This window comes from Pseudomonas sp. SWRI154 (assembly GCF_014268645.1).
Taxonomy (GTDB): Bacteria; Pseudomonadota; Gammaproteobacteria; order Pseudomonadales; family Pseudomonadaceae; genus Aquipseudomonas; species Aquipseudomonas marvdashtae.
In genome coordinates this window covers 112,531-170,201 of sequence record NZ_JABWQW010000011.1, presented here as the reverse complement: position 1 = coordinate 170,201, position 57,671 = coordinate 112,531, and the positions used below count along the sequence as shown (strand labels likewise).

At 60.2% G+C, this 57,671-nt stretch carries 33 protein-coding genes (2 of these 33 only partly in view); 19 read left to right on the top strand and 14 right to left on the bottom strand.

What is annotated here, in order from left to right; translation table 11 throughout:
- Both HU806_RS12885 and HU806_RS12880 read right to left on the bottom strand, forming a co-directional pair.
- On the bottom strand, nucleotides 1-176 hold the 5' end (the start) of the coding sequence (locus tag HU806_RS12885; protein WP_186611729.1) for a GGDEF and EAL domain-containing protein. It extends 1,699 nt beyond the left edge of the window; the window shows 176 of its 1,875 coding nt (coding positions 1-176); it begins with the start codon at nucleotides 174-176; its stop codon lies beyond the left edge, outside the window.
- On the bottom strand, nucleotides 173-2,464 hold the full coding sequence (locus HU806_RS12880) for a GGDEF/EAL domain-containing response regulator (protein ID WP_186611728.1): 2,292 nt from the start codon (nucleotides 2,462-2,464) through the stop codon (nucleotides 173-175). Before HU806_RS12880 ends, HU806_RS12885 begins: the two co-directional genes overlap by 4 nt.
- 227 nt (nucleotides 2,465-2,691) lie before the next feature.
- Here HU806_RS12880 and nosR point away from each other — a divergent pair, with 227 nt between their 5' ends.
- From nosR to HU806_RS12860, 4 genes are all read left to right on the top strand, one after another.
- Nucleotides 2,692-4,059 carry a response regulator c-di-GMP phosphodiesterase, NosR family gene (gene nosR, locus HU806_RS12875; RefSeq protein WP_186611727.1) on the top strand — a complete coding sequence of 456 codons (1,368 nt, stop codon included), beginning with the start codon at nucleotides 2,692-2,694 and terminating at the stop codon, nucleotides 4,057-4,059.
- 105 nt (nucleotides 4,060-4,164) lie between these two features.
- Nucleotides 4,165-4,581: an NUDIX hydrolase gene (locus HU806_RS12870; protein WP_186611726.1), complete on the top strand. Its 417-nt coding sequence runs from the start codon at nucleotides 4,165-4,167 to the stop codon at nucleotides 4,579-4,581.
- 17 nt (nucleotides 4,582-4,598) lie between these two features.
- Complete coding sequence (locus HU806_RS12865) at nucleotides 4,599-5,237, top strand: LysE family translocator (protein WP_186611725.1); 639 nt, start codon at nucleotides 4,599-4,601, stop codon at nucleotides 5,235-5,237.
- Nucleotides 5,234-5,731: a GNAT family N-acetyltransferase gene (locus tag HU806_RS12860; RefSeq protein WP_186611724.1), complete on the top strand. Its 498-nt coding sequence runs from the start codon at nucleotides 5,234-5,236 to the stop codon at nucleotides 5,729-5,731. Before HU806_RS12865 ends, HU806_RS12860 begins: the two co-directional genes overlap by 4 nt.
- 130 nt (nucleotides 5,732-5,861) lie before the next feature.
- Here HU806_RS12860 and metR read toward each other — a convergent pair whose 3' ends face one another.
- Entirely contained in the window at nucleotides 5,862-6,779 is a 918-nt protein-coding gene (gene metR, locus HU806_RS12855; protein ID WP_186611723.1) for a transcriptional regulator MetR, read from the bottom strand.
- A gap of 109 nt (nucleotides 6,780-6,888) precedes the next feature.
- On the opposite strand from metR, the gene metE reads away from it, so the two are divergent.
- Nucleotides 6,889-9,201, top strand: coding sequence for a 5-methyltetrahydropteroyltriglutamate--homocysteine S-methyltransferase (gene metE / locus HU806_RS12850; RefSeq protein WP_186611722.1), 2,313 nt, complete (start codon nucleotides 6,889-6,891; stop codon nucleotides 9,199-9,201).
- Nucleotides 9,202-9,506: 305 nt separating this feature from the next.
- On the top strand, nucleotides 9,507-10,526 hold the full coding sequence (locus tag HU806_RS12845) for an alpha/beta fold hydrolase (protein WP_186611721.1): 1,020 nt from the start codon (nucleotides 9,507-9,509) through the stop codon (nucleotides 10,524-10,526).
- Between the two features lie 36 nt (nucleotides 10,527-10,562).
- On the opposite strand, the gene HU806_RS12840 is transcribed toward HU806_RS12845, so the two are convergent.
- Nucleotides 10,563-11,444, bottom strand: coding sequence for a LysR substrate-binding domain-containing protein (locus tag HU806_RS12840; protein WP_186611720.1), 882 nt, complete (start codon nucleotides 11,442-11,444; stop codon nucleotides 10,563-10,565).
- Nucleotides 11,445-11,554: 110 nt separating this feature from the next.
- On the opposite strand from HU806_RS12840, the gene HU806_RS12835 reads away from it, so the two are divergent.
- Nucleotides 11,555-13,186, top strand: a complete 1,632-nt coding sequence (locus tag HU806_RS12835) for a 5-guanidino-2-oxopentanoate decarboxylase (protein ID WP_186611719.1) — start codon at nucleotides 11,555-11,557, stop codon at nucleotides 13,184-13,186.
- Between the two features lie 20 nt (nucleotides 13,187-13,206).
- Here HU806_RS12835 and HU806_RS12830 read toward each other — a convergent pair whose 3' ends face one another.
- Nucleotides 13,207-14,136 carry an AraC family transcriptional regulator gene (locus tag HU806_RS12830; protein ID WP_186611718.1) on the bottom strand — a complete coding sequence of 310 codons (930 nt, stop codon included), beginning with the start codon at nucleotides 14,134-14,136 and terminating at the stop codon, nucleotides 13,207-13,209.
- A gap of 327 nt (nucleotides 14,137-14,463) precedes the next feature.
- On the opposite strand from HU806_RS12830, the gene HU806_RS12825 reads away from it, so the two are divergent.
- Together HU806_RS12825 and HU806_RS12820 are read left to right on the top strand one after the other, a co-directional pair.
- Complete coding sequence (locus HU806_RS12825; RefSeq protein ID WP_186611717.1) at nucleotides 14,464-14,817, top strand: putative quinol monooxygenase; 354 nt, start codon at nucleotides 14,464-14,466, stop codon at nucleotides 14,815-14,817.
- Nucleotides 14,818-14,858: 41 nt separating this feature from the next.
- The gene (locus HU806_RS12820) at nucleotides 14,859-15,092 is read left to right on the top strand and encodes a hypothetical protein (protein WP_186611716.1); all 234 of its coding nucleotides are present in this window, start codon (nucleotides 14,859-14,861) and stop codon (nucleotides 15,090-15,092) included.
- A 131-nt stretch (nucleotides 15,093-15,223) separates the two neighbouring features.
- Here HU806_RS12820 and HU806_RS12815 read toward each other — a convergent pair whose 3' ends face one another.
- From HU806_RS12815 to mifS, 4 genes are all read right to left on the bottom strand, one after another.
- Nucleotides 15,224-15,844, bottom strand: coding sequence for a flavin reductase family protein (locus tag HU806_RS12815; RefSeq protein WP_186611715.1), 621 nt, complete (start codon nucleotides 15,842-15,844; stop codon nucleotides 15,224-15,226).
- A 128-nt stretch (nucleotides 15,845-15,972) separates the two neighbouring features.
- Entirely contained in the window at nucleotides 15,973-17,292 is a 1,320-nt protein-coding gene (locus HU806_RS12810) for an MFS transporter (protein ID WP_186611714.1), read from the bottom strand.
- A gap of 300 nt (nucleotides 17,293-17,592) precedes the next feature.
- Entirely contained in the window at nucleotides 17,593-18,918 is a 1,326-nt protein-coding gene (mifR, locus tag HU806_RS12805; RefSeq protein WP_186611713.1) for a two-component system response regulator MifR, read from the bottom strand.
- A complete protein-coding gene (gene mifS / locus HU806_RS12800) occupies nucleotides 18,911-20,677 on the bottom strand; it encodes a two-component system sensor histidine kinase MifS (RefSeq protein ID WP_186611712.1) in 1,767 nt (588 codons plus the stop codon). Before mifS ends, mifR begins: the two co-directional genes overlap by 8 nt.
- A gap of 204 nt (nucleotides 20,678-20,881) precedes the next feature.
- On the opposite strand from mifS, the gene HU806_RS12790 reads away from it, so the two are divergent.
- Nucleotides 20,882-25,399 (top strand): NEL-type E3 ubiquitin ligase domain-containing protein, encoded by a 4,518-nt coding sequence (locus tag HU806_RS12790; protein ID WP_346657170.1) that lies wholly within the window; start codon nucleotides 20,882-20,884, stop codon nucleotides 25,397-25,399.
- A gap of 50 nt (nucleotides 25,400-25,449) precedes the next feature.
- Here the strand turns inward: HU806_RS12790 and HU806_RS12785 are convergent, their stop codons facing one another.
- From HU806_RS12785 to HU806_RS12775, 3 genes are all read right to left on the bottom strand, one after another.
- On the bottom strand, nucleotides 25,450-28,221 hold the full coding sequence (locus HU806_RS12785) for an RHS repeat-associated core domain-containing protein (RefSeq protein WP_186611709.1): 2,772 nt from the start codon (nucleotides 28,219-28,221) through the stop codon (nucleotides 25,450-25,452).
- Entirely contained in the window at nucleotides 28,218-32,636 is a 4,419-nt protein-coding gene (locus tag HU806_RS12780; protein WP_186611708.1) for a SpvB/TcaC N-terminal domain-containing protein, read from the bottom strand. Before HU806_RS12780 ends, HU806_RS12785 begins: the two co-directional genes overlap by 4 nt.
- Before the next feature lie 223 nt (nucleotides 32,637-32,859).
- Nucleotides 32,860-34,383, bottom strand: a complete 1,524-nt coding sequence (locus tag HU806_RS12775) for a fumarate hydratase (protein WP_186611707.1) — start codon at nucleotides 34,381-34,383, stop codon at nucleotides 32,860-32,862.
- A 515-nt stretch (nucleotides 34,384-34,898) separates the two neighbouring features.
- Here HU806_RS12775 and HU806_RS12770 point away from each other — a divergent pair.
- The gene (locus HU806_RS12770) at nucleotides 34,899-36,005 is read left to right on the top strand and encodes a GGDEF domain-containing protein (protein ID WP_186611706.1); all 1,107 of its coding nucleotides are present in this window, start codon (nucleotides 34,899-34,901) and stop codon (nucleotides 36,003-36,005) included.
- A complete protein-coding gene (locus tag HU806_RS12765; protein WP_186611705.1) occupies nucleotides 35,998-36,945 on the top strand; it encodes an iron-sulfur-binding ferredoxin reductase in 948 nt (315 codons plus the stop codon). The genes HU806_RS12770 and HU806_RS12765 overlap by 8 nt, the downstream gene beginning before the upstream one ends.
- Before the next feature lie 84 nt (nucleotides 36,946-37,029).
- Here the strand turns inward: HU806_RS12765 and pyk are convergent, their stop codons facing one another.
- Entirely contained in the window at nucleotides 37,030-38,481 is a 1,452-nt protein-coding gene (pyk, locus tag HU806_RS12760; RefSeq protein ID WP_186611704.1) for a pyruvate kinase, read from the bottom strand.
- A 337-nt stretch (nucleotides 38,482-38,818) separates the two neighbouring features.
- Here pyk and HU806_RS12755 point away from each other — a divergent pair, with 337 nt between their 5' ends.
- Complete coding sequence (locus HU806_RS12755; protein ID WP_186611703.1) at nucleotides 38,819-39,193, top strand: tetratricopeptide repeat protein; 375 nt, start codon at nucleotides 38,819-38,821, stop codon at nucleotides 39,191-39,193.
- A gap of 272 nt (nucleotides 39,194-39,465) precedes the next feature.
- The gene (locus HU806_RS12750) at nucleotides 39,466-39,825 is read left to right on the top strand and encodes a PilZ domain-containing protein (protein ID WP_186611702.1); all 360 of its coding nucleotides are present in this window, start codon (nucleotides 39,466-39,468) and stop codon (nucleotides 39,823-39,825) included.
- Nucleotides 39,826-39,990: 165 nt separating this feature from the next.
- On the opposite strand, the gene HU806_RS12745 is transcribed toward HU806_RS12750, so the two are convergent.
- On the bottom strand, nucleotides 39,991-40,356 hold the full coding sequence (locus HU806_RS12745; protein ID WP_186611701.1) for a DUF6124 family protein: 366 nt from the start codon (nucleotides 40,354-40,356) through the stop codon (nucleotides 39,991-39,993).
- Between the two features lie 444 nt (nucleotides 40,357-40,800).
- On the opposite strand from HU806_RS12745, the gene HU806_RS12740 reads away from it, so the two are divergent.
- From HU806_RS12740 to HU806_RS12720, 5 genes are all read left to right on the top strand, one after another.
- Nucleotides 40,801-44,817, top strand: a complete 4,017-nt coding sequence (locus tag HU806_RS12740) for an Ig-like domain-containing protein (protein WP_186611700.1) — start codon at nucleotides 40,801-40,803, stop codon at nucleotides 44,815-44,817.
- 179 nt (nucleotides 44,818-44,996) lie between these two features.
- Complete coding sequence (locus HU806_RS12735) at nucleotides 44,997-49,685, top strand: Tc toxin subunit A (protein WP_186611699.1); 4,689 nt, start codon at nucleotides 44,997-44,999, stop codon at nucleotides 49,683-49,685.
- Nucleotides 49,686-49,757: 72 nt separating this feature from the next.
- The gene (locus tag HU806_RS12730; protein ID WP_186611698.1) at nucleotides 49,758-54,257 is read left to right on the top strand and encodes a Tc toxin subunit A-related protein; all 4,500 of its coding nucleotides are present in this window, start codon (nucleotides 49,758-49,760) and stop codon (nucleotides 54,255-54,257) included.
- A 14-nt stretch (nucleotides 54,258-54,271) separates the two neighbouring features.
- Nucleotides 54,272-57,067, top strand: a complete 2,796-nt coding sequence (locus HU806_RS12725) for an Ig-like domain-containing protein (protein WP_186611697.1) — start codon at nucleotides 54,272-54,274, stop codon at nucleotides 57,065-57,067.
- A 72-nt stretch (nucleotides 57,068-57,139) separates the two neighbouring features.
- Nucleotides 57,140-57,671, top strand: the 5' portion of a protein-coding gene (locus tag HU806_RS12720; protein WP_186611696.1) for an Ig-like domain-containing protein. The gene runs 158 nt beyond the window's last position; the window shows 532 of its 690 coding nt (coding positions 1-532); its start codon is at nucleotides 57,140-57,142; the stop codon falls past the right edge of the window.

Sequence of the window (57,671 nt, the reverse complement as noted above, 5' to 3'; positions counted from 1 at the left end):
ATCTCAAATTGCAGTCGACTGACCTGCGGGGTGCCGAACAGCAGGCTTTCGGTGTCGTCCAGCGAGTCGTCATTGCCGGCGCTGGGGCTGAGGATCTTGCGAAAGTCCTGGTGAATGGCGGGCGTGTCGTCCACCACCAGGATTCGCCGGTTGGCAGGTACCGACATGGGGTTCATGGATTGCTCTCCGATAGCTCGCTTGCCGGCCGGGTCCAATGATCCGTCACCGGGACGATGGTGCCGGCCTTGAGCAAGGCGGCGGCCTGGTCGCTGTCGACCACGGTGCTGAAGTAATGCCCCTGGGCCTGCATCGAGCCGCCGCTGGACATCAGGGTGGTGCGTTGTTCCTGGGTCTCGACGCCTTCGGCAATGATGCCGATACCCACGTCCCGGGCGAAGTTGATGATGGCCCGCAGGGTCGTGGCGTTCTCTGGGTCCTCATTGGCGCTGTCGAGAAACCGCTGGGCGAGCTTGAGGTGGTTGACCCGGTAGGTCTTGAGGTAATCGAAGGACGAATACTCGGTGCCGAAATCATCGATGGCGACCTGCACGCCGAGTTCGCACAGGCGCGGCAGCACGTCGTTGTGGGTCCATTTGGTCTGGGCCAGGGTCGCTTCGGTGACGTCGAAGCGCAGGTCCCACGGCGCCAGCTCCCAGCGGGCGGTGGTGCGCAGCACGTCATAGATCAGTTCCGGGCCGGTCTTGAGCTGGGTCAGCGACAGGTCAATGGCAATTACCGGTGGCGCCACGCCCTGGTCGCGCCACTGGCGCATCTGCTGGCAGGCCTGTTCCAGCACCCAATGGCCGAGGCCGATGATGATCCCGGTCTTTTCCGCCGTCGGCATGAACGCCGCCGGTTCCAGCCAGCCCTGTTGAGGGTGGTTCCAGCGCACCTGCACGCCCATGCCAAGGATTTTGCCAGTGCCGAGGTCGACTTCCGGCAGGTAATGCAATTTCAGTTCGTTGTGCTCGATGGCGTGGCGCAGGTCGTTGGCCAGGGCGACCCGGTCGGTCACTTCCTGGTTAATTTCCTCGTTGTGGAAATGGTACTGGTTGCGCCCCTTTTCCTTGGAGCGGTAGAGGGCCATGTCGGATTGGGCCATCAAGCTGTCGGCGCTTTGGCTTTGCGGGGTGTACAAGCTGATGCCGATGCTCACGGAAATGCGCACGTCATTGCCGTCCAGCGAATAGGGCGCCACCAGCGCGTCGCGGATCTTGGCCGCCAGCGCGGCGCAGTGGGTTGCTTCGTGGACGTCCAGTTGCAGGATGGCGAATTCATCGCCGCCCAGGCGTGCCACCACGTCGTTTTCCCGGGTGCAGGCCTTGATCCGTGCGGCGACTTCCTGCAATAGCAGGTCGCCGATGGGGTGCCCCAGCGTGTCGTTGATGCGCTTGAAGTGATCCAGGTCCAGATAGAACATCGCGAACGGCGCCGCCCCCCGGCGTGCGCCGGCGAAGGCCTGGTGCAGGCGCTCGATCATGGTGGCGCGGTTGGCGAGCCCGGTCAGGCCGTCGGTGCGGGCCAGCAAGGCGATTTTTTCCTCGGCCAGCCGGCGTTCGGTGATGTCGAGGATGATGCCTTCGACTTCCAGCAGCAGGCCTTGCTCGTTGCGCACCGGAATGTAGCGGTTCTCCACCCAGCGGAACGCGCCGTCGCCGGTGCGCATGCGAAACTCGATGGACGCCCCCGCCGTGTCACGGTCCAGGACGCGGACCATGGCTTCCTGGACCTTGCTCTGGTCGTCAGTATGGATCAAGGTCTGCGCCCAATCGGGTGAGCTGATCAGCTGCGCCGCGACATGGCCGAACTTGGTGATGTTGTGGGAGATGTACATCAACGGGAACGGTGGTTCGCCGCGCAGGCGATAGAGAATGGTCGGGCTGTTCTGCACGATGATATTGGCGTCGGCCAGCTCCCGGGTACGTTCCTCCACGGCCCGTTCGAGCATGTCCATTTTCAACGCCGCGTCTTCGGTCATCTGCCATTTGACGGTCAACGTACTGGCCATCTGGCGGATCTCGATCGCATCAAAGGGTTTTTTCAGGATCAGCAGGCGGTCGCCCAGCTCCAGGCGATCGGCGATGTCCTCCCAGGAATAATCCGAATAAGCGGTGCATAGGGCCACTTGCAGCTTGGGGTCGACGCGCCACAGCCGCTCGATGGTTTCCAGGCCGTCCCAACCCGGCGGCATGCGCATGTCGATGAAGGCCATGGCGAAGGGCTGGCCCTGGGCCAGGGCCGTTTCCACTTTATTCAAGGCTTCCATGCCCTGGAAGGCCGAATCGAGCTCGAAATTCTGGACGGAAACGGCCACGGGGGCGCCGAACAGGGCTTCTTCGGCGCTGCTCAGGCGGTCTTCCGGGGCCGCTTGGGGGCTGAGGATCTTTCGAAAATCCTCATGAATCGTTGGCGTGTCATCGACAATCAGGATCCGCCGATTGGATCTGTCCATCGGCAGGCTCATGGCCGTGCACCGTCGAGATGCTGACTGTAGAACCGTGGGAACATCTGATATCCCTTTCGCTGGCATGAGGATTCGGCCTGTACTTGGCCCTTCATGGGGTACAGCATAGTCGGCTCATCGGAAGCGTGCGGTACGATGGTGGCAAATTATGTCTAAATGTCGGTGATCTACTAGCCTGTCTCTCAGGGGTAGGGTAGAACGGTGGTCGTCAATAGGAGGGGATGCCGATGGAAGATCAAGCGTCAAACGTTCCGGCCACGAAACCGACGGTGTTGCTGGTCGACGATGAAGAGTCGATTCTCAATAGCCTGCGTCGGCTGTTGCGCAGCCAGCCGTATGAAATCCTGCTGGCCGACAGCGGCGCCAAGGCGCTGGAAATTCTCAAGGAGCGGCCGGTCGACCTGGTCATGACCGACGCGCGCATGCCCAACATGGACGGCGCCACACTGCTGGCTGAAATCCGCAGGCTGTATCCGTCGACCTTGCGCATCTTGCTGACCGGCTACGCCGACGTCGACATGATGACCAAGGCGATCAACGAGGGGCAGCTCTATCGCTACCTCAGCAAGCCCTGGAATGATGAAGAACTGGTGCAGGCCCTGCGTCAGGCCCTGGCCCACCAGCATTCGGAAAGCGAGCGCCAGCGCCTCGAAGCGCTGAACCGCGAGCAGAACCAGCAACTCAAGACCCTCAACGCCACCCTGGAAAAACGCGTGGCGTCGCGCACCGCCGAATTGCAACAGACCGCCGACATGCTTGACCTGGCCTACGACGAGCTCAAGCGCAGCTATGTGACCAGCACCGAAGTGTTTTCGTTGATCGCCAACTTGCGCCTGCCTAAGGCCAAGCAGACCAACCGGCAGATCATCGAGCTGATCCGGGTCTACAGCCGGCTCAATTTTCTCGACGAGTCCACCGACCGCGACCTGACCATGGCCGCCGCGCTCTACAACATCGGCAAGCTGAGCTGGACCGACAACATGATGGTCACGCCGGCCGACATGTTGCACCACTCTGAACTGGATCTTTACCGCGCCTATCCGAAGCAGAGCGAGTCGCTGCTGATGACCCTGGACCCGATGAAGGACGCGGCACGGATCATCCGCCATCACCAGGAGCGTTGGGACGGCAGCGGTTTCCCCGAGCACCTCAAGGGCGAAGCGATTCCGTTTGGCTCGCGCCTGTTGAAACTGGCGGTGGACTTCATCGAGCTGCAGCGCGGGTTGATCCTGGAGCGGCAGATGAACAGCGACGAAGCGCTGGTCTACATCCGCAAGTACGCCGGCAAGCTGTACGACCCGGACATGGTCGAGGACTTTATCAAGGCCTGTGCCGAGTACCTGGAAGACGTGACCTTGTCCGACCCGACGGTGAAGGTCGTGACCACCCGTGAGCTGGCGGCCGGCATGATCCTAGCGCGCAATCTCAATGCCGACAACGGCATGTTGTTGCTCAACGCCGGCAAGGTCATGAGCGGCCCGCTGGTGGAAAAGCTCATCGCCTTCGAAGCGATGGAGGGGGCCCGGTACAGCGTGTTCGTCAAGATCCCAGAAGAAGAGGAAGACCCTTCGGTTCCGAAGCCGATCCTGGGTTGAGACGCCTCTGGTGCAAGGCGTTGGTTGCAGATGCGACGTCAGGCTTTGCGCCTGCCGCCGCGATCTGTAATCTGCCCCGGCATTTCCTGCCCGAGATTGTTGAACATGACCACTTCCCTTATCCATATCGCCGCCGCCCTGCTCATCGGCCCTGACGGTCAGGCCCTGTTGGTGCGTAAGCGCGGCACCCTGGCCTTCATGCAGCCCGGTGGCAAGATCGAGCCGCATGAGCAGCCGGTGCAGGCACTGGCTCGCGAATTGGAGGAAGAGCTGGGGCTCGCGATCGATCCGGCGCAGGCCCGCCACTTGGGGCAGTTCAGCGCCCCGGCCGCCAACGAGCCGGGTTTTATCGTGCAAGCCGAGGTGTTTTTGCTGAACATCGACGCCCCGGTTGCCCCCGCCGCCGAGATTGAGGAAGTCCGCTGGATCGATCCGCTCGGCGCCAGCGACCTGTTGCTGGCGCCATTGACAGGCGAGGTAATCCTGCCGTTTTATCGAAGCCACTGCCTCGCAACCTGTTGATTCAAGGACTGACGCCCATGATTCCTTTGCCGGACCTGCTGATTTTCGCCGCCGCCGCGTTGCTGATGGTGCTCACGCCCGGCCCGAACATGATCTACCTGATTTCCCGTTCTATCTGCCAGGGCCGCAAGGCCGGCGTCACGTCCTTGCTGGGTGTGGTGGCGGGCTTTTTCGTGCACATGTTCGCGGCGGCGGCGGGGCTGACGGCGGTGTTCCTGGCGGTGCCGATGGCCTATGAGGTGCTGAAATGGGCGGGTGCGCTTTACTTGTTGTGGCTGGCTTGGCAAGCCGTGAAGCCGGGCGCGCGTTCGCCGTTCCAGGCCCAGCAGTTTCCAGCGGATTCGACGCGTAAGCTGATCACCATGGGCTTTTTGACCAGCGCCCTGAACCCGAAGATCGCGGTGTTCTATCTGTCGGTATTCCCGCAGTTCATCAGCCCGGAACACGGCTCGCTGTTCACCCAGAGCATCATCCTCGGGCTGACCCAGATCAGCGTCAGTTTCAGCGTCAACCTGCTGATCGCCCTGTTCGCCGCCGGGATTGCCTCGTGGTTCGTCCACAACCCGAGCTGGCTGGCGGTGCAGCGCTACTTCATGGGGTTCGTGCTCGGCGCACTGGCCCTGCGGCTGATGCTTGAGCAACGGCGTTCGGCGTGAACATCCGGCGGTTGAAGGCGGGGGATGCCCAGGCGTATCGCGAGCTGATGCTCGAGGCGTACGAGCTGCATCCTCAGGCCTTCACCTCCAGCACCAGTGAGCGTGCTGCGCTGCCTATCAACTGGTGGGAATCGCGCCTGACCAGCCGGCTCGACGTGATTCTCGGCGCGTACGTGGCGAACGAGCTGGTCGGTATCGTCGGCTTGTCCCTGGAGCCTCGGTTGAAGGCGCGGCACAAGGCAACGCTGTTCGGCATGTACGTTGCCGAGGGCCATCGCCACGGTGGGCTTGGCGAGCAACTGGTGCAGTCAGCCCTCGACGAAGCCCGTCGCCATGCTTTCCTAAGATTGGTGCAACTGACCGTCACCGCCGGCAACGACCCGGCGATCAAACTCTACCAACGCTGCGGTTTCGTGCTGTACGGGCTCGAACCGATGGCGATCCGTGTGGACGACAAGTACTTCGACAAGATCCACATGTGGCTTGAACTTTGATCCCGACGACCATGACCGCTGCGCTTTTGTGGCGAGGGAGCTTGCTCCCGCTGGGCTGCGTAGCGGCCCCCATTCTTTTGCGATCGCTACGCAATCGAGCGGGAGCAAGCTCCCTCGCCACAAAAAGCAGTCAGCGCACGGCACTGACACCGTCGAGGGTCGAAAACGAGGTGTCCTTGGCCGTCAGCAAAAAGTCGCGCATGTAGGGCGCATCAAGCATGTCGGTGCGCACCGCCGCGTACAGCGTGGCAAACAAGCCTTTCTCCCCCAGCCGCTTGGCCTTCACGTAGCCCCTTGAGCTGTATTCATGCAGCGCCCAGTGGGGCATGCCGCAGACGCCACGGCCGCTGGCGACCAGTTGCATCATCATTACCGTCAGCTCTGAAGTGCGGACCTGGGCCGGCTCGATGTCGGCCGGCTCGAGGAAACGGGTAAAGATGTCCAATCGATCGCGTTCCACCGGATAGGTGATCAGGGTCTCGCTGACCAAGTCCTCGGGGACGATGTAGGGCTTGCCCGCGAGCCGATGCTGGTTGGCGACAGCGAGCATCGCTTCGTAGGTAAACAGCGGCACGTAGGTGATGCCGGCCAGTTCCAGCGGGTCGGAAGTCACCACCAGGTCCAGGTCGCCACGGGCCAGGGCCGGCAGCGGGGCGAAGGCGAAGCCCGAGGCCAGGTCGAGTTCGACTTCCGGCCAGGCATCGCGAAACTGGTCGATGGTCGGCATCAGCCATTGGAAGCAACTGTGACATTCGATCGCCATGTGCAAACGCCCGGCGGTGCCGCCGGCCAGCCGGGCAATGTCCCGTTCGGCGCCGCGCAACAAGGGCAGGGTGGCGTCGGCCAGTTGCAACAGGCGCAAGCCGGCGCTGGTAAACCGAACCGGCTTGGTCTTGCGCACGAACAGCTGCATGCCCAGGCGCTCCTCCAGTTCCTTGAACTGGTGGGACAGCGCGGACTGGGTCAGGTGCAGGCGTTCGGCGGCTTCGACCAGGCTGTCGGCTTCGCGCAGGGCGTGCAGGGTCTTCAGGTGACGGAGTTCAAGCACCGGGATGGCTCCATGAATGAAACTTGTGATCAACACGAAAAGGTTGAGTTTGTCTCATGTGGCCCTGGCTGTCGACAATGGCGCCATCTTTTACAGAAGGACATTCACCATGGCCCTGGCCCACACCCTCGGTTTTCCTCGCATCGGCGCCGACCGCGAACTGAAAAAAGCCCTCGAAGCCTATTGGAAGGGCGATCTTGCCCCGGTCGCGTTGCAGGCCGTGGGCCGTGAATTGCGGGCGCGGCACTGGCAGTTGCAAAAAGACGCCGGCATCGACCTGCTGCCCGTAGGCGATTTCGCCTGGTACGACCAGGTCCTCAGCCACACCTTGACGCTGGGGGCCGTCCCGCAGCGCTTTCAGGGCACGTTGACCACCGAAGGCTTGCCGACGCTTGAAACGTTGTTCGCCATGGCCCGAGGCGCCACGACTACATGCTGTGGCACCGATCATGGTCCCGCGCAACACGCCCAGGAATTGACCAAGTGGTTCGACACCAACTACCACTATCTGGTCCCGGAGTTCTCCGCTGACCAGACCTTCGCCCTGAGCTGGCAGCAACTGTTCGACGAAGTCGACGAAGCCCATGCGCTGGGACATCGGGTCAAACCGGTGATCATCGGCCCGCTGACCTACCTCTGGCTGGGCAAGGCCAAGGGCGGCGATTTCGACAAACTCGACCTGTTGGAGCGCCTGCTGCCGGTGTACGGCGAAATCCTCAATCGCCTCAAGGCCCAAGGCGTGGAGTGGGTGCAGATCGATGAACCGATCCTCACCCTCGACCTGCCACTGGCCTGGAAAAGCGCCTTCGAACGTGCCTGTCACATCCTCCAGTATTCGCCGCTGAAAAAACTCGTCGCCACTTATTTTAGTGGCCTGCAAGACAACCTCGGCCTGGCGGTGAGCCTGCCGGTGGACGGCTTGCACATCGACGCCGTGCGTGCACCGGAGCAACTGGGACAGGTGCTCGATCGGCTGCCGACTTACAAGATTCTCTCGGTGGGCCTGGTCAATGGCCGCAACGTCTGGCGTTGCGAACTGGAGCAGGCACTGGCGCAGTTGCGGCCGGCGCAGGAACGGTTTGGCGATAACCTTTGGGTCAGCACCTCGTGCTCGCTGTTGCATAGCCCGGTGGACCTGGAACGTGAAGACAAACTCGACCCCGAGCTCAAGAGCTGGCTGGCGTTCGCCGTGCAGAAGTGCGGTGAAGTCGCGGTGTTGCGTGATGCGCTGAACGAGCCGCAGGCGCTTGGCGTGCAACGGGCACTGATCCATGACCGGCAGATCCAAGCCAGTCGAGCGGGCTCGTCGCGCATCCACAACGCCGAGGTCCAGGCCCGTCTCGCCGCGATTGGGCCGCACGATAGCCAGCGGCGTTCGGCGTTTGCCCTGCGCATCGAACAGCAGCGCGCACGGCTCAAGTTACCGACATTTCCCACCACCTCCATCGGCTCCTTCCCGCAGACTCCGGCGATTCGCCTGGCGCGCCTGGCCTACAAGCAAGGCAAGCTGTCGGCCAACGATTATCAGGAGGCCATGCGCGCCGAGATCCGCCACGCCGTGCAAATCCAGGAACGCCTGGGCCTGGATGTGTTGGTGCATGGCGAAGCTGAACGCAACGACATGGTGGAGTACTTCGCCGAACAACTGGACGGCTATGCCTTTACCCGTTTCGGCTGGGTGCAAAGCTACGGTTCCCGCTGCGTGAAACCGGCGATTATCTTTGGCGATATCAGCCGGCCCCAGGCGATGACCGTCGGCTGGATCCGCTACGCGCAAAGCCTCACCGACAAACCCATGAAAGGCATGCTCACCGGCCCCGTGACCATGCTGATGTGGTCGTTCCCCCGCGAAGACGTGTCGCGCCAGGTCCAGGCGCAGCAATTGGCCCTGGCCCTGCGCGACGAAGTGGTCGACCTGGAAAAAGCCGGGATCGGCATCATCCAGATCGACGAGGCGGCCTTTCGCGAAGGGCTTCCGCTGCGACGCGGACAATGGCAGGACTACCTCGACTGGGCAGTGCAAGCGTTCCGCCTGAGCGCCTCTGGCGTAAGCGATGAAACCCAGATCCATACCCACATGTGCTACAGCGAATTCAACGACGTGATCAAGGCCATCGCCGACATGGACGCCGATGTCATCACAATCGAAACCTCGCGTTCGGACATGGAATTGCTCGCTGCCTTCGAGGCCTTCGACTATCCCAACGACATCGGCCCAGGCGTCTACGACATCCACTCGCCAAGGGTGCCGGACACGGCCGAGATGGTGGCGTTGATGAGCAAGGCCGTACAGCGCATCCCCGCCGAGCGGCTGTGGATCAATCCCGATTGCGGCTTGAAGACCCGGGCGTGGCCGGAAACGGAAGCGGCATTGGTGAACATGGTGGCGGCGGCGCGACGGTTGCGCAGTCAGTTGGCTTGAATCTTGTTGTTTGGACAAGCTTCCTACCTTGTGGTGAGGCAGGCTTTTGTGGCGAGGGAGCTTGCTCCCGCTGGGCTGCGCAGCAGCCCCAACATTTCATGCCTTGAGCCTATTTTGAGGTTGAAACCTTTTGGGACCGCTTCGCGGTCCAGCGGGAGCAAGCTCCCTCGCCACAGGGTGCGCACCTGGCTTTAGATCACCCACTCGGCAATCTTCATCAAACTGTCACGCAACTGTGGCAGCGCGCTTGAACAAACTTCATCAGACTCGCGCTCTACTGGGGTTCTGCGTTTTGGTGTTTGTTCATGCGTGTATTCATTTTCCTGGCCGCCTTGCTGTGCGGCCTGCCGTCGTTGGCGGCTTCTCGTTGTGATGTCAATGTCGCGACCCAAAGGGTCGACCTGGACCAGGTAAGCCTGGCGTACCAGAGCATCGGGCGTGCGTCCGATCCAGCACTGCTGCTGGTGATGGGCCTGGGCGGGCAATTGATCCATTGGCCGGATGAAGTGGTGGAGGCCTTGTGCGAACAGGGCTTTCGGGTGATCCGCTACGACAATCGGGACGTTGGCCTTTCCGCCTGGCGCCAGGCCCCCGGCAGCGCCAACCTGACGTTCGAAGCGCTGCGCTACAAGCTTGGCCTGCCGGTCGCCGCGCCGTACACCTTGACCGACATGGCCGCCGATGGCCTGGGGCTGATGGACGCCTTGGACGTACAGAACTTCCATGTGCTGGGGGTGAGCATGGGCGGGATGATCGCCCAGCACATGGCCGCCATGGCACCGCGGCGCGTCGAGAGCCTGACCCTGATCATGAGCACGTCCGGCGCTGCGGGCTTGCCGGCGCCCAGCGAGACATTGGTGCAGTTGCTGTCGCGGCGCAGCGCTGCGAATCGTGAAGCGGCGCTTGAGCAACAGGCCGACCTGCTGGCGGCGCTGGGCAGCCCGATGGTGGTGGATGATCGGCAGGCGCTGCTGCATCAAGCCGCCGTCGCCTACGACCGGGCCTTCAACCCCGAAGGGGTAAAGCGCCAGATCATGGCGATCATGGCCGAGCCAAGTCGGGTAGCGCTGCTCAATCAACTGCAAGTGCCGACCCTGGTGGTCCACGGCACCGCCGATCCGTTGCTGCCGGTGATGCATGGCGTGCATTTGGCGGCGCACATTCGCGGCAGTCAGTTGAAGCTGATTCCAGGCCTGGCCCACCGCTTTCAAGAGGCGTTCAAGGAACCGCTGCTGGGCGCGGTGTTGCCTTATCTGCAACAGCACCGCGAGGACACGTCGCACTGGGCGCAGCTTGAGTCGGCGCAGGTGCCGAATCTGCTCTGACATTCAGGATTGGCACGATCCCCTGTGGTGGATGAGCTATCTGCGCCGGGCCTGATCCACCAGCCATTCCATCAACTCTCGCAACGGAGCCGACACCTGGGTTTTGCGCGGGTGCACCAGGTGATAACCCAACCCGGTCGTGACTTTCAGTTCGAACGGCATCACCAGCCGTCCGGCGCTCAGGTCATCGCCGATCAGCGACCAGTCGCCAATCGCCACGCCTGTGCCCTGGGAGGCCATGGACATCGCCAGGTCGAGGGTTTCGAAATGCTGGCCCTTGCTGACGTTGTTCAGGCGCACGTTGGCCTCCGCCAACCAAGCGTTCCAGTCGCGCTCATCGGTGGTGGGGTGCAGGAGCAAATGCTGTTGCAGGTCGTCAGGCGTGCGCAACGGCACCGGACCTTCCAGCAACGGACGGGAGCAAACGGGCGTCAGTTGTTCGTCGAACAGGTGCAGGCATGCCAACGAGCTGTCAGGCGGCGGGCCGTAGATCACCGCCGCGTCGAACGTTTCGCGCTGAAAATCCACCCCATGCCGGACCGTGGTGGTCAACTCCACCGGGACGTCCGGGCGTTCCCTTTGCCATTGCAGCAGGCGCGGCAGTAACCAGCGCATCACGCACGTGGGGGCCTTGAGCCGTAGGGCCTGGCGTTTTTCACCGATCTGCTCCACCGCTTCGCCAATCAGGCCGAACACCTGCTGCACCCGAGGCAACCACGCCTGGCCCTCGGCGGTCAGGCTCAAGCCTCGCGCCTGACGCTGGAACAGCGGGTAACCCAAATGTGCTTCCAACCCAGCGATCTGTCGGCTCACCGCGCCCTGGGTGATGTGCAACTGTTCAGCCGCGCGGGTGAAGTTGCAGCATTGGGCCGTGATCAGGAAGGTGTGCAGCGTCGGCAGCGGAGGAAGCCGTTTCATTGGATTTGAGCCATGACGTGTGGACATGGCGAGTATGACTTTTTATCGATTGTTGCCGCCATGGCCCGACCGCTCCAATAGCGCCATCCCTGAAGAAAAAGGCATTGACGATGGCGACGTGCGGCGAAGTGTTGGTCAAGTTACTCGAAGGCTATGGCGTGGAGCAGGTGTTCGGCATTCCTGGCGTGCACACCGTCGAGTTGTACCGCGGGCTGGCCCGTTCCAGCATCCGCCACGTGACGCCACGTCACGAACAGGGCGCTGGTTTCATGGCCGACGGTTACGCCCGGGTCAGCGGCAAGCCCGGCGTGTGCTTCATCATCACCGGCCCAGGCATGACCAACATCACCACCGCCATGGGCCAGGCCTACGCCGATTCGATCCCGATGCTGGTGATATCCAGCGTGCAGTCGCGCAGCCAGTTGGGCGGTGGGCGGGGCAAATTGCATGAGCTGCCGAACCAGAGTGCGCTGGTGGGCGGTGTGGCGGCGTTTTCCCACACTTTGATGTCCGCTGCGCAATTGCCAGGGGTGCTGGCCCGGGCTTTTGCGTTGTTCCAGGCCGGACGGCCGCGACCGGTGCACATCGAGATTCCACTGGATGTTCTCGTCGAGAAGGCCGATGACTTGCTCGCCAGCACGCCGGTAAATATCAGTCGTGCCGGTGCCGCGCCCGGAGCCGTGGCGCAGATGGCGAGCCTGCTGGCAGCGGCGGAACGACCCTTGATCCTGGCCGGCGGCGGCGCAGTCGACGCGTCGCTCGAATTGACCGAACTGGCCGAACGCCTCGGTGCCCCAGTCGCGTTGACCATCAACGCCAAGGGCTTGCTGGCGTCCCGTCATCCGCTGTTGATCGGCTCCACCCAGAGCCTGGTTGCGACCCGTGCCTTGGTGGCCGAGGCCGACGTGGTGCTGGCGATCGGCACCGAACTGGCCGAGACCGACTACGACGTCACTTTCGCCGGCGGCTTCGAGATCCCCGGCGCGCTGCTGCGCATCGACATCGACCCCGACCAGACGGTGCGCAACTACCCGCCGAAACTGGCGCTGGTGGCCGATGCGCGGATGGCTGCCGGCGCCTTGCTCGATGCGTTGAATCGACAAGTGCTCGACGAGCGTCACGATAATTGGGGAGCGGCTCGTGTTGCACGGCTGCGGGCCGAACTCGACCGGCAATGGGACGCCCCGACTCGCGTCCAGGCCTTATTCCTCGACACGGTGCTGCAAACATTGCCCGACGCGATCTTCGTCGGCGATTCCACCCAGCCCGTGTACACCGGCAATCTCACCTTCAATCCAGAGCATCCGCGCCGCTGGTTCAATTCTTCAACCGGCTACGGCACCCTCGGCTACGCGTTGCCAGCGGCGGTCGGTGCCTGGCTCGGCGGAGGCGATGGTCGCCCGCCAGTGGTGTGCCTGATCGGTGACGGGGGCTTGCAGTTCACCTTGGCCGAACTGGCCAGTGCCGTGGAAGCACGCACGCCAATCATCGTGCTGCTGTGGAATAACCAGGGCTACGAAGAGATCAAGAAATACATGCTCAACCGGGCCATCGAGCCGTTGGGCGTCGACATCTACACGCCGGATTTCATCGCCGTCGCCAAAGCCCTGGGCTGTGACGCCGAGGCCGTTGACGATGCGCCGTCATTGCGAGCTGCGTTGCTTGTTGCCCGCGGCCGGCAAGGTCCGACATTGATCGAGGTGGATCAGGCACGGTGGAACCAGCGTGCCGAAGGCTCGTAATAAGCTGTTCGAAAACCAGATCAAACGGTCATCCGCAACCGCGCAAGATCGCGCAGCGGCGGTGCGCCGAACAGGCGGCTGTATTCGCGGCTGAACTGCGAAGGGCTTTCATAACCGACCCGATACCCCGCCGCCGACGCTTCAAGCCCTTCGGCCAGCATCAGCCGTCGGGCTTCTTGCAGGCGCAATTGCTTCTGGTATTGCAGCGGGCTCATGGCCGTCATGGCCTTGAATCGATGATGCAAGGTCGAGACGCTGAGGTTCACTTCCCGGGCCAGGTCGTCGATGCGCAGCGGCTGTTCGAAATGGCCGTTGAGCCATTTGATTGCTTGGCTGATGCGATGGCTCTGACTGTTGGCGATAGCGATTTCGTAAAGCCGATAGCCCTGTGGACTGCGCAGCAGGCGATAGAGGATTTCCCGGCGGACCAAGGGCGCGAGCATGGCGATGTCCTTCGGCGTATCGAGCAGGCGCGCCAGGCGCAGCACGGCGTCGAGCATCGGCGTGTCCAGGCGTTCGACATACAGGCCGCGCCCGGCGGGCCGGGTCGGTACACCCAAGGGCCCCGCGTCGGCAATCAGCGCGGTGATTTCCGCCGGGTCGATGTCCAGGCGCAGGGCCAGGATCGGCTGCTCGGGCGAGACATCGGCGATGCATCCACTCAACGGCATCGAGACCGAGACCACCAGATAATGCAGTGGGTCGTAATTGAATGTTTCGTCCGCCAGGCGCACCTGCTTGCTGCCCTGGGCCATGATGCACAGCGCCGGTTGCGCCAGCACCGGGGCGAACCTGTGCGGTTGGCTGTGTCGCGACAGATTCAGCGAGCCGATGGCCGTGGCGTAGCTGCCATCCTCGCTGGTGTTGCGCTCGATGATCGAGGCCAGTTCGGCGCGCTGTTGTTCCAGGTAGGTGTCCAGCGGGACGTGGGCGTGGTCGAGTGGCGACATGCCGGGATCCTCAGGCGATAGAGAGCGATGAGCAAAGCTTATGTTTGTGCAAGGCGCAGCGGTAGTCACATCCTGTTGAAAGCTTGCCTGATCCTGCACGACGGGGCGGAACCGGACCGGGCAACCCGGTCGAAACTTGCTTGAAACCTTTTGTTTCATCTCTCGTGTTTTTCAGCGCATCCGGGCTGGATGCGATGCACTCGACGGGCAGGATCGTGCAATGGGTCGGCAGGAATCGACTAACGAAGCTGGCGTCGAGGCCTTTAACCTTTGATCCTGTCGCGGCCTGTCCCCGGCCGCACAACGGATTACCTGGGAGGGTTGAACATGACTACACAGATCCCCGTCAGTCACATGGCTTTTGTCCGGGCACGCGCCGGTTGCAGCCAGCCGCTTGGCGCGCGCCTGAGCACGTTGATCACGCCATCGCGCCAGGCGCCCGGTTGCCTGCACTTTGCCTTGCAGCAATCGCAATGTGACGCCGACTTGTGGCTGGTGTCCGGGTTGTGGGTCAACCAGCAGGCGATGGACGCCTATTTCAACTCGCCAGCAATGGCGATATTTGCCGAGCTGGTGCAAGACCTGGTGGTGAGCAGCCTGGATTTCCACACTTTTCGCGAAGTGTCCGCCGCCCAGGCGACCGAAGGGTGCATGGCGAAGGTACACAAACTGGCCGGTTGAAGGTTTAATGATGGTCACTTTCCACCGCCAGGATGCGCGTTATGGCACGTAAAGCCTTTAAAAAATTTGAAGCTGTTTCCGCTGTCGTTCCCAAGGAGGGCGGCGGTTATCACGCGGCCATTGCCACCAAGGCCATCGGCAGTCCCGACAAGCCGCGTTTCAATAAAGTGCTTGAAGAACAGACGTTCGAGACTGCTACCAAGGCCGATGAAGCGGCCGCGGTGCAGCTGACTCACCTGAAGGGTGTCGACGACGAGGGCGGGTTGGTCTGGTAATCAGCATCACTGGCATTGCTTTTGTGGCGAGGGAGCTTGCTCCCGCTTGGGTGCGAAGCGCCCATCAAAACAGGGGCTGCTGCGCAACCCAGCGGGAGCAAGCTCCCTCGCCACGGGGAACTGCGTTGTTCCTATCGGGGGCGATGCATCCTGAACAACGCTTCCGGCCCCAGCTGGAAGTAATCCGCCGGCCCGCCGCCGCGCAAGATAGGCTCGGCGGCGGCGGTGTCGTAGACCCCATCCTTCAACAACCATTTGGCGATATGCACGGCGACCACTTCGCCGAGGATCAGCCAGCTCGGCACCAGTGCCTTGTCGGCGCGCTGCAGTTGAATGATCTGCGTGACCTTGCATTCAAAAGACACCGGGCTCTCGGCCACGCGCGGCACCTGGATCAGCCGCGACGCCGCAGGCGTCAGGCCCGCCAGCTCGAACTCATTGACCTCTGGCGCGACCATCGCGCAGCTCTGGTTCATCTGCTCGGCCAGCGGGCGCGTGGCCAGGTTCCAAGCGAACTCGCCGGTCTGCTCGATGTTGTTCAGGCTGTCCTTGCGCCCGACACTGGAGAAACCAATGATCGGCGGAACGTAGTTGAACGCGTTGAAGAAACTGTAGGGTGCGAGATTGAGGCGGCCCTCGCCGTCCTGTGAAGAAATCCAGCCAATCGGCCGTGGACCAATGATCGCATTGAACGGATCGTGGGGCAGGCCATGGCCGTTGGCGGGTTCGTAGTAATGGATGTCTTCAGGCATGGGCACGCGGGTCTTGGATTTGAATTTGAATATTGCGAGGATAGTGCCGGGGCCGGCCAATTTTGTCAGCACCGCAAAAAACTCAGCCCGGCAAAAGCCGGGCTGAGTGTTGTTACCGTTGCGTCGGATCAGTCCGTCAGGATTCGCGAGTGCTTGCGGGTGTCTTTCATGGTGATGTAGACCAGCAGCGATACCGCGATGCACGCCGTCACGTACCAGTAGTAGCCGGTTTCCATGCCGATGCTCTTGAACCACAAGGCGATGTATTCAGCGGTGCCGCCGAAGATCGACACGGTCAATGCATAGGGCAGGCCGACGCCCAGCGCGCGGATTTCGGTGGGGAACAACTCGGCTTTCACCACGGCGTTGATCGAGGTGTAGCCGCTGACGATGATCAGCGCGGCCATGATCAGGAAGAACGCGCCCCACCAGGTCTGGATGGTGTGCAGGGTGGTGAGGATCGGCACCGTGAACAGCGTCCCCAGGATGCCGAAGGCAATCAGGATCGGCCGGCGACCGACCTTGTCCGACAGCCCGCCGATCACCGGTTGCAGGCACATGAACAGGAACAGCGTGGCGGCGGAAATGGTGGTGGAGTCGGAGATGCTCATGCCGACCGTGTTCACCAGGTATTTCTGCATGTAGGTGGTGTAGGTGTAGAACGCCAGCGTGCCGCCCATGGTCAGGCCGACCACGGTCATCAATTCCTTGGGATGGCGCATCAAGGTGCGCATGGCGCTTTCCTTGGCTTTTTCTTTCTTGGTGAATGACTCGGTTTCTTCCATGCCGCGTCGCAGGTACAGCGCAACGACTGCGCACAGCGCGCCAATGGCGAACGGGATGCGCCAGCCCCAGGCATACAACTGCTCGGTGGTGAGGGTCTGTTGCAGCACGATCAGCACGCCCAGGGCGATGAGCTGGCCGGAGATCAGGGTCACGTACTGGAAGCTGGAGAAAAAGCCGCGACGTTCCTTGGTCGCCATCTCGCTCAGGTAGGTCGCCGAGGTGCCGTACTCGCCACCGACCGACAGGCCTTGGAGCAAGCGGGCGAACACCAGCAGGATCGGCGCGCCGACGCCGATGGTTTCGTAGCCGGGGCTCAAGGCGATGATCAGCGAGCCGAAGCACATCAGGTAGACCGAGGCCATCAATGCGCGTTTGCGCCCGGCGCGGTCAGCGTACAGGCCCATCAGCCAGCCGCCGATCGGACGCATCAAGAAGCCCACGGCGAAGATTGCGGCGGTGTTGAGCAATTGGGCGGTGGTGTCGCCCTTGGGGAAGAAGGCTTTGGCGAAGTACAACGAGAAAGCGGCGTAGACGTACCAGTCGTACCACTCGACCATATTGCCGACCGAGCCGCTGAAGATCGATTTGATTCGACTGGCGGTGGTTCTTGCACGGGCGGGCGCGGCAGCCGACCCGATGGGCAGGGCGTTGGAGTTATCCATTGAAGGATCCTTCGTTTAATTGTTTTTGTGGAGCGCGTAGGAACGCAGCCTGCCAGGGCTATAGCAGGAGCTGTGCCAGGTGGGAGAAGGCCGGTCTAGAGGGGGTTGTAATGCTGGATGAGCGGAAATCCGCTCATTGCGGATGGAGGCGTGGGCGGGAATCCGCTTAACGATCGTTCCCACGCTCTGCGTGGGGATGCCTCTACGGACGCTCCGCGTTCGGCTTTTGGGACGCGGAGCGTCCCGGGCTGCATTCCCACGCGGAGCGTAGGAACGATCATCTGTTGAAAACCGGCGGCCTTACAAAAACATCTCCCGACTCAGCCCATGCCGCTGCATCTTTTCATTGAAGGTGCGGCGCGGCAGTTGCAGTTCTTCGAGCACGGCTTTTACATCACCCTTGTGTCGGGTCAGGGCGGCGCGCAGGCATTGGGCCTCGAAGGCTTCCTGCTGGGCGACGAGGGATTGCCCCGGTTCCATGTCCAGGACGGGCAGTTGATCCAGCCCCAGCACCTGCCGTTCGGCGACGTTGGCCAGTTCGCGCACGTTGCCCGGCCAATCGTGGCTGAGCAGATGGCTCAGTTGCGGACCGCTCAACGGCAGGGCGGGACGGCCCAGGCGTTCGGCGGCGCTGTGGGTGAAATGTTCGAACAGCAGCGCAATGTCCTCGCGCCGTTCACGCAGCGGCGGCAGGCGCAGTTCGGCGATGTTCAAGCGATAGGCCAGGTCTTCGCGAAAGCGCCCGGCCCGGGCTTCATCCAGCAAGTCTGGTTTGGTGGCGGCGATGATGCGCAAGTCCACGTTGATGCTTTGGTTGGAACCCAGCCGTTCGAGTTTTTTCTCTTGCAACACGCGCAGCAGTTTGGCCTGCTGGGCTAACGGCATGCTTTCGATCTCATCGAGAAACAGCGTGCCGCCGTCGGCGTATTCGAGCTTGCCGATGCGCTTGCCCTGGGCTCCGGTGAAGGCGCCGCTTTCATGGCCGAACAGTTCGGCCTCGAACAACTGTTCGGGGATGGCCGCGCAGTTCAGCGCGACGAAGGGCTTGCTCGCCCTCGGGCCGAAGTCGTGCAGGCAACGGGCGACCAGTTCCTTGCCGCTGCCGGTTTCACCGCGGATCAACACATTGACCGGAAGGGTTGCCAGGTCCAGCACTTGGCGCCGCAGGTTTTGCAGCGCCCGAGAGACGCCAAGCAGCGTGGTATCCAGCTTGACCCTGGCATCGGCCTGCTCGTGCAGTCGACGGTTTTCCAAGACCAGGAAACGCTTGTCCAGGGCCCGGCGCAAACTGCCAAGAAGGGCTTCCGGGCTGAAAGGTTTTTCGAGAAAGTCATAGGCGCCGTCGCGCATGGCTTCCACCGCCATCGGCACGTCGCCATGGCCGGTCAACAGGATGACCGGCAGGTCCGGGTCGCGCCGGCGGACTTCGGCCAGCAGCTCCAGGCCGCCAAGTCCGGGCATGCGCACGTCGCTGAGGATCACCCCCGGATAATTGTCCGGCAACTGCGCCAGGCAATCCTCGGCGCGACTGAACAATTGCACCTGGAACCCCGACAGGCTCAGCCATTGCTCGACGGCCGTGCGGATACTGGTTTCGTCATCGACGACTATGACCGAATCAAGCATGCAACTGCGCCTCCTGATCGATGGGCAAGGTCACGCAGAATACCGCGCCGTTTTCATGGTTGTCCGCCGTCAGCCGCCCGCCGGATTCGTGAATGATTGCAAACGAAACCGCCAGCCCCAGGCCCAGGCCATCGCCCACGGCCTTGGTGGTGAAGAACGGGTCGAATACCTGGGCCAGGTGTTCCTCGGCGATCCCGCTGCCGCTGTCTTTCACGGTCAGGCTCCACAATTGATCATCGGCCTGCAGGCGCACTTCCAGGCGCTTGAGCGGTTGGTCGGCCATCGCGTCGAGGGCGTTGCGCAGCAGGTTGATCAATACCTGTTCGAGGCGGATCGCATCGCCGCGCACCCACGCCGGGCGGGTCAGCTGCAAAACGGTGCTGATCTGTTCGTCCCGCAGGCGTGTCTCCAGCAGTTGCAGGGCCTGGTCGACCACCGCCGCCAGGTCCAGGCGTTCGCGCAGACCACTGGGGCTTTTGCGCGCGAAGGTTTTCAAATGGCCGGTGAGGGCGGCCATGCGGGTCAGCATGTCATCCACCGGCTTGAGGGCTTTGTAGGCATCGTCGACGCGGCCGTGGTCCAGCAGCAGGCGCAGGGTTGCCAATTGCATGCGCTGGGCGGTCAGCGGCTGGTTGATCTCGTGGGCCAGCGCCGCCGACATCTGCCCCAGGGCCGCAAGCTTGGCCGATTGCACCAGGCCGTCCTGGGCGGTGCGCAATTCGCGGGTGCGTTCATCCACCAGCCGTTCGAGTTCCTGGCGGCTGCGTTGGCGCAGTTTCGCCAGGCGCCAGCGCTGGTTGAGAAACAGCAGCAGGAACACCAGCGCCAACCACAACCCGGCGGCGGCGAGGCCGGCGTTGCGCAGGTCTTCGAAAGCGACCTGCGGACGGCGTAGCAGGTGCAAGGTCCAGCCTTCGCTGGTCAACGGCAGGAATTCCCAAAGATAATCCGCCGGGCCGTCGGGCGCCTCGACCCGGGACAAGTGACTGTTATCGTCAAAGCGTCGCAGCGGATCGAAGGTCAAGGGTTGTAGCGGTTGCTTGTCGTATTGGCGAGTGGCCTTGAGTTCGGCGCGGTCGCTGTCGGTCAACGGTTGCAGATGGCGATAGCGCCAGCCGGGGCGGTTGGCGATGAAAATGATCCCCCGCGCATCGCTGACCAACAGCGTGTCGCTGCCCTGGCGCCATTCGCGCTCAAGCTCCGGGAACTCCAGCTTCACCACCATGGCGCCGAGGAACTCGCCGTTGTCGCCGGTCACGGCGCTGGACAAGAAATAGCCCGGGATGCCACTGGTTACGCCCACCGCATAAAATCGCCCGGTGCCCTGGGTGCGGGTCTGGAGGAAGTAGGGACGAAAACCATAGTTGTGCCCGACATAGCTGCTGGGCAATTTCCAGTTGCTGGCGGCAACGGCGAGGCCGGCGTGGTCGAGCAATTCCAGGGTGGACGACTGCGCGGCGCCGTTGATCTTTTCCAGCTTGCGGTTCAATGCATCCTGCTGCGCCGCGCTGACCGGGCCTTTGAGGGCGTCACGCAACTCCGGATCCAGCGCCAGCACGGCGGGCAAGGCGCGGTAGCGTTCGATCAAGGTGTGAAGGGAATTGGCGTACAGCGCCAATTGTTGGCTGGCACGGCTGGCGTCTTCCTCCAGGGCCTCGCGTTCGGCGTGGCGTACGGCCAGGGTGGCGGCCAGCGCTGCGCCGATGAGAATCAAAGCGATGGCCAGGAGCAGGCGCAAGGTACGAGGAGTCGGCAGCATGCAGGCGCAAACCGGTAGAAGTCGGGGGCGAACCATAGCATGTTGCTTGCGAGCACCAAACAGGCCTGGCGTGACGGCTCCCGGCGGGGCTGATCGCTGAATTGTTCGGGCCGCCGTGTTGTGTCCGGACACAAGTTTCGGCTGGTTCCGACGGGCCGCGTCGTTTAGCTTCCCGGGCTCACTTGTCACGGATGACGGCAATACATGACTACCCTGCAAGCATTGGTCACGAAGACCTCCCTACTGACCAACCCCCAGCAATGGCTCGTCCATTCGATGCCCGATTGGCTGTCGGGGCTTTCATCAGAACAACGCACGGCACTGATAAAAGCCGCTGGCCCGATACCACCGTGGTTAGCCCAGGCCAGCGCCGCGGATCGGGATCAGCTTAAAAGCGCGTTGCAAGCCAGCTGGACATCCCACGGCAAACTGACGCAAATGCTCGGTCGGCTCCGGTCGATCGAAGCATTCGCCGAGCCGCTGTTGGTCGCCGCGTTGAAAAAGCGTTGCAACCTGACGCTGGACGTCAAGCAAACGTATCTGCGGCTCTACATTCCCGAAGGGGTGGCCGTCGCCTACAGGATTCGAACGATTTCCCTGCTGGATGCCGCCCTGCAAAACTTCGAGGCAAAAGAGGGGCGCCCAGGCTACTTCGACGAAGCGTCCAGTTTCATTACCCGACCCAGCGCGAGTGGGCAGTTCGATATCTTGCCTGTCGGTGACACGCTGACCCTGCCGGTATTCGTGGCGCTTTGCCGGGACTTGGACATCGGTGGCCGCTACCAGGCCTACCTGACGAAAAATCTGCGCGATGAGCCCGTCGCCAGTGCCGTGGCGCAGGAGTGTTTCCAGAACGACGACAAAGACGCCTTCCGGGCGGCAGCGGCGCTGGCGCGGATCAAAGGCGATATCAGCCCGCAGCTTCACCAAGCGTTGCAGGGCTTGATGACTGGCCAGCGAAGTGTCAGCCACGGCGGCAAGTCGCAGTATTGCCACGACCTTTGCCTGCTCGACACTCGCCTGACCGGCATCGTCATGATTGCGCCGGATCTTGAGCAGAGCCGGCAAGTCGAACCGGTCGTGGTCTATATCCCTCACGATCCCGAGCATCCGTTAAAACAGTACAGCTCCACGGCGGCGTTCCTGGCAGCGCTGGCCGTTCGATTGCGTTCGCAACGTTACCGGCAGTTTTTCAGCCGCTTCATTCCCCTGGCCAACCGCGAACGTTTTTTCGCCGCGCTGGATGCCCAGTTGTTCAAGGCCCGGCGTGAGCCGGTGGCAAATCCCAAGCTGCGGATGACTTGCCGGCAGGTCAATAACGATCTCTGGGAGCATGGGTTCGAACAACGGCTGAACCAGATTTTCCAGGACGCCCGCCTGATAGCCGTGCCGACGGGAGATGAAGATCTCAAGTCCCGGTGGGCTCGCTGGGACAGTTTCATGCAGGTGGCCGAGACGGTGCTGGAGATGGCCGCGTTTACGGCAGCGTCGTTTGTGCCGGTACTTGGCGAAGCATTGATGGCCTATACCGCCTATCAACTCCTCGATGAAACCTTTGAAGGGATCGTCGATTGGTCCCAGGGCCGACGTGCCGAAGCGGCCGCGCATTTGCTCGGGGTGGCCGAAAACATGGCGCTCATGGGGCTTTTCGTGGCGGGGGGCAAAGTGCTGGGGGCTGTGCGTTCCACGCGGCCTTCGCCGTTTGTCGAGCAGATGAAGGTGGTCCAGAGCCGCGATGGGCAATCGCGTCTATGGCACCCCGATCTCGCGCCCTATGAGCAGTCGCTGGACCTTGAGACGAACGCTAGACCACAAGCCAATGGCCTTTATCGTCACCAAGGACGAGAGGTGCTGTTGCTCGACGACCGGCCGTTCGTCGTCGAGCAGGCCGTGGGTTCGGGGCAGTATCGGATTCAACATCCCGTACGCGCCGATGCGTATGCGCCAAAGCTCGCCCATAACGAGGCGGGCGCCTGGGTCCATGAGGGCGAACGCCCGTTGAGCTGGCAAGGGACGACACTGATGCGGCGCCTGGGGCATAGCGTCGAATCTTTTTCGGACGAAACCCTGGAGCAGATCCGTATCGTCAGCGGCGTCGAAGAGGCAAGCCTGCGTCAACTGCATGTCGAGCATGCGCGGCCCCCGGTATTGCTGACCGAAACCATCAAGCGCTTCCGGGTTGCGCAGGGCAGTCCAACCGGTATCGAGCCGGTCGACGAGGCGAGCAGTGCCGGTGCCAAGGTCTTGCGCGATGAATTTCCCCTACTGCCCCGTGCCGTGGCGGACGAGCTGCTGGTTGACGTCACCGAGGTGGAGCGCCGGCAGATGAGTGAGCGAGGGAACTTGCCTCTGCGCCTGCGCCAGGCGGCCCGTACGGCCATGGGCGAATGGCGGATTGTCCAGGCCTACGAAGGCTTGTATTTGCCCACGAAGGGCAACCCCGACACCTGGCGGTTGGCGTTGCACAGCCTGGAGCATCTGCCGGGTTGGCCGGCGCACGTGCGTATCGAGATTCGTGACGGGGCGCTGGAGGGGCCGCTGCTCGACAGCGTCGGGCCGTCGTCATCGGTGGTGCGCAAGGTGCTTGTGCCGGTGGAAGAAGCGACGCCTTGGTTGTTTGGCGAGCAAGGTAACTCTGTGGACAGTGCTGACGATTTCTACACTGACATTTTGAGTGCCTTGACCGAGGCTGAACGTCGGGCGTTGGGTTACAACCTGGGCGATGGGCCCTTGCTGAGGAAGGCTGTTCAACAAGCGCCGCTGGACCGGGTGACGTTTCGCAAAGTCCTGCTGAACGCTGCCGGGACGGCGGAGGATCCACCTATAGTCGCGCGTTTGCTCGGGGAGCAACCGGGCTATGCGCGGCTCGATGAGCAATTGCTTGGAACCGGTGATGCCTTAAGCCTGGAGGCGCGGTTCAAGGTGCTGTATCCATCAGCTACGACTGATGTCTTCGCTGAATTCAGGCAATCGTTTTCCAGCGACATGCAGCTCATGGCGTCCCTGACCAGGCAAGAGGCCGAGTTCGATGCATTAAATCAGGCGTTGGACAGTTGGACCTCCACGCCGTCCGGCGAGCGTTCGGCTCACAATCAGGAATACCATCGTCGCGATATAGCCAAGGCGATAAGGCAAAGCTGGCAGGGAAAATACGCACCCTCCGCAAACGAGCCGGGGCAACCCCTGCGTGAGCAGATACTGGATTTGAGTTTCAAGACGGTAGAACAGTTTCTGGAAACGCTACCGCCACTCAATGCCGGTTTTGAACATGTGGCTGTCGTGCGTCTTAAATATGCCAAGGTGCGTGGCGACCTTTCTGTTTTTTTCGAGCATTTCCCCAACGTGAGAGAAGTCTACCTTGACCATAATGATCTGACCGATCTGACATCGGCATTGCCACACCTTCGTGGTCTCAGGGTGTTGAGTTGTTCAGCGAATCAACTTCGGCTGTCACCGCAAATGGTTCACGAGTTGAGTGCTTTGGGGGCGCTCGAAGTCTGTCGGATGGATAACAACCCTAGCCTGGGCGCAGTACCGGATATCGGTCAGATGCCGGCCCTCAGGGTGTTGGATCTGCAAAACACTGGCCTGCAAGACTGGCCGAGCGGTTTGTTTGAAGTGTCACGACCGCGGGATTTTGAATTGAATTTGTCTGGCAACCCTATCAGCCAACTGCCCCAAGTGCCAGAAGGTGGGCCTGAGGCGCGCTTGATTGCGCGAACAAGGCTGGACAGGGATACGCTCGCCGACGAAGTTCACCGCCAATTGGACGCGTACATGCAGTCGGTGGGCTACGATCCGGCGCGTACCCGGCCCCGTACGGGCGAGGACGGCTGTCGGTATTGGCTTGAAGGAAGCCTGTCCGAACCTGGCACCGCTTTACAGCGACGTTGGGACGACCTTGAAGCAGAGCCGGATTCCCAGGGGTTCTTCGATCTCCTTACGCAACTGACGGAGTCCGCCGATTATTCGGACCTTTCAAGACGCCCCGGAATCATCAGCCGGGTCTGGCGGATGCTGACGGCCATGAGCGAAAACACTGAGTTGCGCGAGGAGCTGTTCCGTATCGCGATAAATCCAGATTCCTGTGCCGACGCCGGCTCCCAGATATTCAATGAGATGGGCGTCAAGGTCCTGATCCATGAAGCTTATCGTTCGGCCTCTGCACAGGAAGTTGAAGCCAAGCTCGTTGGGCTTGCCCAAGGCAAGTCGCGCCTTGATCAACTGAATGAAATTGCACGGGCCGCCATCAAGCAACGACTGGATTCCGGCGAGAGTTTCCAAGAGGTTGACGAGGATGGAGAGATAACCGGGACGATCGATGAGGTGGAAACGTACCTGGCCTATCAAACCGGCCTTGCAAAACGACTGGCCTTGCCTTGGCAGTCCGAGGGCATGTTGTTTGGTGAGCTTTCCGGTGTCGATGAGCAAATGCTGGAAGATGCTTATCGGACCGTTATTGAACTGGAGGCGGGTGATGGGCGAGTTAATCAAATCATTGGCCAAGACTTCTGGCAGGCTTATCTCAGACGTCGGTACCCAAGCGACATCGAGGAAAATGAAAGGATTTTTGCTGCGAAGGCCGATGCCTTGTTTGAGTCGTGGGAGGGGCGAGCCTTGACGGTCGATGAGTACGCCAGACAAATCAATATACTAGGTGATGAGAGAAAAACACTGTACAGACGTTTGACGGGTGAGATCTTGAGTAGAACAGAAAAATAGTAGAAGAGCGGCGGCCCTGAGTGATCAGGCCGCCGCTGGCGAAATGCCGTTCATTGCGGTCTTAAAAACTGAGAAGGAATGGCGGCGAGCGCGGTTCTGTACTGGCTATAATCAGGTTGCGTTCTTCCACTTATGATTTCAATGTTTTCGGGAATAATTCCCGCACAATTAAAGCACGCTATAAAATCGTCTCCTTGACCCTCGCCACTTCGCAATAATCGGGTATCAATGGCAATTTCTCCAGCCTCCACGAGGTCAGTGCCCCACTTGTTTCTAGCGAAGTTCAACGCTTGCACCTCGGCATGCGCTCCGGGCACACCCGCAGAAATCGGTACGATGTAGTGACTGGCTATCACATGTGTTTTGATATTTTCAATCGTCACTTGATGCAACGGGTTGTTCCTGCCCCGTGCGTTGTCAGGACGTTGATATTCAGTCTCCAAAGTCCCGACAAAAACATTAAGGTCCCTGATCGCAGAGGCGCCCAGCGAGAACGGCTGTCCATAGCTGCCGTCAATCTCACTGTATTGCTGCATGCCATGGAACGCCTGGGCGCCGTTGGGGGAAACGTTCAAGTTGTAAAAATCTTGAACAATTTCATTGGTCTCGGGATTTAGGACGGCTGCAAACGCAACCAATTTGGTGTCCAGTACGCGTTTGGTGAACTCCTTGCCCGGGTCATTCGTTTTCGTAAGTTCCTTGGCGATGAATTGTTGTTTCTGTGCGGGTTTGAGTTTCTTGACGTCCGCCTCCTGCCCAAGTCTTTGCTTTAATTTGGCATTAGCGGTCGTCACGTCCGCGACCCGAGCGGTATTACTGGTGCGGAAAGCCTCTTTGCGCTCCGTCCTGTTGAGCCCTGTCGAGTCAAAGAAAGACAATGGGTTATTCCCCACCATCGCATACAAATTCAATCCATCCACCGGTCCCGCCGGGTCCGGGTTGATCCAGCGCATCATCCACGCTGCGTAATAACGAAAACCGTAGTAATAAAGCCCACTCGTATCCCGCTCCTTACCGGAATATCGAACGGTCTTGTAACTGGCCTGCACCTGGGAAACCGCCGCCCACCACGCCGTGCCGCCGAACGGGTAGTAACCTTCGTGGCTGATGAGCCGGGCGTTCTGGTCCAGTTCCATGACCAACGAACCCAGATGATCTTCAAGGCTGTAGCGCAGCTGGCCTTGATCGATTTCAGCCGGCCGGCCTTTGGCCCAGTACAGTCCACGCACGTTGGACGCCGGGCCTTGCAAGGTGCAGACGTGCAGTTCTTCGCTGTCATCCAAGGTGCGGATTTCCAAGCCCGGCAAATAACGCACGTCGCGCACATGGGTGACGGAAGCGGCCTGGGTGTTTTGCCGTTTGCGCATGCGACTGCCCAGGGCGTCGTAGCTGTAGTACTCGGCGTCGTCTTCGGCATTTTGGCGTTCAACCTGGGTCACCTTCTGCAATTGATTGCGCCAGTTCCAGGTCAAGTGTTGTCCGCAGGAGGGCAGGCTCAATTGATTGCCACCGACATCGAAGTCCAGATTGTCGCCGGGAGCTGCCTCGCCCTTTTGCCATTGCAGGCAGCGATTGCTCGATGCGTCCATGGTCAGGCGCAGCGTATGCGCCTGACCTGGCGTGGCGCTGCTGTGGACCAATTTCTCCAGATTGCCGCCGTGGTCATACTCGTAGCGTTGGGTGTACGGGGTTCGCAGGGTCAGGTCGGAGGGCGGGACGAGCTCCGGCAATCCCGGTTGCGTACCCGCCCCGGACATTTCCAGTCCCGTGGCGCTCTCCAGGCGATAGAGGCTGTCATATATAAAGGTCCGAACGCCTTCGCTGCGCTGGTTGGCGTGGTAACGCACGACATGGGTGTGATCAGTAATGGACGTGACATTGCCGACGAGGTCGTAGAGGTAACTCAAATACTGGTGGATATCGCTGCCTTTCGTGGCTTTGAGCTCAGTCAGGCGTCCGTCGGCCAGGCCATAGGCAAAGGTCGTCTTGATGCCGTTACCGGCAGTGTATGCCAGGCGCTGGCCCGCGGCGGAGTATCGGAATTCATGGGCGATCAGCTCGGCAGTGGGGCTGTCGCTCCATTGCAAATGCACACGCTTGGGTTGTCCGACCACATCGAACTCAATGCTTTGCTTATGCCCCCTGGCATCCGTCTGGCCCAAGGCATCCCCCACGGCGTCGTAGTGCCAGCGTGTGTCGTAGCGGGCAGGCTCCAGCAAACGCTCGCGGCCTGCTTCGTCGTCCGGCCAGTCGGGTAGCTCCAGCGTGTCCAGGAACCGTTGTCCTTGATCCAGCGGCAAGCCTGCCAGCGAAAAGTCGGCAACGGTGACCAGTCCAGCCGTGTCGTAGTGCTCCACCAGTTGGCCGCAGCGATTGTGCAGGGCGTCTTCGGTCGAGCGACTGGCGTAGCGCAGGCGGCCAACCGTGGCCCAGGCCTGGTCTTGGCCGCGTTCGCGGATCTGCGTGGGGCGTAACTGCGAGTCGTATTCGGTTTGCTGTTCGCTGCCGCGGGCATCCCAGCTGTGCAGGCGCTGGCCGGCCAGGCCAGGTAATTCGCAACGCAGCCCCGCGTCGATGTTTTCAGTGCGCAGCGGTGTGCCCGACAGGCTGTAGATGCTGTGCAGGCTGACGGTTTGCGTGCCGTGGAAGCGAGGGTCCCATTGGTCGACGATGCGTCCGGCGACGTCATACGCCTGGGCCGTGACCAGCCGTTGGGTTTCGTCGTTGGTCGAACCGCGCAGATAATCTACCCTCCGTACCGGTTCTGCCCGCCCGTCGAACACCGCCACGACCGGCGTCTTTCGATGACCCTGAGGGGTCATTGGGCAGGACCCGGATCCGTATCGTTGTAATCGTGATCGCACTGGTACCACGGATGGTAGACATGCCAGGCCTCATGCCCCTTGGCATTGATGACCTTGACCAGCCGTCCTGTCGGATCGTAGAACTGCCGGTCGTGGTAGCCGTGTTCGCGCAACGAGGCGTCGTTGATGTAGCGCCACGCATCGGCGAAATAAGGGCGGTAGACCCGCGTGACCAAGCCTTTATTGTTGTACTCGACCCGTTCGCTGACGCGCCAGCGCGGGTCGGCATCCCGCTGAATCGGTTGCCCTTCGGAGTCCAATTCCAGCGAGCCGTCCTCGGCCACGGCATAGGCTTGCCCAGGCTCGACCAATTGCTTGGTTTGCAGGGTACGACCAAAACCGTCGACCGCACTGAGGGCGATGCGGATCTGCTGCAATGGATCACCCGGGTAGCGGTCGGCACTCAGTACGACGCTGTGGGCCGGTTCCCGGGCCGTTGCCTGGATCAGCGTCCAAAGCAATTGCTCGCCAGGGGTAGGCGTTTCCAATTGGGGCAGGCGAACGCGCGCCGAGTCGCGAATGTGGCCGCTGGGCAATACATAGCGGGCGTTGATCCATTCTTCGCGGTGCTCCGGCGACACCCCCGCCAAGTCGAGCACGCCCATCCAGCTCATATCTTCTATCCGCACGGCGCTGGCCATGTTGCCCAGGGTGTCCCCGGGATTCTCAATGGCGTGAGCGGGAGACAGGTCCTCGGGCGGCTCATAAGTATCGATGGAATCGAAGCCTGCCGGAGCGCCATTTTCGGTGCCGTGAAAGGTGACGCCCAAAGGCACGCCGGCGGGACCGTAAAGCGCTTCCTGGATATTCTCGTTGGGGTCGGTGATTTTTCGCGGCTGCAACGAGTGATAGTCGTATTCGACGCGCGTCGTGCAGCCGTCCGGGAGTGTTACGGCGATCGGCATCAGGTGATAGGCGTCATATTCGGTTGTTGTCACGCCATGGCTCTGGGTTTCAAGCAAGGCGCTAATCTGGAAGAAACCTTCGAGCGGCAGATACGTGGCGAAACCGAGTTTTTTCGACCAAAGCTCTTGGGCGCCTTCCCCTGGGTATTTCAGGAACAACTCCATGGGCTCGAAGCCAATGGTCCTTAGTTCCGTACGAATGTCGATAGGCACGGCGTCGTAGGCTTCGAGTGCTTGCTTGTCGAACTCGGCCACTTCCAGAGGTCTGCGCAAGGCCTGGAAGAGAATTTCTCCCGCTTCATCTTCATCGCGCAGGTAGCTTTGCTCTTGAAGCGCGATCAACACCCGAGCGGTTCTCCATTCATCCGAGTCCTGGTGCGCAAGGAAAGATTCGTAGCTGACCTGTTGCGACGTCAATCCGCCGGGGAGGTCGCCCTTGGGGAGTTGCAGGCCATTGGTCCGAGCCCGCCAGGGCAGGCCCAGCCGGATGCGTTTGCCGATCTCGTCAACCAGGTCCAGATGCTCGGCTTTGCTCTCGACGATGTGGAAGATCTGTTGTTGATCGTCATGGGCATCGCGCCACCAGGTTTTCTCGTCCTCATCTTCGAAGGGCGGATCATCGTCTGCCGTGAGGCGTCGCGCGTAATGAATGACGAAGCTGTGCACCGGCTGGCCATAGCGGTTCCAGTCCAGGGTGATGCTGTGTTGGGCTTGCGGGTCGTTGATGAAACCATCGTATTGATGGCTGACCGTTTCCAGCGCCAATACCAATAAGGTTTTATGGTCCGGATAAGGTAGACGCAGCATGTAGCGTTGTTGCGTCACGCTGTACGGTTCGAGCATGGCGATGGAGTCGGCGTGATGGGTCTCGCTGCGCAATACGTGGCCGCCCAAGGCGTAGGCCATTTCCCGTGCGGTCTCGGGATCGGACGTGATGACCTGGTTGGCCCTATCCTTTTCATGGTGCAGGACCAACAGCGTGGAACCCAGCAGCGGCGCATCGTCGTCGGCCTCGAAACAATCCTTGAGGGGTTGATCGACGGTACGACCGGTGTGGAACCAGGTCTTGACCAGCAGGGGCGCGGTAAAACCGCTGTCCATGTCTGCGCCGGGGATTTCGCTGTCGAGCTGATACAACCGGCCGAAGCCGCGAAATTCACGGTGAAAGCTGTCGTAGTCGCCCTCGAAATAGGTGAACCGCTGGGTCAGGCAATTTCCGCTGATTTCGTCCAGCTGTTGCTGGCGCGCCACCAGCGGCAGGGCCATGGGCAGGAAACAGTCCAACGGTTCGTCTATTGTCACGCGCTGTGCTTTTTCATCCAGCCAGAACTGCGCGCTGCTGCGATAGCTCAGGCTACTGCTGCAGCCCATGTTGTTGTTCGTGGCGCTGAGCAGATAGGGCCGCGTCGCGACGAAATCGTAGCGCCAATGACGGGGGTGCAGGTCCGGCGCGTGATGGGGAACGCTCAGGATCAGGCTGGCACAACCCAGGCCTTGCAGATCGGCCAGGGTGACCTGGCAGAGACGGTCGTAACGCAGGCCTTCGGGCCAGGGAACCTGCAGCGGAGTTTGCTCGAGACCGTTGCCGCCGCGGTTGAAATAGATCTCGAAACAATCGCTTTGCAGGTAAATCAGCGCCGGCGCCCCGGACCCATCCAGATCCGCGATGCGCACCCGCTCGGCATCGAACTCGGTGTAGGCGAAGGGCAGGGCGCTCATGACAAAACCTTCGCCGAAACGCCCATGACCCAGGTTTGGCCAGCATTTGATTTCATCGAAGCGAATACGGCACAGCTCGGTGGTGTCGCTACCCAGCAAATTGCCGAACAGCACCAGCTCGCTACGCACATCGCTGAACAATGGCAGGTCGCTGTCCGGTTCATGAGGCACTTCCACACCTGGGGCGAACCCTTCTTCGCGAAGGTTGGCGTACAGCCGCACGCTTTTGGGACCGATCATGGCCAGCGAGCGCAGACCGTCGCCGGCCAGGTCGCCCAGTTGCGCGGCGGGGTGCAGGAACTCCGTGGGGAAGGCGTTGAAGTCCTTGAACGTCGACCAACTGCGGTCCGGGTTGAGGGTATAAAAGCCACTCATGCCCGGTTGGGCGATGAGCCAATTGAGGCGGCCGCTGCCCGTCAGGTCGGTCAGCACCTGCATCACTGGCGAGTGATCGGCGGCGACCGGGATGCTTGGCAAGAGCGACCAGGGACCATAACCGATTTCTTCGCTATCACCGCTAGCGGCGCGTTCAGGTTCGCGGTAATACCAGCCGTTGCTGTAGCGACACAAAAAGCCTGGAATACCTTCACCATAAAGATCGACACACTGGTAGCGACGGCCGTCTTCCAGGCCGGGCATGGTTTCCAAGGCAAAAAATGCCTTGGGTTCAAGGTTTGGCTCAAAGTCGGTGTATTGAAGTTCCACCGGTGGGCTGTGTTCGACCCGGCCGTCGGCATCCCAGTCCTGATAATGGGCTGCGGTCAATAAGTTGTAGCCAGCCCTGATGGTGGCGGCGTACTCCAGCATCAATCGCCGCACCAGCGCCGGTTCTGCGTCGGGGTCGGTGGGAAACTGGTGGAACATAAGCACCTGGTGGCACAGGCGCCGCGTGCCGACCTCGAAACCGTAACGGTAAGCGTGGATCGGGTCATCGCGCTGTAGCCAGGGGGTCTCGGCGGGGGCCGTCCAGGCGGGTTTTTCGTCAAGTTCGAGGGTGCGTTGGCCGTAATCGAAGACGAGATGAAAGTGCCAAGCCAGGTTGGCCGGATCTTCATCTGCGAAGCAATACAAGGTATCGCTGGCCGTGGCGTTGCCGTAACAGACCCGTCGCAAGTAGCGCTGCGCGCGGTAGTCATGGGGGCCGTCGGACTCAGCGGGATCCTCCGTATATTCGTAATAGATGTGCTCGCCCAGCGGGCTGACTTCTTCCAGTAACAGCCACTCGGCGATGTGCGAGGTATCGGCGATGATCGACGCTGGGCTTTTTCCATAGCAATACAAGTGACCATTGCTGCCTTGTACGCGCCAGAACGGATGGCTGGTGATGGATCTCCAGAGTTCGTAGATGTCGAAGGTACTCTCGGTCCTGGGGTAATAGCGCACCACCGCGTAGGTCAGGTCGCCCACTGTGCAGCTGGTCTGCCCGTCAAGATCAGGCCACATGTCCACCCCGTCGGGCCCGACCATGACATCGTCGTCGCCGTAGAGCGGTACGCCTTTGCTGGTTTTACGAGTGATGCTGGGGATTGGCAGCTGCATGCCGATGCCGAACATGCCGTTGCCACTTTGACTGTTGTATTGCAGGGCCAAAGAGGGTGTCAGGTGACGGGCGTTGGACACGGGCAGCGGCAAGGACAGGGACGCCGCGCCCCGAGTGCCCACCGGGCCGAGGCTGTTGCCGATGGTCGCAATCGACGCGCCACCGGCGATGGTCGGCGTGATGATCTGGAGGGGCGTTTGCTCTGCCATGGACGTTCATCCCTTTGATCCGCGCCGGGGTTGATTCCCGGCCAGGGTGAGAATGCCAAGATAGAGCAGGGCTGTAACCTGTCAGATCTGACAGGTAGATGGGTGCAGCCGATGAATGGCTGTGCTGAAGACCTTGTGGGCCGCCACGGGGTGGATGTGTTCCAAAAAAATAAGGCCGGTGGGCTTGTCGCTCACCGGCCTTATTCATAGCTGGGAGTGCTTGTTATTGCACTTCCACCGCGAGGCTTTCGCTGATCTTCTGTTGCCAGATGGCGGGACCGGTGATGTGCACCGACTCGCCTTTGCTGTCCACCGCAACGGTCACCGGCATGTCCTTGACCTCGAACTCATAGATCGCTTCCATCCCCAGTTCGGCGAATGCCAGGACCTGGGATTTCTTGATCGCCTGGGCCACCAGGTAAGCAGCCCCGCCGACGGCCATCAGATAGACGGCCTTGTTGTCCTTGATCGCTTCGATGGCGGTCGGGCCGCGCTCGGATTTGCCGATCATGCCCAACAGGCCGGTCTGCTCAAGAATCTGGCGGGTGAACTTGTCCATCCGCGTGGCGGTGGTCGGGCCGGCCGGGCCGACCACTTCGTCGCCCACCGGATCGACCGGGCCAACGTAATAGATGAAGCGGCCCTTGAGATCCACCGGCAGGGTTTCACCCTTGTTCAGCATCTCGACCATGCGCTTGTGCGCCGCGTCGCGACCGGTAAGCATCTTGCCGTTGAGCAGCACGGTTTCGCCCGGCTTCCAGCTCTGCACGTCTTCCGGGGTCAGGGTGTCGAGGTTGACGCGACGGGCCGACGGGCCGGCTTCCCAGACGATTTCCGGGTAGGCGTCCAGCGGTGGCGCTTCCAGCGAGGCCGGGCCAGAGCCGTCGAGCACGAAGTGGGCGTGACGGGTGGCGGCGCAGTTGGGGATCATGCACACCGGCAGGGAGGCGGCGTGGGTCGGGTAATCCATGATCTTCACATCGAGCACGGTAGTCAGGCCACCCAGGCCCTGGGCACCGATGCCCAGTTGGTTGACCTTCTCGAACAGCTCCAGGCGCATCTCTTCGATACGGTTCCGTGGGCCGCGGGCCTTGAGTTCGTGGATGTCGATGGATTCCATCAAGACTTCCTTGGCCATCACCGCGGCTTTCTCGGCGGTGCCGCCGATGCCGATGCCAAGCATGCCCGGTGGGCACCAGCCGGCGCCCATGGTCGGAACGGTCTTGAGCACCCAATCGACGATGGAGTCGGATGGGTTGAGCATGGCCATCTTCGACTTGTTCTCGGAACCGCCGCCCTTGGCCGCCACGTCCACTTCCACGGTGTTGCCCGGGACGATGGAATAGTGGATGACCGCCGGGGTGTTGTCCTTGGTGTTCTTGCGCGCGCCTGCCGGGTCGGCGAGGATCGATGCGCGCAGGACGTTTTCCGGCAGGTTGTAGGCGCGACGCACGCCCTCGTTGATCATGTCGTCCAGGCCCATGGTCGCGCCATCCCAGCGCACGTCCATGCCCACGCGCACGAACACGGTCACGATGCCGGTGTCCTGGCAGATCGGCCGATGGCCGGTGGCGCACATGCGCGAGTTGATCAGGATCTGCGCCATGGAATCACGGGCCGCCGGCGATTCTTCGCGCAGGTAGGCTTCGTGCATCGCCTGGATGAAATCCACGGGGTGGTAGTAGGAAATGAACTGCAGGGCGTCGGCAACGCTCTGAATCAGGTCGTCTTGCTTGATCACGGTCATGAGTCGCGCTCCTCTCTAAGACGGGAACATTTTATGAGGCAGCTGCAAGCGGCAAGCTTCAAGCTGCAAGCTCAGAGCAGTATGAGTACTGCTTCAGCTTGTTGCTCGGAGCTTGCGGCTTGCAGCTGACCCCAGGTCAAGGCACGCCGGGCATGCTGGCGCGACGCTAAAAAGGCGCGGCAGTATATCGCAGGCGGGCAGCCTATGGGAGCTACGGGCTAAAGGTATGAAACGCTGAACCCGTGGCGAGGGAGCTTGCTCCCGCTCGGTTGCGCAGCGACCGCAAAATCTTGGGGCCGCTACGCCCGAAGCGTCGGACCGGCCCAGCGGGAGCAAGCTCCCTCGCCACGGGAGCGTTGGTGACGCCCACAGATGCGTCAATCTAGGCCATTGCTTTGACGCCATTTTTCTGAGCCAGAATTGAATGGTCATTTGTCGAACACGCCACTAAAGTGGCGTCTGGCCTGTAGCGTAGGACATCTCTATCAGCCCCCTTTCCCATGGTGAGTCACCGATTGACCCATAACGCCATCCAACGTCTTTTGCTGAAACGCTTCGCCCTGGCAGCCACGACTTATGCGCTGGCACTGGTGTTGCTGTGGCTGGCGTTCTTCAGTGGCCATTATCTCGACTCGTTGCGCGGCGTCGTCATCGGCACGGTATTGGTAGTGCTGTGCCAGGTCGGGTTGTTCACGCTGTTCATCACTGACCGCAACCTGCGCTTCGCCGACCCCAGCCTCACGGAAATACAGGTCTGGATTGGCCTGGGTTGGCAGACCTGGATGATGGCGCACCTTGATCAGGCCCGCGGTGTGTTCCTGGTGTTCTATGTGTTGATCCTGCTGTTCGGGCTGTTCCACCTGACGCGACGGGCCTTCGTGCGCTGCGCGACGCTGGTGTTCATCAGCTTCACCGGCATTACGCTGTGGGATGGCTATTTCTTTCGGCTTTCCGATCCGACCCTCGCCGGTCTGCAAGTGTGTGTGCTGTTCATCGTCCTGGTGTGGCTGGTGTTGTATGCCCGCTACGTCCAGACCTCGCGTCAACGCATGCGCCAGCGACGATTTGCCTTGCAGGCGCACCAGGACACCCTGCGCGGCATGATGCGCCAGCTTGAAGACCTGGTGGCCACCGATGAACTGACCGGGCTGTTCAACCGTCGGCATTTCCTGCGCCTGGCGAGCCGCGAACTCAATACATTGCGGCCCGGCGTCGCCCATGGGCTGGCCTTGATCGATCTCGATCATTTCAAACGCATCAACGACCTGCACGGCCATGCCGCTGGCGACCAGGTGCTCCAGGCATTCGCGACCGTGGCCACGGCCTGCCTGCGTGAAGGTGATGTGCTGGCCCGTTATGGCGGCGAAGAATTCGTCATGTTGCTGCCAGCGTGCGACCCGGCGCGCCTGACGGCTTGTTGCGAACGCTTGCGGCTGGCGTTCAACGAAGTCCAGGTGATCGAGTTGCGCGTCGGCAGTCTCAGCCTGTCGGTGGGCATGACGATGCTGGAAATGGGCGATGACCTGGACAGCGCCTTGCAGCGCGCCGACCAGGCCTTGTACCGTGCCAAGCGGGACGGCCGAAATCGTTGCGCCGCCGCCTGGGAGAACATCGATGCCTGAGCTGAAAGTCACTGACCGGCAATGGACGGTGACGGCGGGCGCCAACTTGCTGGACGCGCTCAACCAGGCCGGCGTACCGGTGCCCTACAGTTGCCGTGCCGGCAGTTGCCATGCGTGCCTGGTTCAATGCGTGAGCGGCGATGTTCGTGACAGCCGACCTGACGCCCTCAGTCCTGCGCAGCGTGACCAAGGCTGGCGACTCGCGTGCCAATGCCAAGTTACCGAAGATGTGCAGATCCACACCTTCGACCCGCAACGCGACGGCCAAGCCGCCGAGGTGGTGGCAGTGGATTGGCTCGGCGCCGACGTGCTGCGCTTGCGCATCACCCCAGAGCGACCGCTGCGTTATCGAGCCGGGCAACACTTGGTGCTGTGGGCCGGTGACGTCGCTCGCCCGTATTCCTTGGCGAGCCTGCCTGGGGAAGATCGTTTCCTGGAATTTCACCTCGATTGTCGCGAACCGGGCCAATTCATCAGTGCGGCACGACAACTGAAGGCTGGCGACCCGATTCGCCTCGGTGAACTGCGCGGCGGGGCATTGCATTATGACCCCGACTGGCACGACAAGCCGTTGTGGCTGCTGGCGTCCGGCACAGGCCTGGCGCCGTTGTTCGGCATCTTGCGCGAAGCCTTGCGCCAGCAGCATCAAGGCGCGATTCGCCTGATACATGTGGCCCGTGACGCCTGCGGACACTATCTCGCAAAACCTCTGCAGGCGCTGGCGGCCAAACATCCAAACCTGAGCGTTGAGTGGATCATCGGGGCCGAGGCGCCAGCGGCACTGGCGCAACTGCGCCTGACGTCCCGGCAGACCCAGGCCTTGGTGTGCGGCCATCCGGAACGGGTCGAGGCGTTTGCCAAGCGTCTGTACCTGGCGGGGTTGCCACGCAATCAGTTGTTGGCGGATGTCTTTCTCACCCGCGAGAACGGTGCGGGCTGAGCAGTTTGCGAAGCACAACAAAAAGCCCCGCCATTCACATGGCGGGGCTTTTTGTTTTCCAGGCTTTGGTTTGTCAGCCGATCATCAAACCATCGGGTCGCCAACATGCAGGATCTTCATCCCGTTGGTGCCGCCGGTGGTGTGGTAGCTGTCGCCCTTGGTCAGGATGACCCAGTCGCCTTTTTCCACGACGCCGCGTTTGGTCAGTTCATCGATGGCTTTCTGACTGACTTCGTGCGGCTCCAGCGAAGCCGGGTCGAACGGAATCGTGTACACGCCACGGAACATCGCTGCGCGGGCCTGGGTTTCGCGGTGCGGAGAGAACGCGTAGATCGGCACCGAGGAGCGGATGCGCGACATGATCAGCGGCGTGTAGCCACTCTCGGTCAGGGCGATGATTGCCTTCACGCCTGGGAAGTGGTTGGCGGTGTACATGGTCGCCAGGGCGATGCTTTCGTCGCAGCGGCTGAATTCCTTGCCGATGCGGTGGCTGGAGGTCTTGCCGGTCGGGTGCTTTTCAGCGCCGATGCAGATACGCGCCATGGCCTGCACCGCTTCGAGCGGGTAGAGACCGGCGGCGCTTTCGGCCGAGAGCATCACGGCGTCGGTGTAGTCGAGCACGGCGTTGGCTACGTCGGACACTTCGGCGCGGGTCGGCATCGGGTTCTGGATCATCGACTCCATCATCTGGGTCGCGACGATTACCGCTTTGTTGTGGCGGCGTGCGTGCAGGATGATCTTCTTCTGGATACCCACCAGCTCGGCGTCGCCGATTTCCACGCCCAGGTCACCACGGGCCACCATCACGGCGTCGGAAGCCTTGATCAGGCCATCGAGGGTTTCGTCGTCGGCCACCGCTTCGGCGCGTTCGATCTTGGCTACCAGCCAGGCAGTGCCGCCGGCTTCGTCGCGCAATTGACGGGCGTATTCCATGTCCGCGGCGTCGCGGGGGAAGGACACGGCCAGGTAATCAACTTCCATTTCCGCGGCCAGCTTGATGTCGGCCTTGTCCTTTTCGGTCAGGGCCGGGGCGGTCAGGCCACCACCGCGACGGTTGATGCCTTTGTGGTCCGACAGCGGGCCGCCGATGGTCACGATGCAGTTCAGTTCGGTGGCGGTGGCGGTCTCGACGCGCATCACCACGCGACCGTCGTCGAGCAGCAGCTCGTCGCCGACGCCGCAATCCTTGACCAGGTCCGGGTAGTCGATGCCGACCACTTGCTGGTTGCCTTCGGTCAGCGGGTGGCTGGTGGAGAAGGTGAATTTGTCACCGATCTTCAGCTCGATGCGCTTGTTGGCGAATTTGGCAATGCGGATCTTCGGGCCTTGCAGGTCGCCGAGCAGGGCGACGAAGCGGCCGTGCTTGGCGGCCAGGTCACGCACCAGCTTGGCACGAGCCTTATGCTCGTCGGGGGTGCCGTGGGAGAAGTTCAGACGGGCAACGTCCAGGCCAGCCAGAATCAGCTGTTCGAGAACTTCCGGCGAGTTACTGGCCGGGCCAAGGGTAGCGACGATTTTGGTGCGACGGACGGACATGCAAGACTCCTCAAGTTCAAGCGCTAGCGAAGGCTACTATGGTCTTTGGGTGTAGTCATTGTTCATGTGCACTACTTATTCGTTTGTTTTTCGAAATGAACATTCCTGAAAATTTTTGCGCCTTTAACTACTAAAGCCGAACATCGCTCTTGTGGCGAGGGAGCTTGCTCCCGCTCGGTTGCGCAGCGACCGCAGAATCTCAGGGCCGCTGCGCCGAAGCGTCGGACCGGCCCAGCGGGAGCAAGCTCCCTCGCCACAAGAGCTCGTCCGATCCTTTTTCGAGTTGAAGATTTTCCTACCCAGGTCGATAAAGAGCTCAAGACAGGAGAACCTCCCCATGCGATTCGTGCTTTTTATTGCCCTGGCCCTGAGCATCACGGGCTGCACCCGTTGGTCGATGAACCACCATATGAACCTGGCCTACAAGGCCTACGAGCGTGGCAACTGCGAGCAGGTGATGCTTGAATTGTCCAAGGTCGACCGCGCCAGCCGTGCCCGTCGCTACATGCAGCCGGAAGTCTCGATGATGCGCGGCCAGTGCCTGGAACGGCAGAAACTGTTCGTCGATGCGGCGCAAACCTACCAGTTCATCCTCACCCAGTACCCCAACAGCGAGTACGCCTACCGCGCCCGCGCACGGCTCGAAACCCTTCAAAGCCTGGGCCATTACCCGACCCGCGGCGCCTCGGCGATTCGCCCCACGTCGTTCTGATCTTCATTGAGTTGAAACCATCTCTGCGAACCAGTTGTCGACCGATGACTGGTATCGCACCCGGCCGGCCCTAGCTTGCGCTTGGGCTATAGTTGTACAAATCGAGAGTAGAGCCTGGACTCTAATTTCGAAATACCACCTGTCACTGGTAGCCTTTAGCTAGCTCGCGTGCGAGCGTCTGGCATCGGGGTCGGGGAGAGCGGGCAGGGATAAGCTCGTTCCGAAGCACTGGATTGGCCGCGTCATCGGCCACTCGAAAAGTGATACAAACCATGTACAAAGAGCGGCAGATTGCACGACATCAGCTGGCGTATTGCCTTGAAGTGCTCAACGGCATCAACGGGAAACCTATCGGTTTTCTGGGCAACGTTTCGGAAAACGGCCTGATGCTCATCAGCCATTTGCCCTTGATGCTCGGCGCGGATTTCGACCTGCGCCTGAAGCTGCCCACCGAGGAAGGGCCGGAGCAGCAGATCCGTTTGAAAGCCCATTGCCTGTGGTGCCACGAAGACGTGACACCACAGCATTTCGACGCCGGCTTCAGCCTGCAATGGGCTCCGCCGGAGTACGGGAAACTGGTGAGCGCACTGCGGCAGTACTTCAGCTTCTATCAAATGCCGGCATCGGCGTGAGCCCACCGCGTTGCGGTAACCCCGTGGCGAGGGAGCTTGCTCCCGCTGGGGTGCGTAGCAGCCCCCTGATTATTAACTGACACACCGCAAGGGGACGCTTTGCGTCCAGCGGGAGCAAGCTCCCTCGCCACGGGGGGCTTCATCGCCCGACGTATCGCGTTGCCATCAACGCTGCACCTTCGCCTCGCCATCGAGCAGCTTCTCCAGCAACAACACCCCCATCTCGCCCATTTGGTGAATCGCCAGGGCCAGGTTGCGCGGGGCGCCTTCCAGGTCTTCGGATAAATCCAGAATCAGCGTGCTCACCGAGCAGAAGGTTTCGTAGCTGTGCACCAGCAAGCCTTCGGGGTCAGCGTCGGGCGCGACGATGAAGCAGTCCAGTTGCCGTGGGTTTTTATTTGGCTTGTCGGCCTTGGGCTTGAGGTAATGGTCCAGGGCTTTTTGCGCGGCTTTGTCGAGGTTGATTTCTTCGGGGGTTTTTGCGGTGGGGCGTGAGGCTTTTTTCGGGGGATTGGATGTTGGCTTGATCATGATCGGTCTCCGTAATGGGGCTGCCACCGATTCGCGACTAAACGAATGGAGGCGGCTGGACGCAGGTTAGTCGACCGGCGGAGACACGAAATCCGGCGCGCCCGAGGGCGCCCTGCGAACAGCCACCATCAAGTGCGGGAAGGGGAGCCCGACTGGATGACGCTTGTGCACACCGTATCTACCGCCGAGCGACTAAACCCGATCGCTGAGTTGTCAGCGACGCGAATCACGTTACGGGGCGAGGCCAAGGCGCACAAGTCGGCGGATTCTGGCGGATCTGTAGTCCGTTGCGCAAGGCGTTGTAGGCACCGATATGTTTCCTACATCGGATCCTACCGTTGGTCGGGACTGTCAGGTTTGACAGGTGTGGAACGGTACGCCTTTTAACTACCTTAAAAATTATCTGGCCAAATCATCAGGTTTTATTCCATTGAAGGGTGACCTATGAGTACCGACGGTGATACCGAAAATAAACCGAGCGAACATGATGAGGGAATTGACGATGCCGATGGAGCGGATCTGACGTTTTCTGAAATGGCTGATTCTGGTGAGATCCTTCTGAGAAAAGAGTCCGAAAACGTGTGGGCTGAGCTGCGAGTGAGGTATTCGTGGTCCAGTAGCGGTGATTCGTTCACAGTAACAACGTTGAACTACAAGGCCCTGAACAATCCTATTCGTGTTGGGGAATTACACTTAAAGGTTACGAGTCCTAGTGCAAACCCAAATTGGGAACCGTTAACTATGCAAGCGCGACAAGATGGTAATTCGCACAGCGTGAGTCATACGAAAACCATTCCGGCAAACGCCACCAGCGCAACGATATATTTTAGCTTTGTCTTTAAAACTATAACAAACAACATCAATCTTGAAGACTCAAGAACTCTAACGTTTATTCCAGTCCCTACGATTGACCCCATTAGGAATGTTCTTACGAGAAATTTTGAAATCACCGGAGGCGGACGGGTAACTAACGGCAGTGTGATTGTGCGTACTTACCTTCCTGCAGAAGCTGATTATGGGGTATGGCATCCGGTACCTGATAATAGGTGGAATACTACGCTGAGTATTCCGTCCAATCTGGGCAAGATGTATTTCACAGCCTATCAGCGAGTCGGTACTGTATCTTCGTCTCACTCGGCCCAGTCGCGAGTATACGTGGCTGAAGTGACAGCGCCCTCTGCGGGTTCGGTGGTGCTGAGTGACGCCGAGTTCTCGGGCGGCGCTGCCCCAGGAACCAGGGTCAAGATGGTCAGAAGCCATTCTGCCAATGTGGAGGTTACTGGATACTACGATGTGCCGGCTAATGCCGAGTGGAAGTTAAAACTCGATCCGCCATTGCGCAGCGGTAAGTATCTGCTAACGGTTTGGTTACGGCTGACGAATTTTCCTGACAGTTATACTCCGGATCTTGAGTACGAGGTGCTCGGTGTTCCCGTTATAACGGAACCGGCAGCAGGAAGTATACCTTCGAATCCCTTTGAGCTCTGGGGCAATAATGGGTTGAGCGGCGCTACGACCAGAGTTTACCTTTCTGATGATCATACAAGGGACCCGAAAGGCTTAGGATGGGCGTTCGACGACGGCACTTGGTTTGTCAGAGTGGACAAACCGTTGCCTTTTGGCCGGGTAAGCCTGGTGGTAGAGCAGGAAAAGGGAGGTAAGCAATCCGGTAACAGCGTACTCCGTCAATTCATCTTTCCACCCAACGTACCTACCATTCAATCCGAGACCAATAATGGAGTCGTTCGGTTGCATGGTACCGGGTTGGCCGGTGCTCGATTGGATATCCATTTTAGAAATAACACTACGCCGTATCTTAATACGAATGTTGCACAGGATGGTACCTGGGGGGAAGTTATCCCTGCCACTCTGGTGCCGGGTTCATACTGGTTTACGGCACAGCAAAGCGTTCCGGATGGGAGTGGGCGGATTTACTCTGGCTATGCCACTAATTTGCCGGTTGAAGTTCCTGTCCCCCGCCCGACTGGATTTAGCATCAGATTGACAGGGCAAAAGCCGATTTTTTCGGGACGGGGGCTTCGGTGGGTCGGCTATGAGACTGACGTCCGGATATACAATGTTGTGGCTCCCATCGACGGAGTAGCGGATGCCAGGGTCGAGACTGATTTGCAATGGCAAACTGCGTCGACTAATGATTTTCCGCCAGGCCACTATACAAAGTTGAGGGCTCAGCAAGTAGTCAATTCAAAAACCTCAGCGTACACGGATGATTATGAAATAAAGATTCCTTCCCCTGAACCCGAATTAAGCGAGCCTAAGGCGAATCCTGAATACACCACCCAACTCCCTCTGTTCGAGGGCACAGCCTGGCGGGGATCCACGGTCGAGCTGACGTTTACCGGCGGACCCGCTCCTATCTCCCTGACGGCGCCAGCAGGCACGTTCCGCCATCAGGTCGTCAATGAGGACTGGGCGCCGGGGGATTACACGGTCACCGTAACAGCTTCGTTTGGCAATGAGCCTGCATCCACCGTTCGCAACTTCCGGGTCAGAACGCCAAAACCCACGATCACCACCTCCGGCTCAGTCGACTTGGCTCCGCGCATCGAAGGCACCGGTTGGCCAAGCGGATGGGTTGTCATTCATAGGGGGGACGGCACCGTGTTGGGCGAGGGACCTGTAGACGCGGTAAGCGGAAAGTTTTCGGTGTCATTGAGTCAGCAGTCGCAAGGGACACTCGTCGTTTACGCCATACAAGCGCTGGCGCAGGGCAGCACCAATATTTCCGAGGAAACTGCGCGGGTGTCGCTGACCGTAGGGGTGAGGGCTCCGGTCATATTGGAACCGTCAGATAAGACGACGCGCACGTCGATATTCTCAGGGACTGGCACCACGGGCGGTACCGTTGAATTTTATCTTAACGACGCAACCGATCCGTTTGTCCACGGTGTACCCGTTGAAGAAGGCGAATGGTGGACGACACTTGAGCTCCCTGCGGGCAATCCCAAGCTCGAGGTTGCCCTCCGACATTACGGTGTACTCAGTGTGAAGCAGCGCCACGCCATTAAAGTGGTCCCGGCGCCGCCCATTGTCGATACGCCATGGCCAGGCGAGGCGGTGGGCGATGTGTTGCACATCAGTGGCTTTGGCTTCCCCACAGACGAGATCCGCATTTATCGGCTCCGGGAGCTGAAGTTGCTGGGGAGCGCTACGGTCACGGCAGCGGGAACCTGGACGACCAGTGTCGAAAACCTACTGGACGCAGCGGGGGACAAGATTGTCGTCGTGGCAAGCGCGGGTGAAGGGCTGGATTCAGATCGTTCAGGCGAGTTGCAGCCCACTCAGCTGTTGAAAGTCCTGCCCCACTTCACCGAACCTCTGCCAAATGATCGGGTCGGGCTCAAGCCTTGGTATGCCGGCATCGCCACGCCGAATGCGACCATCAGGGTGGCGTCCTGGTTCAACACCGAAGAATCGCTGGCACCGTCCACCGTGGCTGATCAGTTCGGACGGTGGCAGGTCATGGGCAACGAGAATCTGCCGGAAGGCCCGACACGGGTAGCGGTGCGTCAAACCGTGAACAGCGTTCATTCGCAATGGGTCGAGAGTGGGCGTTTCATCGTGGAAAAAATGCCTGCGCAGTTCAGGCCGCCAACCGTCGATTATCCGCGGATGGGGCAGGAGGTCGGGCGTTATCCGATGTTCTCCGGTCGCGGGGAGCCTGGTGCCTACGTCCGTATCACCAAGGAGGGGCACGGTAGTATTTATCTGGTTAACGATTGCTGGGTCGATCGCAACGGTACATGGGCTGCGCAATCGATGATGGAGTTGCCGCTTGGCGATTACCGGTGTGCGACGAGACAAACCCGCGACGGGGAGACATCCGGTTGGCTGACACCCAACCGCGCTGTCAAGGTGATCCAGGTGCAAGCAGGATTTCCCGCAGCGGTCATCCATACGCCGACAAACGGCGCGACGAACGTTGAGCGACGCCCATTGTTTGCCGGCACCGGCACGCCGGGGGCATTGCTTAACATTTTCTCCAGGTCCGAGGAGGACCGCTACCGCAAATATGGCGAAACCCAGGTGGATGCCCAAGGGCGCTGGTCGATGCGCAGCGACGTGCAGCTGGACCTACAGTCGCACGCCATTTCCTGTATTCAGGAGCTCGATGGGCAAGAATCGTTGAAGCCGTCAACCGTCAATTTCACAGTGATCGATGTCATTGACAGGCCTGTGGTTATCAGTCCAGCCGACGAGGGCGACGTCTCCCCCCAGGCGGTGATTCGAGGAACGGCAATGCCAGGCGCGACGATCCGCTTAGCCACAAGGGGCGATAGCAGCATTTTGTGGGGCAGTGGTATCGCTGATGATCAAGGGCATTGGGTGATTGTGACGAGGCCGTTGCTGTTGGGCTCATTTCAGATGGCGGCAGGAACGGTGCAAACCAGCGGCACAGTCGCCTGGGTGAATTTCAAGTTTACCGTGCGCGATATGTAGGCTGATCCTGCCTTTTTTTGTCGATGGCGACTTACCCAACGGTGGAGAAAATCCAGACAGGCGGTCCGGCATACTGTCAGTTCTGACAGTAGACGACGCCTCATTTGCAGCGCCAAATCCTACCCACGACAGTAACGCCAGCCTGTTCGCAGGGCAACGATGTCACAGGAGTCCAAGCAATGAATGCATCCGATAACCTCCCGGTTCATCAGTTAGCCAAGGCTGTACTGGGCCAGGAGCGCCTGGCTGTGCTTTCAGGCTTGACCCAATACATCGCAGAAAACACCAGCGTCTTCGATTTGATCAAGTTGAAACACGCCCAGCTGCAGGCGCTCGGCTTGAGCCGCGATGAAGCTCAGACGCTGTTGGCCCGCGGCAATGCGCTGGCGGTTTATGTGGCCCGGTTTTTTCGTGAGCAAGCCGCCCTTGGGGCGGCGAACCGGCGCAACGAGAAGGCGCTGGTGGGTTTGCCCACGTACATGAACCTGTTCAATCCGGATATCAAAGGCAGTGCTCCGGCAGGTGCCATCGAAAACCGCGCCTCGACCACGGCCTACCTGGTGGCTTTGCGTGAGTGGGTGAAGTACATCGAGGCCAACGGCCCCCCGACCATACCTTTACCCCTGGCAATGCGTCGACCTGACGTGGACAAGCTGTTGATCAACGAGATGGCGGTCGACCGGCGCCTGTCGCGCCTGGAAATCGTCAATTCGGTACTCGAAGCCCAGATCAAGGCCAAGGAAGACATCCCCGACGTCAAGGCTTTCTTGCGCACTTGTCGTTATCACAACAGCCTGCCTTACGATCACGACTGGGAAAGTATCACCCACGTGGTGCGCACGGCGATCAAGGGCGGATTGCTGGGCGATGTCATCCGCCAGGTCGATTTGGATTACCCCTATTTCAAGAATCCAGGGGCCAAGGGGCAACGGGCCGATGTGGCCCAACAATTGAGCATCGGAATCGGGCCATTGCATTTCTCGCTGTTACTGGAGTCCCCGTATTTCAAGCTCCGTCCCGACCCGACCGGCACGCTCATGAGGGTAAATCCGCGAACCCGGTTGATCGATCCGGCACCGCAGGATCAAGACTTCTACCTGGCCAATTTTGGCCACTTGGCGATGGGGTTGCCCAGCTTGCGCCAACTGAGAATTTTCAGCGAATCAACACGGCTCGATCAGCGAGGGGTCGACGCTTTGCTGGGGCGTGGCGCTTTCACACCTGAACTTTCCGCCAACGCGCCGGCCTTGGGCGACCCAGGCACACCGCAGGCGGGCGTTGATGCAGGCGCCGTTTATGTTCATGGCGGGGAGCTGCCTCAGATTGAGTTGCACCCAGATGGTATTCCCCCAGGCACGTTCATGTTGCATCACGTCGGCGAGACGGATAACCAGGAACGGGTGATGAACCACCGCATGGACCGGATCAACCGCAAGTGCCGGCTGGACCGCATGCTGGGGTTGCCGAGCCATCAGGTCGACCACTTGCTTGTCGCCGCGATGCATGCCGAGTACCGGGGCACGGGCAATGCTGAAATCTGGATCCGTCCCAATACGCTGCGTTGCCTGGGGCTGTTCAAGGAGCTCAGTGCCCGCTATGGCTGCCAGGCCGAGGAGTTCGCGGCCTTCATCGATGTGCTGTCGGTACACGGCCAAGATGGGCAGTTGTCACAATTCGACCGGGTCTACAACCGGCATGCAATGTACGACGAGCCGTTGCTGATCGATGATGGCGAGTTCTCGATTGCGCCGCGAAGCGAGGCCGATGGGCGAACGGTTCACCAGATCTGCAATGCCCTGGACATCAATTTTGAGACCTATCGCTTCCTGGCCATGGTGATTGCCGGGGCGTATGGGCTGAGGACGCAATTGCAGCGCAGCCTGAAAATCCTCTCCAGTTTCTGGCGCTTGACACATTTGGCCCGGCTCGTCGGCATGACGCCTATCGAGGCGACGGCCCTGCTGCAGACCATGAGCGATGGCGAAGGCCTGGTTGCTCTGCTGGCGGGCGAGCCGGTCGTAACGGTCCATGGCGTGGAGGATGGCGCGGATGCTTTGAGCGCCATCCAGGGGTTGGTGGAATGCGCCCCCTGGGCCAAGGACTACGATCTGCCGGTGCTGTGGCTGGTGCGCTATGTCAATCCGGTGCACGTGCCTGCCGTCTGGACCGAAGGCCAGGAGCAGTTTTTGCGGCAATTGCGCAGCCAGGTGTTGGCGGTTCGGGTTTTGGAGGCCACTTTGCTGGAAGAAGGGGCTCCCTCGCGCACTGACGCTCAACCGCCCAGGAACATTGTATGGTTGCGTCTACTTCAAGCTGAAGATCTGGTCGATGGCGAAGGTTTGGTTATCGGTTGGCATGACGAGACCGAGGCACAATACCTGGCACGCACTCGTGAGGCGGTCCGGAAAACAGTGGAGGAGGCCATCGGAAAGCCGCCAGAACCACCAGAACCACCAGAACCACCAGAACCACGAGAACGGCTGCAGGACCTCATCATGACCATCCTGCTGCGCTGCCGGGACGAGCAGCGAACGGTCGTAGAGGAGGGCGTTTCAGTCTTCCTGAAGCTTGATTCATTGCTCTCGACCCAGGTCATGCGTTGGTCGCAAGGGCATGCCTATGACTTCTTGAAGAAGGCGATGGAGCTGTCCAAGCTCCAATCGCCCTTGGCACGACGCCAGCAAGAACCTGAACCATTCTTGAAGATGCTGGCGGAGCTTGAACGACGCGGCGAAATCGCCGTTCGGCTAGGCCTGAGCCCGCAGATGCTCGATACCCTGCTGACGGGCGAGCATTATCAGTGGTTCAGTCTGGAGGGTCGCTACGAGATCACGCTTCAGGCGGTGTATTACCTGGCGCTCTACAGTCGCATCGTCAGTCGTGTCCGCGAGCCCGAAGAGAAAATGCTGGACTACCTGCGTCAGGTCAACGAGCTACCCGACGACATGAGCGAGGACGGGCTGCGTCTGGTCCGCGACGCGGCCGCCGACAAGCTGGCGACGTACCTGGGCTGCGGGATCAAGCATGTGTTGGAATGTGTGCAGCACATCCAGGCGCAGCTGGGTGAGGGCGACTCGCCCATCAAGCCGATCTTGAGCAACCTGGCGCAGCTGGATTTGTTGTTGCGCACGTTGGAGTTGGCCAAGACTGGCATGGACGCTACCGCAGCGTTTTCCATGGGCTCGCTCGATCCGCTGGATAGCGACGCGGCCTTTGCTGCCGCCGCGCGCAATGCGCTGGAAAGCCTGACCCGGTTCAACTCCGCAACCGGCGTGGCGGATTCCGCTGAAGTCGGCCAGAGCGTCACCACCCGGTGTCTGGTGGATAACTGGCGATTGATCGCCAACGTGCCTGAAGAAGTAGCGGAGTTCGAGTGCACCCTGCTCGATTTCTATGGCGAGCCACTCAAAGGCGTCGACGTCTATTGGGCTACTGATCTGGGCGCCATCCTCACCCCTCAAACCCGCACCGATGACCAGGGGCGGGCACGCGCGGAATTACAGTCGGGTGGGCGAATGGGGACGGCTCATGTTTCGTTCAATATTCCATTGCATGAACCGATCTATGGGCCGTCCGTGCTGATCGATTGTGATGAAGACACGTTGAAGGTCAATCCACGAACTCAGTGGCCAGGACCCAGCGACGTTGTGCCTCCGATACTGGCGGGACTACGTGGTGAACAAGAGCTGAGGGTGCGGATGTACGATAACTATGGAAATCCTGGGGCATTGCGCAAAGTCGAGTGGTTTACGACGCTTGGTCAGATCCGGCCCAACGAATCGTACACGGACAAAGACGGTTGGAGCCGCGTGTGGGTGTCCAGCCAGCAAGCCGGCAGCGCAACTATCAAGGTGACAAAAGAGAACAGCGAGGGGTTCGATTTCAACTACAAACCCGAATTTGTCGACAAGCCGCGCATTCTTGACACCCCATACGCCATCAGCGTGGCGCGGGTGGGGCAACCGTTGATCCTACATTGCCTGGTAGTGGGGCTCGGCGGTGAACCGGTCGAGGGGCAAGAGGTGTCGTGGTGGACCAGCTTGGATCCAGAGAACAAGATCGCGCAGCCGAGCGATGGGCAGGGCATCTCGCAATTCACGCTCGACGCCCCTCCAGCAGGCCAAATGACTGTCTTCGCCCAATTGGAAAACGGCCCTCAGGTCGAACTGCCGGTTTGGGTGGCCAGTACGGCGGTTATCCAACGACATTCCGTGGACAAGCAACATTCTGTGAAGGGCGGCAAGCCAAGGCTGCTCTGGGTCGATGTAACAGAACCGGGCGAGGGTTCGCCGCGACCGTTGGCCAATTATCCGGTGCAATGGACCTTGGTGCCCGCCTCGCCGAAAGGCAAGGTCCTGGAGACTGTTGACATCCCGACCGATCCCCAGGGGCGGTCTGGTTATCTGTTCAATCCGCTGGTGGAGGGAGACTTCAGCTTGACCGCTCGGTTGGCCTTCGATAACGCACAATCCCACGAATTCAAGTTGTCCGTGCTCAGTGCTTTTATATGGAAGGTCGATTTGGTGCCTCTGGAGGGCAGTGAGGAACCTGTACCCATCATTCCTGGTTCTGGCGAGCTGAACCTGTTCAGAAATGCCCGTTACCGCCTCGAAATCAGCGCTGACGATCCAGAAACACTGGCCGGCAGCGAAGGGGCCATAGGGTGGAGCTCCAACTACACCACCCAGGCCCTGGCCATGACATTCACCCCGCCGTTGGCTACACGCATCACCTTCGAGCAAGACCAGCCCGTGATCGTGGAAATCGTCACCGGCGATGTGCGCAATGGCCGTTTCCAGTTGAGCCTGGTCTGCGATCGCTTGACCGAAGCATTGGTACTCAACGGCACTTTGAGCAGACGCCCCTGACGGACTGCCTCTTGACGACAGCTGACCCGAAAACATCGGCCGGCCACCACCCAGCGACAAGGAGCGGATCCAATGGAATTACTCCAGATCAACGAACTGACAGAGCGCTACACCGCGGCGATGCTGGAGGCTGTTTTAGGCCAGCTAATCTGGCAGGGCGATGTCCCGCTGGCGAGTCCCGATGACCTGAGCGAGTACCTGATGCTCGATACCCAGGACAGCGCGCAGTTGGAGGCGACGTGGATATCGGCGGATGTGCGGTGCCTGCAGCAACATATCCAGTCGGTCTACAGCGGAATGGAGCCAGGTTACGAAGACATTCATTTCGAGCCGGAGGATGTTCAGTATTGGTATCAGATCTTGAGCCACTACAGCACTTGGTCGGCCAACGTGATCCTCAAGGACCAGGCGGAAAATTATATTGTCCCGTCACTGCGCCTGAAAAAGACCGTCCTGTTCCGGGCATTGGAAAACAGCTTGAATCAAATGCGCCTGATCACAGACTCGGTGCAGCGGGCGTTAATGGAATACACCCAGGCCTTCCAGCGCATCTGCGACCTGGATGTGGTCGCCGGCTATGTCGACGGCGCCGATAGCCAGAAGGCGCGTTATTGCTTGATCGGACAGGAGCGCACGCCACCGTACAGCTACTACTGGCGTCCTGTCAGGGTCTATATCGATAACAGCAGCAAGGTAATCAACCCGGCAGCGTGGGGCGAATGGCAGCAGATCGACATTGCGACTTCGGACAAGGTGGTGGACATCCGCCCGGTGTATTGGCGCGGACGCCTGGCGTTGGTCTGGTGTGAGTGGCGGGAGCGCCAGCTCGACAGCGATGGCAGGGTGCAGATTCCCTGGTCACTGGAAATCAAGGTGGCCTACAGTTTCCTGAACGGCCAGTGGTCGGCCCCTGTGTCCTTGCACCAGCGGACCTGCGAGCACGACGTTTCCAACGGTCGCCTGGTCGCGGTGTCGCTGGGGGATGGCGACCCAAAGGACGACTTGCTGGCGGTCTGTTATACGAACCGCCATTCGCTGGATGGGGCGGCTACGTTCCACGAAATTGAGATTCATGAAACCCGCGATGCGATGTTTCGCAAGGTCGCCGATGATACGGCCACCTTGCTGAAAATGACGTTCGCCCGCTTCCAGGCCCGCAACCGTCTGCAACAGAAAGTGGTGCCGGATGATTATTCGAAAGTCACGATTGAAGCCTTAGTGGATGAAGCGGGTTCCATCACGGATGAGCTTTTCCTGGATGCCATCCATACCCGTGAATATGTTGGCAGCCGACTCTTTGACGTACTCAGGGTTCGTGGGCGTTGCGATGCCGTGGAGGAAACTGGCCGGACGCTCGGACGGGTTTCGGTCAGTTGGGTTGCCGGGCCGCACCAGGTAAAAATCGTCGATGCGGGGGAGCGACGGCTGCGTATCACCATGACTACGGACGAACAGCCTGCGCAGGTCCATAAGCTGCAGCTGAAATTGGCTCTGGACGATGTTGAAGGCGAAAGCCTAGACATTCATACGTTCCAGGCGGGCGACTTCACGCCCGTCACGGGAAGCAGGGGCTACGTTGCCGAGGCAGTCGCCGAGCTGAATTCCGTTGCACTGGGTTTGCTGCTGGGAAGAACGATGAGCGAAGTGCAAGCCGGCGCAGGTTTCACCATGACCGGCGTCGGCGGCGCTGCGCTGAACGAGCAGAATCAGGTAGTGCCGAAGATTGCCTATGGTTCGGTAACGTTCATTCTCAGCTACGAGACCAGGAACGCTGACGACCCGAAGAACTGGGTTTCAACCGGCGTGCTGAATGGTCAATACGCGACCCCCTGGTTGACGTATCGTCGCGCCGTTTCGAACCGAGACGATGTGCAAAGCTTTCCCGTCGACAGACCGCTTGTTTTCAAGTTTGGTCAGCACGGGGGGCAGGGATATGGACGTAACACGTTCAACGTACTGCTCAATGAGGAGTCGCTGCTCTACACAACAGTGTCCATCGATAAAAGTGACCCCAAGGGTTCGCAATTCCTGCACTTCGACAAGCTTGACCAAACGCTCAAGTATGTGCGGGTGAACTCGACCTTCGGCCCGGTGTTGAGTAGCCGCGCGACTATTTCCGTGGATGCCTTGCTGGCTTGGGAAACCCAGCACATCGAGGAGTCACCCATGCCGGATGGCAAGGTGGAGAAAAACGGGCCATTTGACGGTTGCAACGGCTTGTACTTTTGGGAGATGTTCTTTCACACCCCCGACCTGGTAGGGACGCGCCTGACCGCGGAAGGGCGCTATCGCGAAGCCCAGGGCTGGTACGAATACATCTTCCATCCGCTGGCGCGGGAGGTCCCGGAATCGTCGCCCAGAGACGACTCCAGGGACATTGCCGCACCTGCCTATTGGCGCTGCCGCCCGTTGTGGAATGACCTCGATCCGTCGTACGAAACCGAAGCGCCGACCGACCCGGACGCTATTGGTTATTCCGCGCCCATCCACATGCGCATCGCCCTGTTCCTGCGTTACGTGGAGAACCTGATCGCCTGGGGCGACAGCCAATACCGACGCCTGGACTACGACAGCATGATCGCTGCCAGGCTCAATTACAGCCGTGCGTTGTCGTTGATGGGCCAGGAGCCCAGCATTCAGACCATATCCACATGGGAACCGACGACCCTCAAAGAGCTCCTGAAAAAAGTCAGCGGACGCGATGCGCTCAAAGCGTTTGAAGCGAACTTCCCCATTGATTTGGCTGATGTCCCCGTCGGCATGACGGCCACCCCTCGTTTCGAACTGCTGGGCGCGGATCCGTTCCGGCCAGGTCTCAACCAGCGGCCCGATGCGTTGCGCGCGTTGCTCTCGACGCGGCTGGGCAACTTGCGCCAGAACCGCTCGATCGAGGGCCAGCCATTGGCGATTCCGTTATTCAGCCCGCCCATGGACCCCATGGACCTCTTGCGTGCCCAGGGTAATTCCGAATCGGGTGAGGGGCGCAATCCGGGTGGGCAAGTGCAAGTGGTGCCATACAAGTGGCAGACGGTGCACAACCTCGCCTTGCAGGGCACTGAGTTCCTGATTCAACAGGAAGACCAGGTGCGGTCATGGCTGGAGCAACGTGACCGGGGTGAGCTGGAAGAACTGCAACAAAGCCATATGATTGAAATGGTCGATTACGCCAGGACCGTCCATGAGGCGACGATTGCCCAATTGGAGGCGACGGCGGCTTCCTTGAGGCAGAGTGAAAACATGCTCAAGGGCCGTGTGCAATATTATCAAGGGCTGATCGAGGAAGGTGTGTCCCCGGCCGAGTATAGGGTGCTGCAGACGAGTCGGGACGCCAGGGCCCTCGGGCTGGGCTCAGGTGTATTGAGAGCGGTGAGTGCGGCCCTGGATACAATTCCCAACATTTATGGGGTCGCCAATGGCGGTGCGCGTTTTGGCGCCGTTCCCCAGGCTGCCGCCGAAATCATACAGGTGGCAGCCGATTTCATGATGCGCGAAGCCGACGAGACCAGTGTGAACGAGCAGTATCGTCGGCGTGGCGAAGAATGGGCGTTCATGCTCGATCAGTCGAACGCCGACGCAAGGGTTCTGCGAGAGCAGATCGTGGCACAAGAGCACGCGATCGAGGCCGCCCGGGCCAGCCTGCTACAGACTGAAGCGGCCAACATCCAGGCCATGGCCGTGTATGCGTTCTATAAAAATCGCACGACGGGGCGGGAGTTGAGCAACTGGGTGGTCGGCCAGCTGAAGACGCTTATCTACCAGGTGTATGACGTAGTCGCCGGGCTGTGCCTGTGTGCCGAAACCTGTTGGCAATATGAAATGGGTGATTTCAAGTCACGGTTCATTCGTCCTGATGTGTGGATGGACACTTACCACGGGCTCACCACCGGCTATTCCTTGAAGTTGGATTTGCTCAGGATGGCCGCCGCCCGTATCAAACGTGATGAACACAGGCTTGAGCTGGTCAAGACGATCTCCTTGCGTTCGCGGTTGGGCGATAACTGGAAAGACAAGATCACCGATGAGGGTGAGCTGCCCTTTTCGTTGGATGAACGGATGTTCAACGAAGATTACCCAGGCCACTACTGCCGCCAGGTCAAGCGACTGTCGCTGACCTTCCCCGGCTTGTTGGGCCCTTATGAAAACGTCCGGGCGGTGCTGGTGCAAACGAGCAGCGCCACGATCGTGGAGCCGAATATCGACACGGTCAAATACCTGCACGGCTCCAGCGAGGTGCCTCCCAGTGACGGCTCGCTGGTAGTGAACCTTCGGCCATACCAACAAGCGGCTTTCTCGGTTGGGCTGGACGACAGTGGCGTGGTTGGCTTTCCTGACGATGACCGCTACCAGCGTTTCGAAGGCACCGGGGCTCATGCCTCCTACCAGTTGACGTTTCCCAGGTACTCGTCAGGTGCGCAACGAAAGCTGCTGGGTTCTCTGACGGACATCATCCTGACGCTGACCTATCGCGCCAAGGATGGCGGCCCCTCATTCGCCGCACTGGTGGAGGCGGAGCTTGTTCCCGACCCTAAAATGACTGCGACGCCCGACAAGGCACCGCTTGCGATTCGCTGAAGGATGACGCAGCCATGAACAGCAAAGAGCTTCGCTACGAAGAAAACTTTATCCACAACGGTGACTTTCTAACGGGTTTGCAGGGCTGGACCCCTGTTGGAGGTGTCGTCAGATCGGTAGATGATTGGAACGGCACCCCAACAGCCAACATGCACGCTTATAACGAAGGGGCCGCGAGCCAAACTATCGACTTGGCGGCGTACCCGCGCCCTCATGATGAAAAAGCGGTTTATGAACTGGAGTTTTATTACGAGGCATACGGCCGCGGGGGCGCCACGTTGCGAATTGAGACGGCGCATCAAGAGCAAAATTGGCCTCTTGTCCCATCGCTCAAGACCGAGTCTGAACGACCAGTTGACCCAAATAAGCCAAGGGCCATCTCTCTGGTGCGGTACACGCGTTGCCTCGATCTTATTGACGCTTCAGACGATAACGTTACGGTGACTTTCATCAGCAAGGCGGATGTCGGCGCTAACGAACACGGTGTGCGGGTTGCCTTCGTGCGAGTGGAGTTGCTGCTTGAGGACCTGCGGCTGAAAAGCCTGACTATCGACGATGAGCCTCAGTCCCTTGAGGAGCCATTGCGCCTTTGTTTTGGTGCATTGGGCGACAAATCTCATCGGCTCCTGTTGGCGCCGGCAGATGACAGCGTTTGGCGGCAAACTCAGGCGGGGTTGTGGTTGGAGGAGGACACAACGGCCCTTCTCAGCGCTTCACCGCCCTGGGAGCACGAGCAACTGATCGAGGATGCATGGGCCATCAGTTGCCGTGTTCCCGCCGACGACGAGCAGGAATATCCGCACCCCGTGCAGGTTCGCAGTCAGTACACGGCTGCTCCCTATGATCTAACCGCGAGGTCTGGTCATTTCCGGCTAGAACTGGCGGTGGTGCAAGACGTCGCCTATTACCCTGTGGTCGCGCTTAAGCAGAGTGTGACGATGCGTGTCAAGGTGCAGTCCCACTACACCGAAACCGCTCTGCCCAATCGGGAAGTGACCTGGGCCGTGACGTCCAAAAATGCGTCGGCTGCGCCCGTGCTGTTCACGCAGCGTTCCGATGAAAATGGCGAGTCGACTTATACCTATACACCCACAGTCGCAGATATTTACCAGGTCACGGCTTCTGTAGACAGTCATTATAGAAAGGATGACGCCAAGCACGTATTCCAGGTACGTGCCCTGGCAGCAGACCCTTGGGCGACAGCGAAGTTTTCGCTGGAAAACACCACCACTCCCTTTTTATGGGGAGCGCAGCCGGCCTATCCCTGCCGTGGCGGCAGCCATCGAGCAAGCGTCACTTTCCCGGCCGGCCATGCCCTGGCGGGGACGGATCTGATGTTGAGATGGGAGACCATCGACGGTGATACACCGGGTGGGCTAGGCGTGACGTTCAGCCCAGAGCTGGACGACATGACCGCCATTGATGCCGCGGGTCTGACCTGGAGCATGAATTACGAAGATAACAAGGACGCCAATTTTAATCTCGTCATCCGCTGCTCGAAGCTGTTGGAGGACTCTCCTGCGCAGCGGATGGAGTTGGCGCATAACTGGCTAGACATCGTTGCTGATCGGCAAGCGCCGAAATTTCCTTTCGTGGACGAGGGTGTTCGTCTTCATTTAGAGGTTCAAGTCTCGTCGCAGGTTGAAAGCGTCCAGGTAGGTCGGGGTATCGATGTTGAATGGCGACTCGACGACGGGGCGCCGGATTCAACGGGGACGGGAGACGGAGGGTGGTCTGGCCATCTGTTTGATTTGGATGAGGCACGAACCCTTAAGATCGTTGCCAGTGTGGAAAGCCGTTACGAAGGCAAACGCGTCGAGAAAGAATTCGACGTTATGGTCGATGCTGGTCATCCATGGCAGTCATTGGTCAATATCACCCTGGATGAAAACCCAGTTCCGTCTAGAAGGCTGGCTTTTTTCCTTGACGGTGGGACCTCGGTACTGCGGGTTGACCCCGCGGACGATAGATTTCTGAATGAAAAAGTATCGTTGGAGGTGGGCGACGGAGAGTCGCCTATTGAAGCAACTCCGAACTTCGGGGCGGAACAAGAAATGACCGTAGCAGGCGTGACATGGGACATCAGTCCGATCGCCACTACGAGTACCAGGTTTCCCTTGTATATAGGCAATGAAACACTGGGGCCTTTGGAGTTTGATGGGTTGTTGCTCTCTACAACCCTGGAAGAAGAAGGGGAGCTGACGTTTGACGGCAGAAAGATCCTCGCAGCCGACAAGATTTATCCCAGCATCGGCGGTACGCATACGTTGCGTTTTGTACCCAAGGCCAGCAGCCCTTTGATCTTGCTTGACGTCGCAGCGCAATGGGCACCAGATGCCCTTGGCATCGGGCTGGATCCTCCGGCGAGCGAGCCAAACGAACTGCCGTCCAGTGGGTTCGAATGGAAGCTCACCGCCCCTCAAACGGGAACGGCCGAAGAAACCGGGCTATCGCTGAGCTTTCCACAAATAGACCTGACCTACCCACCTGTAAGCCTGAACCTGGGGCACCATCGATTTGAAATCAGCGGGACGGGACCCGATGCTGACCTTTGGGTGGGAGAGTCTGTGCTTTTGGAAATCGAAGTCCTGTCCCATTACACCAAGGCGCCATTGAACAATGTTGACGTGACGTTTAGGCAGGCAAGCGGCTCGGAAACGCGACCCACGGGAAGCGATGGCAAGGCGAAGTTTTGGTTCGAGGGCAAAACATCTGGGAGGGCGCTTGTCCTCGCTGAGGTTCCAAGCGCCTATTACGATCCCGCGGATTATCCATCCCATGAGTTCGTCATCCAAGTGTATGGACGCTAGTGGGCTGGCCTTGAACGCGAACCCACAGCGCCCCAAATGATGTTCAACCCAGCTGACATGAAGGAGCTTCTCATGCTCAACGATAAGGATTCAGTCCGCGCCACTCTGCTGATCGACGAGGTACGCGAGGCCACGTTTGATCCGGTCTTGGGTGAACACGTTCTTCTGGCGCTCAAGGTTGTGTCCCCCGACCGCGCGGCCGCTACTGGGGTAGCCGTCACGTTCGTGATTGAGCGAGGGGAAGAAGTATCGGTCATAACGGATGCCGACGGTTGGGCAAGCTACACCTACACCGCCGACGCCCTTGGCGAGGTGGCCGTGAGTGCAAAGTTGACCGGGTTCGACGAGCCAGTTCATACATTCCCCCTCAAGGTATTGGCAGCGGGTTTCTGGGACGGCGCAATGTTCCAGTTCGGTACGTCCGCGCCAGTGGTCTGGGGCACGGAAGCGGCTTTCCCTCGGACGTCTGGAAGTCACACCGTCTGGTTCAAAACCGAATCGGCCCCCTTGCTCGGCCGCCAGTTTTGCCTTGGGTTGACCGGCTATTCTTCTGCCACTGAGCTGGGGCTGACTGTGGTGCCGCCCTTGGGCGAATATCGAGCGC

Coding starts and splice junctions, on each gene's coding strand:
- HU806_RS12880 (WP_186611728.1), bottom strand. CDS start 2,464: ATGAGCCTGCCGATGGACAGATCCAATCGGCGGATCCTGATTGTCGAT.
- nosR (WP_186611727.1), top strand. CDS start 2,692: ATGGAAGATCAAGCGTCAAACGTTCCGGCCACGAAACCGACGGTGTTG.
- HU806_RS12870 (WP_186611726.1), top strand. CDS start 4,165: ATGACCACTTCCCTTATCCATATCGCCGCCGCCCTGCTCATCGGCCCT.
- HU806_RS12865 (WP_186611725.1), top strand. CDS start 4,599: ATGATTCCTTTGCCGGACCTGCTGATTTTCGCCGCCGCCGCGTTGCTG.
- metE (WP_186611722.1), top strand. CDS start 6,889: ATGGCCCTGGCCCACACCCTCGGTTTTCCTCGCATCGGCGCCGACCGC.
- HU806_RS12845 (WP_186611721.1), top strand. CDS start 9,507: ATGCGTGTATTCATTTTCCTGGCCGCCTTGCTGTGCGGCCTGCCGTCG.
- HU806_RS12840 (WP_186611720.1), bottom strand. CDS start 11,444: ATGAAACGGCTTCCTCCGCTGCCGACGCTGCACACCTTCCTGATCACG.
- HU806_RS12835 (WP_186611719.1), top strand. CDS start 11,555: ATGGCGACGTGCGGCGAAGTGTTGGTCAAGTTACTCGAAGGCTATGGC.
- HU806_RS12830 (WP_186611718.1), bottom strand. CDS start 14,136: ATGTCGCCACTCGACCACGCCCACGTCCCGCTGGACACCTACCTGGAA.
- HU806_RS12825 (WP_186611717.1), top strand. CDS start 14,464: ATGACTACACAGATCCCCGTCAGTCACATGGCTTTTGTCCGGGCACGC.
- HU806_RS12820 (WP_186611716.1), top strand. CDS start 14,859: ATGGCACGTAAAGCCTTTAAAAAATTTGAAGCTGTTTCCGCTGTCGTT.
- HU806_RS12815 (WP_186611715.1), bottom strand. CDS start 15,844: ATGCCTGAAGACATCCATTACTACGAACCCGCCAACGGCCATGGCCTG.
- HU806_RS12810 (WP_186611714.1), bottom strand. CDS start 17,292: ATGGATAACTCCAACGCCCTGCCCATCGGGTCGGCTGCCGCGCCCGCC.
- mifR (WP_186611713.1), bottom strand. CDS start 18,918: ATGCTTGATTCGGTCATAGTCGTCGATGACGAAACCAGTATCCGCACG.
- mifS (WP_186611712.1), bottom strand. CDS start 20,677: ATGCTGCCGACTCCTCGTACCTTGCGCCTGCTCCTGGCCATCGCTTTG.
- HU806_RS12790 (WP_346657170.1), top strand. CDS start 20,882: ATGACTACCCTGCAAGCATTGGTCACGAAGACCTCCCTACTGACCAAC.
- HU806_RS12785 (WP_186611709.1), bottom strand. CDS start 28,221: ATGACCCCTCAGGGTCATCGAAAGACGCCGGTCGTGGCGGTGTTCGAC.
- HU806_RS12780 (WP_186611708.1), bottom strand. CDS start 32,636: ATGGCAGAGCAAACGCCCCTCCAGATCATCACGCCGACCATCGCCGGT.
- HU806_RS12775 (WP_186611707.1), bottom strand. CDS start 34,383: ATGACCGTGATCAAGCAAGACGACCTGATTCAGAGCGTTGCCGACGCC.
- HU806_RS12765 (WP_186611705.1), top strand. CDS start 35,998: ATGCCTGAGCTGAAAGTCACTGACCGGCAATGGACGGTGACGGCGGGC.
- pyk (WP_186611704.1), bottom strand. CDS start 38,481: ATGTCCGTCCGTCGCACCAAAATCGTCGCTACCCTTGGCCCGGCCAGT.
- HU806_RS12755 (WP_186611703.1), top strand. CDS start 38,819: ATGCGATTCGTGCTTTTTATTGCCCTGGCCCTGAGCATCACGGGCTGC.
- HU806_RS12750 (WP_186611702.1), top strand. CDS start 39,466: ATGTACAAAGAGCGGCAGATTGCACGACATCAGCTGGCGTATTGCCTT.
- HU806_RS12745 (WP_186611701.1), bottom strand. CDS start 40,356: ATGATCAAGCCAACATCCAATCCCCCGAAAAAAGCCTCACGCCCCACC.
- HU806_RS12740 (WP_186611700.1), top strand. CDS start 40,801: ATGAGTACCGACGGTGATACCGAAAATAAACCGAGCGAACATGATGAG.
- HU806_RS12735 (WP_186611699.1), top strand. CDS start 44,997: ATGAATGCATCCGATAACCTCCCGGTTCATCAGTTAGCCAAGGCTGTA.
- HU806_RS12730 (WP_186611698.1), top strand. CDS start 49,758: ATGGAATTACTCCAGATCAACGAACTGACAGAGCGCTACACCGCGGCG.
- HU806_RS12725 (WP_186611697.1), top strand. CDS start 54,272: ATGAACAGCAAAGAGCTTCGCTACGAAGAAAACTTTATCCACAACGGT.